55 protein-coding genes (2 of these 55 running past the window's edge) are annotated in these 55,695 nt (G+C 64.5%); 28 read left to right on the top strand and 27 right to left on the bottom strand.

Features of this window, described 5'->3' with window-relative positions; genetic code table 11:
• The 6 genes from BLS61_RS03550 to BLS61_RS03525 form a co-directional block, all read right to left on the bottom strand.
• A protein-coding gene (locus BLS61_RS03550) for an ABC transporter ATP-binding protein (RefSeq protein ID WP_090427415.1) crosses the window boundary here: on the bottom strand, positions 1–537 show its 5' portion. Its footprint begins 456 nt before the window's first position; the window shows 537 of its 993 coding nt (coding positions 1–537); it begins with the start codon at positions 535–537; its stop codon lies beyond the left edge, outside the window.
• Positions 538–639: 102 nt separating this feature from the next.
• Positions 640–1,545: an ABC transporter permease subunit gene (locus tag BLS61_RS03545; RefSeq protein ID WP_090428057.1), complete on the bottom strand. Its 906-nt coding sequence runs from the start codon at positions 1,543–1,545 to the stop codon at positions 640–642.
• Between the two features lie 114 nt (positions 1,546–1,659).
• A complete protein-coding gene (locus BLS61_RS03540) occupies positions 1,660–2,670 on the bottom strand; it encodes an ABC transporter permease subunit (protein WP_090427411.1) in 1,011 nt (336 codons plus the stop codon).
• Positions 2,671–2,869: 199 nt separating this feature from the next.
• Positions 2,870–4,465 carry an ABC transporter substrate-binding protein gene (locus BLS61_RS03535; protein ID WP_090427407.1) on the bottom strand — a complete coding sequence of 532 codons (1,596 nt, stop codon included), beginning with the start codon at positions 4,463–4,465 and terminating at the stop codon, positions 2,870–2,872.
• Between the two features lie 157 nt (positions 4,466–4,622).
• The gene (locus tag BLS61_RS03530) at positions 4,623–6,221 is read right to left on the bottom strand and encodes an ABC transporter substrate-binding protein (RefSeq protein ID WP_090428054.1); all 1,599 of its coding nucleotides are present in this window, start codon (positions 6,219–6,221) and stop codon (positions 4,623–4,625) included.
• A gap of 225 nt (positions 6,222–6,446) precedes the next feature.
• Complete coding sequence (locus BLS61_RS03525; RefSeq protein ID WP_090427404.1) at positions 6,447–7,160, bottom strand: SIMPL domain-containing protein; 714 nt, start codon at positions 7,158–7,160, stop codon at positions 6,447–6,449.
• 188 nt (positions 7,161–7,348) lie between these two features.
• On the opposite strand from BLS61_RS03525, the gene BLS61_RS03520 reads away from it, so the two are divergent.
• The 4 genes from BLS61_RS03520 (at position 7,349) to BLS61_RS03505 (ending at position 11,111) form a co-directional block, all read left to right on the top strand.
• Entirely contained in the window at positions 7,349–8,602 is a 1,254-nt protein-coding gene (locus BLS61_RS03520) for an ATP-binding protein (RefSeq protein WP_090427401.1), read from the top strand.
• A gap of 15 nt (positions 8,603–8,617) precedes the next feature.
• Positions 8,618–9,178: a response regulator transcription factor gene (locus tag BLS61_RS03515; protein ID WP_090427398.1), complete on the top strand. Its 561-nt coding sequence runs from the start codon at positions 8,618–8,620 to the stop codon at positions 9,176–9,178.
• A gap of 425 nt (positions 9,179–9,603) precedes the next feature.
• The gene (locus tag BLS61_RS03510; protein WP_090427395.1) at positions 9,604–10,545 is read left to right on the top strand and encodes an AEC family transporter; all 942 of its coding nucleotides are present in this window, start codon (positions 9,604–9,606) and stop codon (positions 10,543–10,545) included.
• Positions 10,546–10,589: 44 nt separating this feature from the next.
• Positions 10,590–11,111 (top strand): hypothetical protein, encoded by a 522-nt coding sequence (locus BLS61_RS03505; protein WP_090427391.1) that lies wholly within the window; start codon positions 10,590–10,592, stop codon positions 11,109–11,111.
• An 80-nt stretch (positions 11,112–11,191) separates the two neighbouring features.
• On the opposite strand, the gene BLS61_RS03500 is transcribed toward BLS61_RS03505, so the two are convergent.
• The 6 genes from BLS61_RS03500 to gatC all read right to left on the bottom strand — a co-directional run bounded on the left by BLS61_RS03500 (position 11,192) and on the right by gatC (position 16,472).
• A complete protein-coding gene (locus BLS61_RS03500) occupies positions 11,192–11,581 on the bottom strand; it encodes a carboxymuconolactone decarboxylase family protein (protein ID WP_090427388.1) in 390 nt (129 codons plus the stop codon).
• 2 nt (positions 11,582–11,583) lie between these two features.
• Positions 11,584–12,678 carry a calcium/sodium antiporter gene (locus BLS61_RS03495; protein WP_090427385.1) on the bottom strand — a complete coding sequence of 365 codons (1,095 nt, stop codon included), beginning with the start codon at positions 12,676–12,678 and terminating at the stop codon, positions 11,584–11,586.
• A 91-nt stretch (positions 12,679–12,769) separates the two neighbouring features.
• Positions 12,770–13,192 (bottom strand): septal ring lytic transglycosylase RlpA family protein, encoded by a 423-nt coding sequence (locus BLS61_RS03490; RefSeq protein WP_090427382.1) that lies wholly within the window; start codon positions 13,190–13,192, stop codon positions 12,770–12,772.
• A gap of 68 nt (positions 13,193–13,260) precedes the next feature.
• On the bottom strand, positions 13,261–14,706 hold the full coding sequence (gene gatB, locus BLS61_RS03485) for an Asp-tRNA(Asn)/Glu-tRNA(Gln) amidotransferase subunit GatB (RefSeq protein ID WP_090427379.1): 1,446 nt from the start codon (positions 14,704–14,706) through the stop codon (positions 13,261–13,263).
• An 11-nt stretch (positions 14,707–14,717) separates the two neighbouring features.
• Complete coding sequence (gene gatA / locus BLS61_RS03480; protein WP_090427377.1) at positions 14,718–16,169, bottom strand: Asp-tRNA(Asn)/Glu-tRNA(Gln) amidotransferase subunit GatA; 1,452 nt, start codon at positions 16,167–16,169, stop codon at positions 14,718–14,720.
• Positions 16,170–16,184: 15 nt separating this feature from the next.
• Positions 16,185–16,472 carry an Asp-tRNA(Asn)/Glu-tRNA(Gln) amidotransferase subunit GatC gene (gene gatC, locus BLS61_RS03475; protein WP_090427374.1) on the bottom strand — a complete coding sequence of 96 codons (288 nt, stop codon included), beginning with the start codon at positions 16,470–16,472 and terminating at the stop codon, positions 16,185–16,187.
• A 227-nt stretch (positions 16,473–16,699) separates the two neighbouring features.
• On the opposite strand from gatC, the gene mreB reads away from it, so the two are divergent.
• The 8 genes from mreB to tldD all read left to right on the top strand — a co-directional run bounded on the left by mreB (position 16,700) and on the right by tldD (position 27,723).
• Complete coding sequence (mreB, locus tag BLS61_RS03470; RefSeq protein ID WP_013714086.1) at positions 16,700–17,737, top strand: rod shape-determining protein MreB; 1,038 nt, start codon at positions 16,700–16,702, stop codon at positions 17,735–17,737.
• Positions 17,738–17,869: 132 nt separating this feature from the next.
• Positions 17,870–18,844 carry a rod shape-determining protein MreC gene (mreC, locus tag BLS61_RS03465; protein WP_090427372.1) on the top strand — a complete coding sequence of 325 codons (975 nt, stop codon included), beginning with the start codon at positions 17,870–17,872 and terminating at the stop codon, positions 18,842–18,844.
• Positions 18,844–19,332, top strand: a complete 489-nt coding sequence (gene mreD, locus BLS61_RS03460) for a rod shape-determining protein MreD (protein ID WP_090427370.1) — start codon at positions 18,844–18,846, stop codon at positions 19,330–19,332. The genes mreC and mreD overlap by 1 nt, the downstream gene beginning before the upstream one ends.
• Positions 19,333–19,379: 47 nt before the next feature.
• Positions 19,380–20,015, top strand: coding sequence for a Maf family protein (locus tag BLS61_RS03455; protein ID WP_090427368.1), 636 nt, complete (start codon positions 19,380–19,382; stop codon positions 20,013–20,015).
• Positions 20,016–20,083: 68 nt separating this feature from the next.
• Positions 20,084–21,541: a ribonuclease G gene (rng, locus tag BLS61_RS03450; protein WP_090427366.1), complete on the top strand. Its 1,458-nt coding sequence runs from the start codon at positions 20,084–20,086 to the stop codon at positions 21,539–21,541.
• 17 nt (positions 21,542–21,558) lie between these two features.
• Positions 21,559–25,380 (top strand): YhdP family protein, encoded by a 3,822-nt coding sequence (locus tag BLS61_RS03445; RefSeq protein WP_090427364.1) that lies wholly within the window; start codon positions 21,559–21,561, stop codon positions 25,378–25,380.
• Positions 25,381–25,429: 49 nt separating this feature from the next.
• Positions 25,430–26,278 (top strand): carbon-nitrogen hydrolase family protein, encoded by an 849-nt coding sequence (locus BLS61_RS03440; protein WP_090427362.1) that lies wholly within the window; start codon positions 25,430–25,432, stop codon positions 26,276–26,278.
• A gap of 2 nt (positions 26,279–26,280) precedes the next feature.
• Entirely contained in the window at positions 26,281–27,723 is a 1,443-nt protein-coding gene (gene tldD / locus BLS61_RS03435; protein WP_090427360.1) for a metalloprotease TldD, read from the top strand.
• 69 nt (positions 27,724–27,792) lie between these two features.
• Here tldD and yjgA read toward each other — a convergent pair whose 3' ends face one another.
• The gene (gene yjgA, locus BLS61_RS03430) at positions 27,793–28,311 is read right to left on the bottom strand and encodes a ribosome biogenesis factor YjgA (RefSeq protein WP_090427358.1); all 519 of its coding nucleotides are present in this window, start codon (positions 28,309–28,311) and stop codon (positions 27,793–27,795) included.
• Positions 28,312–28,447: 136 nt separating this feature from the next.
• Here yjgA and pmbA point away from each other — a divergent pair, with 136 nt between their 5' ends.
• The gene (gene pmbA, locus BLS61_RS03425) at positions 28,448–29,794 is read left to right on the top strand and encodes a metalloprotease PmbA (protein ID WP_090427356.1); all 1,347 of its coding nucleotides are present in this window, start codon (positions 28,448–28,450) and stop codon (positions 29,792–29,794) included.
• 55 nt (positions 29,795–29,849) lie between these two features.
• Here pmbA and BLS61_RS03420 read toward each other — a convergent pair whose 3' ends face one another.
• From BLS61_RS03420 to BLS61_RS03375, 10 genes are all read right to left on the bottom strand, one after another.
• The gene (locus BLS61_RS03420; protein WP_090427354.1) at positions 29,850–30,122 is read right to left on the bottom strand and encodes an HPr family phosphocarrier protein; all 273 of its coding nucleotides are present in this window, start codon (positions 30,120–30,122) and stop codon (positions 29,850–29,852) included.
• 14 nt (positions 30,123–30,136) lie between these two features.
• A complete protein-coding gene (rapZ, locus tag BLS61_RS03415) occupies positions 30,137–30,994 on the bottom strand; it encodes an RNase adapter RapZ (RefSeq protein ID WP_090427351.1) in 858 nt (285 codons plus the stop codon).
• A gap of 1 nt (position 30,995) precedes the next feature.
• Positions 30,996–31,460 (bottom strand): PTS IIA-like nitrogen regulatory protein PtsN, encoded by a 465-nt coding sequence (gene ptsN / locus BLS61_RS03410; protein ID WP_090427348.1) that lies wholly within the window; start codon positions 31,458–31,460, stop codon positions 30,996–30,998.
• Positions 31,461–31,472: 12 nt separating this feature from the next.
• Complete coding sequence (gene hpf / locus BLS61_RS03405) at positions 31,473–31,781, bottom strand: ribosome hibernation-promoting factor, HPF/YfiA family (RefSeq protein WP_090427345.1); 309 nt, start codon at positions 31,779–31,781, stop codon at positions 31,473–31,475.
• 99 nt (positions 31,782–31,880) lie between these two features.
• Positions 31,881–33,374, bottom strand: a complete 1,494-nt coding sequence (locus BLS61_RS03400) for an RNA polymerase factor sigma-54 (protein WP_090427342.1) — start codon at positions 33,372–33,374, stop codon at positions 31,881–31,883.
• A 135-nt stretch (positions 33,375–33,509) separates the two neighbouring features.
• Complete coding sequence (lptB, locus tag BLS61_RS03395) at positions 33,510–34,235, bottom strand: LPS export ABC transporter ATP-binding protein (RefSeq protein WP_090427339.1); 726 nt, start codon at positions 34,233–34,235, stop codon at positions 33,510–33,512.
• Positions 34,235–34,774, bottom strand: coding sequence for a lipopolysaccharide transport periplasmic protein LptA (gene lptA / locus BLS61_RS03390; RefSeq protein WP_090427336.1), 540 nt, complete (start codon positions 34,772–34,774; stop codon positions 34,235–34,237). Before lptA ends, lptB begins: the two co-directional genes overlap by 1 nt.
• Positions 34,761–35,327, bottom strand: coding sequence for an LPS export ABC transporter periplasmic protein LptC (lptC, locus tag BLS61_RS03385; RefSeq protein WP_090427333.1), 567 nt, complete (start codon positions 35,325–35,327; stop codon positions 34,761–34,763). Before lptC ends, lptA begins: the two co-directional genes overlap by 14 nt.
• Before the next feature lie 8 nt (positions 35,328–35,335).
• Positions 35,336–35,857 carry a KdsC family phosphatase gene (locus BLS61_RS03380; RefSeq protein ID WP_090427329.1) on the bottom strand — a complete coding sequence of 174 codons (522 nt, stop codon included), beginning with the start codon at positions 35,855–35,857 and terminating at the stop codon, positions 35,336–35,338.
• On the bottom strand, positions 35,857–36,831 hold the full coding sequence (locus BLS61_RS03375) for a KpsF/GutQ family sugar-phosphate isomerase (RefSeq protein WP_090427326.1): 975 nt from the start codon (positions 36,829–36,831) through the stop codon (positions 35,857–35,859). The genes BLS61_RS03380 and BLS61_RS03375 overlap by 1 nt, the downstream gene beginning before the upstream one ends.
• Positions 36,832–37,073: 242 nt before the next feature.
• On the opposite strand from BLS61_RS03375, the gene BLS61_RS03370 reads away from it, so the two are divergent.
• The 10 genes from BLS61_RS03370 (at position 37,074) to hisC (ending at position 45,172) form a co-directional block, all read left to right on the top strand.
• Positions 37,074–37,883, top strand: coding sequence for an ATP-binding cassette domain-containing protein (locus tag BLS61_RS03370; RefSeq protein WP_090427323.1), 810 nt, complete (start codon positions 37,074–37,076; stop codon positions 37,881–37,883).
• Positions 37,883–38,680, top strand: coding sequence for a lipid asymmetry maintenance ABC transporter permease subunit MlaE (gene mlaE, locus BLS61_RS03365; RefSeq protein WP_090427320.1), 798 nt, complete (start codon positions 37,883–37,885; stop codon positions 38,678–38,680). The genes BLS61_RS03370 and mlaE overlap by 1 nt, the downstream gene beginning before the upstream one ends.
• On the top strand, positions 38,680–39,150 hold the full coding sequence (mlaD, locus tag BLS61_RS03360) for an outer membrane lipid asymmetry maintenance protein MlaD (RefSeq protein WP_090427318.1): 471 nt from the start codon (positions 38,680–38,682) through the stop codon (positions 39,148–39,150). Before mlaE ends, mlaD begins: the two co-directional genes overlap by 1 nt.
• Before the next feature lie 14 nt (positions 39,151–39,164).
• Entirely contained in the window at positions 39,165–39,797 is a 633-nt protein-coding gene (locus BLS61_RS03355) for an MlaC/ttg2D family ABC transporter substrate-binding protein (protein WP_090427315.1), read from the top strand.
• Complete coding sequence (locus BLS61_RS03350) at positions 39,794–40,102, top strand: STAS domain-containing protein (RefSeq protein WP_090427314.1); 309 nt, start codon at positions 39,794–39,796, stop codon at positions 40,100–40,102. The genes BLS61_RS03355 and BLS61_RS03350 overlap by 4 nt, the downstream gene beginning before the upstream one ends.
• Positions 40,103–40,220: 118 nt before the next feature.
• Complete coding sequence (locus BLS61_RS03345) at positions 40,221–40,460, top strand: BolA family protein (protein WP_003459267.1); 240 nt, start codon at positions 40,221–40,223, stop codon at positions 40,458–40,460.
• Positions 40,461–40,482: 22 nt separating this feature from the next.
• Entirely contained in the window at positions 40,483–41,748 is a 1,266-nt protein-coding gene (murA, locus tag BLS61_RS03340; RefSeq protein WP_090427311.1) for a UDP-N-acetylglucosamine 1-carboxyvinyltransferase, read from the top strand.
• A 176-nt stretch (positions 41,749–41,924) separates the two neighbouring features.
• Complete coding sequence (gene hisG, locus BLS61_RS03335; RefSeq protein WP_090427308.1) at positions 41,925–42,560, top strand: ATP phosphoribosyltransferase; 636 nt, start codon at positions 41,925–41,927, stop codon at positions 42,558–42,560.
• A gap of 123 nt (positions 42,561–42,683) precedes the next feature.
• Positions 42,684–43,991, top strand: a complete 1,308-nt coding sequence (hisD, locus tag BLS61_RS03330; protein WP_090427299.1) for a histidinol dehydrogenase — start codon at positions 42,684–42,686, stop codon at positions 43,989–43,991.
• Positions 43,992–44,119: 128 nt separating this feature from the next.
• The gene (hisC, locus tag BLS61_RS03325) at positions 44,120–45,172 is read left to right on the top strand and encodes a histidinol-phosphate transaminase (RefSeq protein ID WP_090427294.1); all 1,053 of its coding nucleotides are present in this window, start codon (positions 44,120–44,122) and stop codon (positions 45,170–45,172) included.
• Positions 45,173–45,241: 69 nt separating this feature from the next.
• On the opposite strand, the gene BLS61_RS03320 is transcribed toward hisC, so the two are convergent.
• From BLS61_RS03320 to algW, 3 genes are all read right to left on the bottom strand, one after another.
• On the bottom strand, positions 45,242–45,961 hold the full coding sequence (locus tag BLS61_RS03320; RefSeq protein ID WP_090427290.1) for a DUF4198 domain-containing protein: 720 nt from the start codon (positions 45,959–45,961) through the stop codon (positions 45,242–45,244).
• 13 nt (positions 45,962–45,974) lie between these two features.
• Positions 45,975–48,056 (bottom strand): TonB-dependent siderophore receptor, encoded by a 2,082-nt coding sequence (locus BLS61_RS03315; protein WP_090427287.1) that lies wholly within the window; start codon positions 48,054–48,056, stop codon positions 45,975–45,977.
• 86 nt (positions 48,057–48,142) lie between these two features.
• Positions 48,143–49,285 (bottom strand): Do family serine endopeptidase AlgW, encoded by a 1,143-nt coding sequence (algW, locus tag BLS61_RS03310; RefSeq protein ID WP_090427284.1) that lies wholly within the window; start codon positions 49,283–49,285, stop codon positions 48,143–48,145.
• A 110-nt stretch (positions 49,286–49,395) separates the two neighbouring features.
• On the opposite strand from algW, the gene BLS61_RS03305 reads away from it, so the two are divergent.
• The 3 genes from BLS61_RS03305 to cysN all read left to right on the top strand — a co-directional run bounded on the left by BLS61_RS03305 (position 49,396) and on the right by cysN (position 53,112).
• Entirely contained in the window at positions 49,396–50,154 is a 759-nt protein-coding gene (locus BLS61_RS03305) for a Nif3-like dinuclear metal center hexameric protein (RefSeq protein ID WP_090427279.1), read from the top strand.
• Positions 50,155–50,286: 132 nt separating this feature from the next.
• The gene (gene cysD, locus BLS61_RS03300; protein WP_003242927.1) at positions 50,287–51,204 is read left to right on the top strand and encodes a sulfate adenylyltransferase subunit CysD; all 918 of its coding nucleotides are present in this window, start codon (positions 50,287–50,289) and stop codon (positions 51,202–51,204) included.
• A 12-nt stretch (positions 51,205–51,216) separates the two neighbouring features.
• Positions 51,217–53,112 (top strand): sulfate adenylyltransferase subunit CysN, encoded by a 1,896-nt coding sequence (gene cysN / locus BLS61_RS03295; protein WP_090427276.1) that lies wholly within the window; start codon positions 51,217–51,219, stop codon positions 53,110–53,112.
• 325 nt (positions 53,113–53,437) lie between these two features.
• On the opposite strand, the gene BLS61_RS03290 is transcribed toward cysN, so the two are convergent.
• Positions 53,438–53,869, bottom strand: a complete 432-nt coding sequence (locus BLS61_RS03290) for a Z-ring associated ZapG family protein (protein WP_024307001.1) — start codon at positions 53,867–53,869, stop codon at positions 53,438–53,440.
• A 265-nt stretch (positions 53,870–54,134) separates the two neighbouring features.
• On the opposite strand from BLS61_RS03290, the gene BLS61_RS03285 reads away from it, so the two are divergent.
• Complete coding sequence (locus tag BLS61_RS03285) at positions 54,135–54,764, top strand: alpha/beta hydrolase (RefSeq protein WP_090427273.1); 630 nt, start codon at positions 54,135–54,137, stop codon at positions 54,762–54,764.
• A 135-nt stretch (positions 54,765–54,899) separates the two neighbouring features.
• Positions 54,900–55,695, top strand: the 5' portion of a protein-coding gene (locus BLS61_RS03280) for a tryptophan--tRNA ligase (protein WP_090427270.1). The gene runs 551 nt beyond the window's last position; only the first 796 of its 1,347 coding nucleotides appear in the window; its start codon is at positions 54,900–54,902; its stop codon lies beyond the right edge, outside the window.

The following is a 55,695-nucleotide window of genomic DNA, read 5'->3' as shown; positions in this document are numbered from 1 at the left end:
GGGTTCGTCGGCGATCAGCAGCTTGGGTTCGGCAGCGATCGCCATGGCGATCGCCACACGCTGACTCATGCCGCCGGAAAGCTGATGCGGGTAGGCATCGAGCCGGCTCGCGGCGCCGGGAATCTCCACCCGCTCGAGCAGTTCCAGCGCTCGTGCGCGCGCCGCCTTGCCCTTCAGGCCAAGGTGCTGGCGCAGCACTTCCTCGATCTGGAAGCCCACGGTGTAGCTGGGGTTGAGTGCGGTCATCGGGTCCTGGAAGACCATGGCCAGGTCCTTGCCGACGATATGCCGACGCTGGCGGCCCTTAAGGCGCAGCATGTCGGTGCCGTCGAACTGCATGCAGTCGGCCTGGACGATGCCGGGCGCATCGATCAGGCCCATCAGCGCCATCATGGTCACCGACTTGCCGGAGCCGGACTCACCGACGATGGCCAGCACCTCGCCCTTGTCCACGCTGAGGTCGAGGCCGTCGACCACCGGCGTGGCGTCGGCCGCGCCGAAGCGTACCGAGAGGTTGCGGATGTCCAGCAGGCTCATGGTGTGCTCTCCAGTGCGCTGTGGTGTGCACGACAGACCCTGTGGGGCTGTGCAGCAGGGTGCGCCATGCGCACCGGGATCATCTTGTGCATATGGGCCTCCTCAGGCGGCGTTCTTCAATTTCGGATCGAGCGCATCGCGCAAGCCGTCGCCAATCAGGTTGATGGCCAGCACGCTGAGCAGGATGGCCAGACCGGGCAGGGTCACCACCCACCAGGCGCGTTCGATGTAGTCGCGCGCCGAGGCCAGCATGGTGCCCCACTCGGGCGTCGGCGGTTGTACGCCAAGGCCGAGAAAGCCCAGCGCGGCGGCATCGAGAATTGCCGAGGAAAAGCTCAGCGTGGCCTGCACGATCAGCGGCGCCATGCAGTTGGGCAGCACGGTGACGAACATCAGCCGCGGCAGGCCGGCACCGGCCAGTTGCGCGGCGGTGACGTAGTCGCGCCCCAGCTCGCCCATCACGGCGGCGCGGGTCAGGCGTACGTAGGACGGCAGCGAGACGATGGCGATGGCGAAGATGGTGTTGATCAACCCCGGGCCGAGAATGGCGACGATGGCCACCGCCAGCAGCAGCGAGGGCAGCGCCAGCATGATGTCCATCAGGCGCATGATCGACGGGCCGAGCAGGCGCGGGAAGAATCCCGCGGCCAGGCCCAGGAGGATGCCGGGAATCAGTGACAGCAGCACCGAGGCCAGGCCGATCACCAGCGACAGGCGCGCACCGTGGATCAGCCGCGAGAGCAGGTCACGGCCCAGTTCGTCGGTGCCCAGCAGAAAGCGCCATTGGCCGCCGTCCAGCCACACAGGCGGGGTGAGCAGGAAGTCGCGGTACTGTTCGCTGGGATCGTGCGGTGCGACCCAGGGTGCGAACAGGGCGCAGAACACCATCAGCAGCATGAACGCCAGGCCTGCGAGGGCGCCCTTGTTGTGGGCGAAGGCCTGCCAGAATTCCTTCATTGGCGAGGGGTAGAGCAGGCTCTGATCGAGGTTGGTGGAGGTCATGGTCATGAGCATGCCCCCTGGATAGGGTGCGCCGTGCGCACCGATGGTTGGTCGCCGCTATTGGTGCGCACGGCCTGGGCGGCCCCGCGACACCCGACAAGACGATTCATCGCGCTTTCCTTACTTCTGATGGCGAATGCGTGGATTGGCCAGGCCATACAGGACATCCACGGTGAAGTTGACCAGGATCACCAGGCAGGCGATCAGCAGGATGCCGTTCTGCACCACCGGGTAGTCGCGTGCGCCGATGGCTTCGATCAGCCATTTGCCGATGCCGGGCCAGGAGAAGATGGTTTCGGTGAGCACCGCACCGGCCAGCAGGGTGCCGACCTGCAGGCCGAACACGGTCAGCACCGGGATCAGCGCGTTGCGCAGGCCGTGCACGAACACCACCCGCGCCGGCGACAGACCCTTGGCCCGGGCGGTGCGGATGTAGTCCTCGCGCAGCACCTCGAGCATGGCCGAACGGGTCATCCGCGCGATCACCGCCAGCGGGATGGTGCCGAGCACGATGGCCGGCAGGATCAGATGGCGCAGGGCGTCGCCGAAGGCGCCGGGTTCGTCGGCCAGCAGCGTGTCGATGAGCATGAAACCGGTGACGGGCGGGATGTCGTAGAGCAGGTCGATGCGTCCGGAAACCGGCGTCCAGCCCAGCCACACCGAGAAGAACATGATCAGCAGCAGGCCCCACCAGAAGATCGGCATGGAATAGCCGGTCAGGGCGATGCCCATCACCCCGTGATCCAGCGGCGAGCCGCGCTTGAGTGCGGCGACCACCCCGGCGATCAGGCCCAGGGTGCCGGCGAACAGCAAGGCCGCCAGGGCCAGCTCGACGGTGGCGGGAAACAGGGTGAGGAACTCGCTCCACACGCTTTCGCGCGAGCGCAGCGACTCGCCCAGGTTGCCGCTGGCGAGCTGGCCGATGTAGTCGAGGTACTGTTGGTACAGCGGCTTGTTCAGGCCCAGGCGCTCCATGGCCTGGGCGTGCATCTCGGGGTCGACGCGGCGTTCGCCCATCATCACCTCCACCGGATCACCAGGGATCAGGCGGATCAGCGCGAAGGTCAGCAGGGTGACGCCGAAGAAGGTGGGGATCAACAGCCCCAGGCGTCTGGCAATGAATGACAGCATCAGGCGGTTCTACTCCGTGGCTGGAAGCGGGTACCGGACTGCGTGGCCCGGCGTTGTTGTGAGAGTTGCGTAGCCCGGATGCAATCCGGGACAGTCTGGTGGTCGGACACATCCCGTGGGAGGCGCTTTAGCGGCGACAGGCTCGCGGCTAAAGCCCCTCCCACAGCCGCTCCTTCCATAAAAGCCGGGCGGCAAGGGCTCACGGCACTTTCACCCTGGCGAAATTGTTCGAGCCCATGGGGCTGAGCACGAAGCCCTCGACGCCCTTGCGCAGCGCGGCGAACTGCTTGGGATGGGCCAGGGCAACCCACGGCGCCTGCTCGTGAAAGATGGCCAGGGCCTGGCGATACAGCGCGGCGCGTTTTTCCTGCTCGGGTTCGCGGCGGGCCTGGGCGATCAGCCTATCGAAGGCCTTGTCGCACCAGCCCGCCTGGTTCTCGCCGCTCTCGGCCGCAGCGCAGGACAGGTTGGGGGTGAGGAAGTTGTCCGGGTCGCCGTTGTCGCCGGCCCAGCCCATGAACACCAGGTCATGCTCGCCGTTCTTGGCGCGCTTGATCAGCTCGCCCCACTCGAACACGCGGATGTCGCTGCGGATGCCGATGGCGGCGAGATCGGCCTGCAGCATCTGCGCGCCGATGCCGGGGTTGGGGTTGGTCGGCCCGCCGCCGGGGCGGGTCCAGATCGACAGGGAAAAGCCATTGGCGTGGCCGGCCTCGGCGAGCAGCTGGCGGGCGCGTTCGCGATCGTGCGGCCAGTCCTGCAGCGTTTCGTCATGGCCCCAGAGCGTGGCGGGGTAGGGCGCCACGGCCGGCGTGGCGTTGCCCTCGCCAAACTGCGCGTGAATGTAGGCAGCCTTGTCGAACGCCAGGTTGATCGCCTGGCGCACGCGCACGTCATCCAGCGGCCGATGGCGGGTGTTGATGCCGATATAGGCGGTCAGCAGCGAATCCAGCTCCAGCACCTTGAGTTGCGGATCGGCCTTGAGCGCCGGGATGTCCACCGGCCGCGGGTAGAGGGCGATCTGGCAGTCGCCGGCCTTGAGCCGTTGCTGGCGCACGTTGGGTTCGGGGGTGATGGCCAGCACCAGGCGTTCGATGGCCGGTGCGCCGTCCCAGTAGTCCGGGTTGCCGCGAAAGCGCACCTGGGCGTCCTTGGCGTAGCGCTCGAAGACGAAGGGGCCGGTGCCGATGGGGGCGTTGTTCAGCCGTTCGGGCTTGCCGCTGGCGAGCAGATGCTCGGCGTATTCGGCCGAATAGATCGAGGCGAAGCCCATGGCCAGGTTGGCCAGGAAAGGCGCCTCGGGATGCTTCAGGACGAAGCGCACGCGATGCTCGTCGAGCTTTTCGATGCGCTCGATCAGTTGCGCCAGGCCCATGGCCTCGGCATAGGGGAAGCCGCGCAGCGACAGCTTGTGCCAGGGATGCGCCGGGTCGAGCTGGCGCTGGAAGCTCCACAGCACGTCGTCGGCGTTGAATGCGCGGCTTGGCGTGAAATCCTGGTTGGCATGGAATTTCACCCCCTGGCGCAGGGTGAAGGTGTAGCTCAGGCCGTCATTGCTGATTTCCCAGCTTTGCGCCAGCGCCGGGACGATGTCGGTGCTGCCTGGGGCGAAGGCCACCAGGCGTTCGAACAGGGTTTCCGCCGTGGCGTCGGCGGTGGTCGCAGCGGTGTACTGGACGATATCGAAACCTTCCGGGCTGGCTTCGCTGCACACCACCAGATTGGCGGCCTGCGCCTGAGCGGCAAGCAACGCGGCCAGCAGCAGGCCGCCGCGCGGAAAAAGCAGGGCTGACATGGCAACTCCTTGGTGAGGAAGGCGCGTTAATGGGTATCGCAGCGTTGTGCGGGAGCCGTAGGGTACGCCGTGCGCACCAGGTTTCAGATGCTCTGAACGCGGTGCGCACGGCGCACCCTACGATCCCTGACAGCGCCCTAGCGAGCGCCGCGTAGCCTCACTTGCCGATACTTACACCGTAGAAGGAGTTGAGCGCGAACGGGCTGATGCGGAAGTCCTGCACCTCCTTGCGCATCGGCTGGTACACGGTGGAGTGGGCCAGCGGGGTGATCGGCACCTCGCGCTTGAGGATCACCTGGGCCTGCTTGTACAGCTCGGTGCGTTTGTCGACGTCGGTGGTGCGCTTGGCGGCCTTGACCAGCTTGTCGTAGTCCTCGAAGCACCACTTGGAGAAGTTGTTGCCGTCGACCGCGTCGCAGCCATAGAGGGTGCCGAGCCAGTTGTCCGGGTCACCGTTGTCGCCGCTCCAGCCGATCAGCATGGCGTCATGCTCGCCGGCCTTGGCGCGCTTGAGGTATTCGCCCCACTCGTAGCTGACGATGCGCGCCTTGATGCCGATCTTGGCCCAGTCGGCCTGCAGCATCTCGGCGATCTGCTTGGCGTTGGGGTTGTACGGGCGCTGCACCGGCATGGCCCACAGGGTGATTTCGGTGCCTTCCTTGATGCCGGCGGCCTTGAGCAGCTCCTTGGCCTTTTCCGGGTCGAAGGCCGGGTCCTTGATGTCCTCGTTATACGACCACTGGGTCGGCGGCATGCCGTTGACTGCCAGTTGGCCGGCATTCTGGTAAACGGCGTCGAGGATCGCCTGCTTGTTCACCGCCATGTCCAGCGCCTGGCGTACTTCCAGCTTGTCGAACGGCGGGTGGGTGACGTTGTAGGCGATGTAGCCGACGTTGAAGCCGGCCTGCTCGGGCATCTGCAGCTTGGCGTCCTGCTGCAGCGAGGCGATGTCGGCCGGGCGCGGGAACAGGGTGACGTGGCATTCGCCGGCCTTGAGCTTCTGCATGCGCACCGAGGCGTCGGTGTTGATGGCGAAGATCAGGTTGTCGATCTTCACGTCCTCGGGCTTCCAGTAATCCGGGTTGCCCTTGTAGCGAATCACCGCGTCCTTCTGGTAGCGGCTGAACACAAAGGGGCCGGTGCCGACGGGCTTCTGGTTGATGTCGGCGGCCTTGCCGGCCTTGAGCAACTGGTCGGCGTACTCGGCGGACTGGATCGAGGCGAAGCTCATCGCCAGGTTCTGCACGAAGGCGGCGTCCACTTCATTGAGGGTGAAGCGCACGGTCATGTCATCGAGCTTGTCCAGCTTGGCGATGTTGCTGTCCATGCCCATGTCGGTGAAGTAGGGGAACTCGGTGGGGTAAGCCTTGCGGAAGGGATGGTCCTTGTCGAGCATGCGGCCGAAGGTGAACAGCACGTCGTCGGCATTGAATTCGCGGCTGGGCTTGAAGTACTCGGTGGTGTGGAACTTCACCCCGGGGCGCAGCTTGAAGGTGTAGGTCAGGCCGTCGTCGGACACCTCCCAGCTCTCGGCCAGGCCAGGCTCGACCTGGGTGCCGCCGCGCTCGAACTGGGTCAGGCGGTTGAAGACGGTTTCCGCCGCGGCGTCGAAGTCGGTACCGGTGGTGTACAGGCCGGGGTCGAAGCCGGCGGGACTGCCCTCGGAACAGAACACCAGGTTGGCGGCGCTGGCGAGGGGGGCGCTGGCGATAAGCCCAGCGGTAAGCAAAGCCTGGATAATGGCGTTCTTGCGCATCATGACCTCATCGTTGTTGTGGTTGTGATCCCTGAGGAGCCTCTTATGGAGACCACCGCCGAAACTATGCAGGCCCTGTGCCCGAGGCAAGCGCTACGTCACGCGGAAAATGGTTAGCGCTACAGCGTTGTAACTTGCTGTCGCATTTATGAAATTTTGCGGGGAAAAGATGGCGAAACGCCGTTATCTGACGATAACGGCGTTTGCGTTGTTGCGGGGCGTGGTTCAGGGCATCTGCACTTCGATGACGCCATCGGCGCTGACGGTGACCTGGCTGGTGCCGGCTTCGATTTCCGGGGCCGGGGCAGCCTCCATCATCGCCATGCCCTTGGCGGCATAGGCGCGCATCGGCATCGGCGGCTGGAAACCGCCGGTGCTGAGGTTCAGGCTGACCAGTTTGTAGCCCTTGCCGCCGAGTGCTTCGGTGGCCAGCTGGGCGCGCGCCCTGAAGGCCTCGACGGCGTCCTTGAGCATGGCGTCCTCGCGGGTCTTGCGCGTGTCGCTGGCGATGCTGAAGTCCATGCCGCCCATCTTCATCGATTGCAGCAGCTCGCCGGTCAGCGCCGACAGGCGGGCGAAGTCGGCACTTTCCAGGCGCACTTCGGCGCGCTCGCGCCAGGCGGTGATCTTCTGGCCCTTGTCGTCGTACACCGGGTAGCTGTGGCGGCTGCCCAGCTTGACCGATACGCCGCGCACCTGGCGCACCTGCTCCAGCGTCTTGTTCAGCGTGCTGGTGACTTCCGCGGCCAGCTTGGCCGGATCGGCGTGCTGCGCTTCGGTGTAGAGGGTGACGTGCATCAGGTCGTGGGCGACCTCCTGGTTCACCTCGGCGCGCAGGGCGATCTGGTTGTAGCGCGCCTCGTCAGCCAGCAGGACGGTGCTGGCCAGGCTGGCGATGGTCAGGGCGAGGACGGAGGCGATACGGGGCATGTTGCGCATGTGCAGTTCCTTTTTCAGTGGCCTCGATGGCCGTTTCCCGAGGGTAGACGAGCGCGGGTGGGGATTCGGGTTAAAGCGGTGCGAATTTTTTTGGCGCGGGCCCTGGCGTGATTCGTGCGTCCGGTTGCCGCAGCGGCGCAAGGCCGCAGCAGGCTTGGTTATACTCGCCGCCATCAACTGGAGTCGCCATGCTCGAACCCGTGCAGTTACTCTCCGCCAGTCGCCAGAACCTCTGGCGTCTGACCCTTATCCGAATTCTGGTGCTGGCCGCTCAGGCCGGCTCGGTCGGGCTCGCCTACAAGTCGGGGATGATACCGCTGCCCTGGTTGCAGTTGTCGGTCACCCTTGGCGTTTCGCTGCTGTTGTGCCTGGGCACGGCGTTGCGCCTGCGCGGCCCCTGGCCGGTGACCGAGGTCGAGTACGCGGTGCAACTGGGCTTCGATCTGATCATCCACAGCGTGCTGCTGTACTACTCGGGCGGTTCGACCAACCCCTTCGTTTCCTATTATCTGGTGCCGCTGACCATCGCTGCGGCCACGCTGCCCTGGCTGTTCACCATCGTCCTGGCCGGCCTGGCGCTGGCGGGTTATACGCTGCTGCTGGTGTGGACCCACCCGATGGAGCTGCCCGCCGCCCGCGAGAGCCTGCTGGTCTACGGCATGTGGCTGAGCTTTGCCCTGGCGGCGTCCTTGATCACCTTCTTCGTTGCCAAGATGGCCGAGGAGCTGCGCCGTCAGGACGAGCTGCGCGCCGAGCGCCGCGAGGAAAGCCTGCGCGATCAACAGTTGCTGGCCGTGGCCACCCAGGCCGCCGGCGCCGCCCACGAACTGGGCACGCCACTGGGCACCATGAGCGTGCTGCTCAAGGAGCTGCGCCAGGAATATCGCGATACCCCGGCGCTGCAGGACGACCTGGCGCTGCTGCAGGAGCAGGTCAAGCTGTGCAAGTTCACCCTGCAGCAACTGGTGCGCGCCGCCGAGAACGACCGGCGCCAGGCGGTCATCGAGCAGTCCTGCGTGGAGTGGCTGGAAACCACCCTCAACCGCTGGCACCTGATGCGCCCCGAGGCCAGCTATCGTTACCAATGCCTGGGCCGTGGCACGCCGCCGCGCATCATGCCGCCGGCGGATCTGACCCAGGCGCTGCTCAACCTGCTCAACAACGCTGCCGACGCCTGCCCGGACAAGCTGGACATCCGCCTGGACTGGGATCACCAGTGGCTGCGCCTGAGCATCCGTGACCACGGCGCCGGCGTGCCGCTGGCCATCGCCGAACAGCTGGGGCGGCCTTTCTTCACCACCAAGGGCAAGGGCTTCGGCCTTGGCCTCTTCCTCAGCCAGGCCAGCGTGACCCGTGCCGGCGGCACGGTTAAGTTGTATAACCATGAGGAAGGCGGCACCCTCACCGAATTGAAGTTGCCGCGAGCCTACGGCGTGGCCTGACTAGGAAAACCAAGCATGAGCGAAGAATCCCTGTTCGAAGGCGAAGAGCATCCGCACCTGCTGCTGGTGGATGACGACCCCACCTTCACCCGCGTGATGGCACGCGCCATGAGCCGCCGCGGCCTGCGCGTGTCCACCGCCTCCAGCGCCGACGAGGGCCTGGCGCTGGCCAAGGAAGACCTGCCGGACTACGCCGTGGTCGATCTGAAGATGGAAGGCGACTCTGGCCTGGTGCTGCTGCCCAAGCTGCTGGAACTGGACGCCGAGATGCGCGTGGTGATCCTCACCGGCTATTCCAGCATCGCCACCGCAGTGGAGGCGATCAAGCGCGGCGCGGCCAACTACCTGTGCAAGCCGGCCGATGCCGACGACGTGCTCACCGCGCTGCTTTCCGAGCATGCCGACCTCGACAGCCTGGTGCCGGAAAACCCCATGTCGGTGGATCGCCTGCAGTGGGAGCACATCCAGCGCGTGCTGGCCGAACACGAGGGCAACATCTCCGCCACCGCCCGCGCCCTGGGCATGCACCGCCGCACCCTGCAGCGCAAATTGCAGAAACGCCCGGTGCGCCGCTGAGCCTTCGCATACCCAGACCCGCCGCCTACCCCGTGCGGCGATCTTCTTCTACCCGTGGGCTTCAGTGCGTAGGGTGGGCTTCAGCCCACCAGAGGTAGGCTGCAGGATATGCCTGAAGACACCGACGCGGTTCGCGTGGGCTAAAGCCCACCCTACAGGGAGCTTCAGCCCACCATTGCATAGGGTGGGCTTCAGCCCACCAGAGATAGGCCGCAGGATGTGCCTGAACATACCGACGCGGTTCGCGTGGGCTAAAGCCCACCCTACAGGAGCTTCAGCCCACCAGGGAAGGCCACAGAAGGAGTCTGAACTCACCGATGCATTCGCATGGGCTAAAACCAATCCTACAACTGCCCGGTTTTGCCCATAGCCGATAAATGCTTAGCCAGCTAACATAGGTCGTCAGACAACCTGCTGGTGTCGCCATGCTCGCCGTCGCTGCACAAACCCTCGCCATCACCGCGCCCGTGTTCGCCATGCTGTTTCTCGGTGTGGCGCTCAAGCGCCTGCGCTGGATCGATACGCCCTTCATCGATACCGCCTCGAGTCTGGTGTTTCGCGGCACCATGCCGACCCTGCTGTTTCTCGGCGTGGTCAAGGCCGACCTGGACGCGGCCATGCAGCCGCAGCTGCTGACCTACTTCTTTCTCGCCACCACCGCGTCGTTCTTCGTCGCCTGGGCCTGGGCGATCTGGCGCGTGCCGTTCGAAGACCGCGGCATCTACACCCAGGGCGCCTTTCGCGGCAACAACGGCATCGTCGGCCTGGCGCTGGCTACCAGCATGTACGGCGACTACGGCCTGTCGGTGGGCTCGCTGCTCGCGGCGCTGGTGATCCTCTGCTACAACGCGCTCTCGGCGGTCGTGCTGGCCATCTACAGCCCGGGCGCCAAGCCCGGTGCCAGGGCCATCGTGCGCAGCATCGTGAGCAACCCGATGATCATCGGCGTGCTGCTGGCGGTACCGATCGCCTACTGGAAAATCCCGCTGCCGCAGTGGTTTCTCACTTCGGCCGAGTACTTCGCGCAGATGACCCTGCCGCTGGCGCTGATCTGCATCGGCGGCACCCTGAGCCTGGCTTCGCTGCGTCGCAGCAGCGGCACGGCCATTGGCTCGGGCATGATGAAAATGGTCTGGCTGCCGCTGCTCAGCACCTCAGGCGCCTGGCTGCTGGGCTTTCGTGGGGCGGACCTGGCGATCCTGTTTCTCTACTTCGCCAGCCCGACGGCGGCGGCCAGCTTCGTCATGGCCCGCGCGGTGGGCGCCAACCATGAGCTGGCCGCAGCCATCATCGTCATCACCACCCTGGCGGCGGTGGTCACTACCAATATCGGCCTGCTGTTGCTGCAGTGGGGGGGCTGGATATAGCTTTTCGGTACTCGTCTGAACTCGGTTTTTCAAGGAGAAGAAAAATGAGTGATTCCATCCACTGGTTTGTTGTGACCTGCCCCAGTGACGAGCAAGCGCATGTGCTGGGGCGGTCGTTGCTGGACTGGATGATCGAGCGAAAGATCGTCGCGGCGCAGCTTTGTCCACGCAGTGGCCTTTATCTACCAGGGGACGATGCGCAGGGATTCGACCACGGTATCGACTACTGCGGCGTCCAGCTCGTACAGGAGCGTACCGTATTCCATGCCGGTGACTGTGGCCTGGAAGGACTGGCCTGCCCTAGCTGCAGGCAAGTCAGCGCGGCTGATGAAATCGTCTGGGACGAGGCTGTCGATAAATGGTTCGCCGGCCAGGACGATGCGACGCTGAACTGTCCGGTCTGTCTGCAGGCCGGACGCTTGCACGACTGGCAGTTCCTGCCCATGCCCTGGGCCTTCGGCAACCTGGGGGTGGGCTTCTGCAACTGGTGGCCGGATGAGGTGATGATCCAGTCACTACTGGCTGAACTGGGGCCCGATACGCGTCAGGTTCGCCAGCATATGTGAAGTTCTGCGTCAGAGGCCGGGCCAGAAAGTGGGCACAGGATGTGCGTCACTTCCCGCAGCATTCGTACGCAGGCGGCCCGCTAGCTTTGAGATGCGCTGTTCTGATGCTCCTCGATCACTTCCTGCGCCGCGCGAAAGGCATCGATGCTGGCCGGGACGCCGGCATATACGGCGCAATGCAGCAGGGTTTCGCGGATTTCCTCGACGGTGCAGCCGTTGTTCAGCGCGCCGCGCACGTGGCCCTTGAGTTCCTGCGGGCACTTCAGCGCGGTCAGCGCCGCCAGGGTGATCAGGCTGCGCGTCGCCCGCGGCAGGCCGCTGCGCGTCCACACACCGCCCCAGGCATGCTCGTTGACGAAATCCTGCAGCGGCTGGCTGAACTCGGTGGCGTTGCCCAGGGCGCGGTCGACGAACGCGTCGCCCATCACTTCACGGCGCACCTGCAGGCCGCGTTCATGGTTGTCGCTCATGTTCAGATCCCCGCCTTGCGATGGCTGCGCCAGGAACGCACGGTAATGATCACCAGGGTGATGGCGGTGAGCGGCAGCGCGTAGCCGATCATGGCATCACCGAAGCTTTCGGCCTGCGGGCGGCCAGTGCTGAACAACACCAGGTACAGGGTATAGGCCACGTAGTAGGCGAGAAACAGCAGGCCTTCCCAGCGATTGATGCGATAACCGCTGAAGAAGATCGGCAGGCAGGCCACGGCCACGGCGATCATCACCGGGAAGTCGAAGGCCAGGGCATTGGCCGCTACCGGAATGGCGGCAGGCGAAACCAGCGAGGCCAGGCCCAGTACGCACAGCAGGTTGAAGATGTTGCTGCCGACGATATTGCCCACGGCGATGTCGCGCTCGCCCTTGAAGGCAGCGATGATCGAGGTGGCCAGCTCCGGCAGCGAAGTGCCGATGGCGATTACGGTCAAGCCGATCACCAGTTCCGACAGGCCCAGGGCGCGGGCCAGTTGCACGGCACCCTCGACCAGCAGATTGGAGCCGCCGACCAGCAGCGCGAGACCGACGATGACCAGGCCCAGGTTGATCGCCCAGGCGTAGGGCTTGGGTTGTTCGTCGAGGCCGAATTCCTTGGCGAACTCGTCATCGTCGCTCTTGTTTTCCTTGCGTGCGCTGTAGATCAGGAACCCGGTGTAGGCCAGCACGCCGGCGAACAGGAGGGCGCCATCGAGGCGGCTCAGCGCGCCATCCCAGGCAAGGGCATAGACCACCAGGCTGGCGCCGATCATGATCGGCACGTCGAGGCGGATCAGCTGACGCGAGACGATCAGCGGCGCGACCAGGGCGGTCATGCCGAGAATCAGCAATACGTTGGCGATATTGCTGCCGATCACGTTGCCGATGGCCAGGTCGCCACTGCCGTTGAAGGCTGATTGCACGCTGACCGCGGTTTCCGGCGCGCTGGTGCCGAAGGCCACCACGGTCAGGCCGATTACCAGGGGCGGAATGCCGAACTGCGCGGCCAGCTTGGCGGCGCCGCGCACCAGTACTTCGGCACCGGCGACCAGCAGTACCAGGCCGGCGATCAGGTAGACATAGGTCATCAGGGTCATTGCAGGGTAGCTCCGGGAAAAGTGCGGCTAGTGTAGCGATGGCGTTATCCGCCGCTAGATGCGCCAGAAAGATTTTGTTGCCAATTGTTGGTCAGTCCAGCGCCTCGACCCGCACCGGCACCACGCCTGCGCGCAACATGTCCAGGCGCACGGCAGCTGCACGTGAAACGTCGATCACGCGGCCGCGTACGAAAGGCCCACGATCATTGATTCGTACTACGACGCTACGTTCATTGTTCAGGTTGGTCACCCGCACTCGCGTACCGAAGGGCAGGGTACGATGTGCCGCGGTCAGGGCATTCTGATCGAAGCGCTCGCCGCTGGCGGTGCGTTTGCCGTGGTGCGCCTGAGCGTAGTAGGAAGCCTTGCCGGTTTCGCTGCCACCTGCACCGCCGCCGAACGTGGAGCAGCCGCTGAGCAGGGCGAGTGCGCCGAGTAATGCGCAGCTGCGCAGCGCGGATGCAATGCGAGGCAATGAAGGTTCCCGGATCGCATCCGGGCTACGGATCGTCATCTGTTCTTTCTCCATGAAAAAACGCCGGGGAACCCGGCGTTTTTCAGTAGCAAGCGAAACGGCCTGGCTCAGCCTTCGAGCTTCTTCTTCAGCAGTTCGTTCACTTGCCCCGGGTTGGCCTTGCCCTTGGAGGCCTTCATGGCCTGGCCGACGAAGAAGCCGAACATCTTGCCGCGCTTGGCTTCGTCACTGGCGCGGTACTGCTCGACCTGCTCGGCATTGGCGGCCAGCACCTCGTCGAGCATCGCCTCGATGGCGCCGCTGTCGGTGACCTGCTTGAGCCCCTTGCTCTCGATGATCGCATCGGCGCTGCCTTCACCGGCGGCCATGGCCTCGAACACCATCTTGGCGATCTTGCCGCTGATGGTGTTGTCCTTGATGCGCAGGATCATGCCGCCCAGGTGCTCGGCGGAAACCGGCGACTGCTCGATCTCCAGGCCTTCCTTGTTGAGCAGGCTGGACAGCTCGCCCATCACCCAGTTGGCCGCCAGCTTGGCATCGCCGCAGACCTTGGTCACCTCTTCGAAGTATTCGGCCATCTCGCGGCTGGCCGAGAGTACGCTGGCGTCGTAGGTGGACAGGCCGTACTGGCTCTGGAAGCGCTCGCGCTTCTGTGTCGGCAGCTCCGGCAGCTGGCTGCGCACCTCGTCGAGGAAGCTCTGCTCGATCACCACCGGCAGCAGGTCGGGGCAGGGGAAGTAACGGTAGTCGTTGGCTTCTTCCTTGCCGCGCATGGAGCGGGTTTCGTCCTTGTTCGGGTCGTACAGGCGGGTTTCCTGCACCACCTTGCCGCCGTCCTCGATTAGCTCGATCTGGCGCTGGATCTCGTGGTTGATCGCCTTCTCGATAAAGCGGAACGAGTTGACGTTCTTGATCTCGGCGCGGGTGCCGAAGGCTTCCTGGCCTTTCGGGCGCACGGACACGTTGCAGTCGCAGCGCAGCGAGCCTTCGGCCATGTTGCCGTCGCAGATGCCCAGGTAGCGCACCAGGGCGTGGATGGCCTTCACGTAGGCCACGGCTTCCTTGGCCGAACGGATGTCCGGCTCGGAGACGATCTCCAGCAGCGGCGTGCCGGCGCGGTTCAGGTCGATGCCGCTCATGCCGTGGAAGTCTTCGTGCAGGCTCTTGCCGGCATCCTCTTCCAGGTGCGCGCGGGTGATGCCGATGCGCTTGACGGTGCCGTCTTCCAGGGTGATGTCCAGATGGCCCTTGCCGACGATGGGGTGATCCATCTGGCTGGTCTGGTAGCCCTTGGGCAGGTCCGGATAGAAGTAGTTCTTGCGGGCGAAGACGTTCTGCGGCGCGATGTGCGCGTCGATCGCCAGGCCGAATTTCACCGCCATGCGCACCGCCTCGGCGTTGAGCACCGGCAGGGTGCCGGGCATGCCGAGGTCGATCAGGCTGGCCTGGGTGTTGGGCTCGGCGCCGAAGCTGGTGGCGCTGGCCGAGAAGATCTTCGATTGGGTGCTGAGCTGAGCGTGGATCTCGAGCCCGATTACGGTTTCCCATTGCATCTGTCTATTCCTCAGAAACCAGTCGGTGCTTGTTTGTGCCAGTCGCTGACCTGTTGGTACTGGTGCGCGACATTCAGCAGACGACCCTCCTGGAAGTAGTTGCCGAGCAACTGCACGCCCACCGGCAGCCCATCGACGAAGCCGGCCGGCATCGACAGGCCGGGGATGCCGGCCAGGTTGGCGGTGATGGTGTAGATGTCCTCCAGGTAGGCGGACACCGGGTCGCCGCCTTTCTCGCCGATCTTCCAGGCCAGGTTCGGCGTGGTCGGGCCGAGGATCACGTCGACATCGTTGAACGCAGCGACGAAGTCGTTCTTGATCAGTCGGCGGATCTGCTGCGCCTTGATGTAGTAGGCATCGTAGTAGCCGGCCGACAGCGCGTAGGTGCCGACCATGATACGCCGTTTGACTTCCGCGCCGAAGCCTTCGCCGCGCGAACGCTTGTACAGGTCTTCGAGATTGACCGGGTTCTCGCAGCGATAGCCGAAGCGCACGCCATCGAAGCGCGACAGGTTGGAGCTGGCTTCTGCCGGGGCGATCACGTAGTAGGCAGGAATCGCGTGCTGCATGTTCGGCAGGCTGATGTCCTTGACGGTGGCGCCGAGCTTTTTCAGCTCCTCGACCACGGCCATGACTTTCTCGCCGATGCGCGCGTCGAGGCCGGCGCCGAAGTATTCCTTGGGCAGGCCGATGCGCAGGCCGGCCAGCGGCTGGGCCAGCGCCGCCAGGTAATCATCCACCGGCTGATCGACGCTGGTCGAATCCTTGGCATCGAAGCCGGCCATGGCACCGAGCAGCAGGGCGCAGTCCTCTGCGGTGCGGGCCAGCGGGCCGCCCTGGTCGAGGCTGGAGGCGTAGGCGATCATGCCCCAGCGCGAGACGCGGCCGTAGGTGGGCTTGATGCCGGTAAGGTTGGTCAGCGCCGCCGGCTGACGGATCGAACCGCCGGTGTCGGTGCCGGTGGCGGCCGGAATCAGGCGCGCCGCGACTGCAGCAGCGGAACCACCGGAGGAGCCGCCAGGTACGCGGCTGGTGTCCCAGGGGTTCTTGACCGCGCCGTAGTGGCTGGATTCGTTGGCCGAACCCATGGCGAACTCGTCCATGTTCAGTTTGCCGAGAGTCACGGTGCCGGCGGCCTTGAGTTTCTCCACCACGGTGGCGTCATAGGGCGCCTTGAAGCCGGTGAGGATCTTCGAGCCGCAGGAGGTCAGCACGCCGTTGGTGCAGAACAGGTCCTTGTGCGCGATCGGCGCGCCGAGCAGGGCGCCGGTTTCGCCAGCGGCGCGGCGGGCGTCAGCGGCCTTGGCCTGCTCCAGAGCGAGGTCTTCGGTGACGGTGATGAAGCTGTTGAGCTGCGGGTCGAGCTGGTTGATACGCGCCAGCAGGCTACGGCTCAGTTCTTCAGCGGAGAATTGCTTGTCGGCGAGGCCGCGGGCGATCTCGGCCAGGGTCAGTTGATGCATGTCGAGCCCTTTCCTTTATTCGATGACTTTCGGCACGAGGTACAGGCCGCTTTCCACGGCCGGAGCGATGGCCTGGTAGGCGTCGCGCTGGTTGCTCTCGCTGACCACGTCGGCACGCAGGCGCTGGGTCGCTTCCAGCGGGTGGGCCAGGGGTTCGATGCCCTGGGTATCGACGGCCTGCATCTGATCGATCAGGCCGAGGATGTTGTTCAGGGTCTCGGTGGTTTGCGGAATATCGCCGTCATTCAGACCCAGGCGGGCCAGGTGGGCGATTTTTTCCACCTCGGAGCGTTCAAGCGCCATCGGGGGTTCTCCAGTGGAAGTGTGACAGAGAGGGCATGCAGGGAACGGATGTCGCGAGCCGGCGGTCGAAGGCCGCGATGTGCAGCTACAAGGCCCGGAAAAACAGGCAATCTACCATACTGCCGCCTTGCTCAAAATCCCTGCCGTTGTTAGAGTTTGCCGCACTTTTTACCTGCGCGTTTTCCGCGCCTGGCCTTCACCCACGCGTTGCCTAGGGTCCCTTCCTAATGTTCAAGAAACTGCGTGGCATGTTTTCCAGCGATCTGTCGATCGACCTGGGCACTGCCAATACCCTTATTTATGTGCGCGAACGCGGCATCGTCCTGAACGAGCCGTCCGTGGTCGCCATCCGAACCCACGGCAACCAGAAGAGTGTCGTGGCCGTCGGCACCGAGGCCAAGCGCATGCTCGGCCGTACCCCCGGCAACATTTCCGCGATTCGCCCGATGAAGGACGGCGTGATCGCCGACTTCAGCGTCTGCGAAAAGATGCTGCAGTACTTCATCAACAAGGTTCACGAGAACAGCTTCCTGCAGCCGTCGCCGCGCGTGCTGATCTGCGTGCCGTGCAAATCGACCCAGGTCGAGCGCCGCGCCATTCGCGAATCGGCCCTCGGCGCCGGTGCCCGTGAAGTGTTCCTGATCGAAGAGCCGATGGCCGCTGCCATCGGTGCCGGCCTGCCGGTTGAAGAGGCGCGCGGTTCGATGGTCGTCGACATCGGCGGCGGTACCACCGAGATCGCGCTGATTTCCCTGAACGGTGTGGTTTACGCCGAATCCGTCCGCGTCGGCGGCGACCGTTTCGACGAAGCCATCATCACCTACGTGCGCCGCAACTACGGCTCGCTGATCGGTGAAGGCACCGCCGAGCGCATCAAGCAGGAAATCGGCACCGCCTACCCGGGCGGCGAGATCCGCGAAGTCGACGTGCGCGGCCGCAACCTGGCCGAAGGCGTACCGCGCAGCTTCACCCTGAACTCCAACGAAGTGCTCGAAGCGCTGCAGGAATCCCTGGCGACCATCGTCCAGGCGGTCAAGAGCGCTCTGGAGCAATCGCCGCCCGAGCTGGCCTCGGACATCGCCGAGCGCGGCCTGGTGCTGACCGGTGGTGGCGCGTTGCTGCGTGACCTGGACAAGCTGCTCTCCCAGGAAACCGGCCTGCCGGTGATCGTCGCCGAAGACCCGCTGACCTGCGTTGCCCGTGGCGGCGGCAAGGCCCTGGAAATGATGGATCGCCACGCCATGGACCTGCTCTCCACCGAGTAAGGGTTCCGCTAGTGGCTCGCTGTCGTGCCGCCTCCGGGCGGCACGCGCACATTCGAGCATTGCAGTACACTCGGCCCAACCTTCGCCTGACCGGTTTTGCCCTTCGCATGAAATCGCGCGCTTTTCGCCCATGTGGCGCACAAGGAGCAGGTCATTAAGCCGCTCTTCGCCAAAGGTCCCTCGCTGGGCATCCGCCTGCTGGTATTCGCCGTGCTCTCGGCGGTGCTGATGGTGGTCGATGCGCGTTTCGAGGCGCTCAAGCCGCTGCGCAGCCAGATGGGCCTGGTGCTGACACCCTTCTACTGGTTGGCCGACCTGCCGGTACGCGCCTGGGATGGTGCCACCCAGCAGATTTCCTCGCGCAGCGAGCTGATGGCCGAGAACGAGAAGCTCAAGGCCGAGGCCCTGCTGCTGCAGCGCCGTCTGCAGAAGCTGGCCGCGCTCACCGAGCAGAACGTGCGCCTGCGCGAGCTGCTCAACTCGGCCGCACTGGTGGACGAGGAGGTACTGGTCAGCGAGCTGATCGGCGTCGATCCCAACCCCTACACCCACCGCATCCTGATCGACAAGGGCGAGAAGGACGGCGTGTTCCTCGGCCAGCCGGTGCTCGACGCCCGCGGTCTGATGGGCCAGGTGGTGGAGATCATGCCCTACACCTCGCGCGTGCTGCTGCTCACCGACAATACCCACAGCATTCCGGTGCAGGTCAACCGCAACGGCCTGCGCGCCATCGCCGTGGGCACCGGCAACCCCGAGCGCCTGGAGCTGCGCCATGTGGCCGATACCGCCGACATCAAGGAAGGCGATCTGCTGGTCAGCTCCGGCATGGGCCAGCGTTTCCCGGCCGGCTACCCGGTGGCCACGGTCAAGGAAGTGATCCACGACTCCGGTCAGCCCTTCGCCATCGTGCGTGCCGTGCCCACCGCCGCGCTCAATCGCAGCCGCTACCTGCTGCTGGTGTTCTCCGACCGGCGCACCCCCGAGCAGCGTGCCAACGATTCGGCCGAGGCCCAGGAAGCCGCCGATCGCGAAGCCGAACAGGCGCGTGCGCAAGGCGAGCAGGCGCCCGCTCCGGCGCCGGACGCCCCCGCACAGGAGAGCAACTGATGGTTGGCGTACAGCCCCGTAACGGCTGGGTGATCTGGCTCAGCCTGGCGCTCGCCCTGCTGCTCAGCGTTTCGCCGCTGCCCGAGTTCATGCAGATTGGCCGCCCCCTGTGGGCCGCCCTGATTCTCACCTACTGGGTGCTGGCCCTGCCGCATCGCATCGGCCTGACCACCGCCTGGATACTCGGCCTGGCGCAGGACGTGCTGTTCGGCACGCTGCTCGGGCAGAACGCGCTGATCCTGACGCTGATCACCTTTCTGGTGCTGAGCCTGCACCAGCGCCTGCGCATGTTCCCCATGTGGCAGCAGAGCATGGTGCTGATGGTGGTATTCGGCCTCGCCCAGCTGGTGCAGCTGTGGCTCAATGCCCTGACCGGTAGCCGTCCGCCGACCCTGGCCTTCGTCCTGCCGGCGCTGGTCAGCGCCCTGCTGTGGCCCTGGATCTGCGCCATCCTGCGTGGTCTGCACCTGCGCCTCAACGTCAACTGAACGCGGCCTTGCCCGGCTGGCCGCGGTTCGCCAAGGGAGATACCCGCATGGCCGAGCTGTTTCTGGCCTCCGCCTCGCCCCGTCGCCGTGAATTGCTGGCCCAGATCGCTGTGCCCTGCGTCACGCTAATCGCCTCGATAGATGAAAATCCGTTGCCAGACGAGCCGGCGCCGGCCTATGTAGAGCGCCTGGCGCGGGAGAAGGCGCGTGCCGGTCTGCAGGCGCTGGGCGAACGTGCCGATGCCGTGGTGCTGGGCGCCGATACCGCGGTGGTGCTCGATGGGCGCATTCTGGGCAAGCCGGCGGATCTCCATGAGTCGCGTGCCATGCTGCAGGCCCTGTCGGGGCGCAGCCACCAGGTGCTGACTGCCGTTGCCCTGGCCAGTGCCGGGCGCGAGTCGGCGCGCGTGGTCAGCAGCGAGGTGAGCTTTCGCCCGATCAGCGAGGCGGAAATCGAGGCTTACTGGGCCAGTGGCGAGCCATGTGACAAGGCCGGCAGTTATGGTATCCAGGGGCTGGCGGCGGTGTTCGTCAGCCAGTTGCAGGGCAGCTATTCGGCGGTGGTGGGCCTGCCGCTGTGCGAAACTGCCGAGCTGCTGGGCGAATTCGGTATTGCCTGCTGGCAGTTGCCGGCACCAGGACATCTGCTGAAACCAGACGATGGCAACGCCGTTGCTGGATGAGCTGTCCGAAAGCTTGAGTCCGCGGGGCGGCGTTGCGGCCCGGCCGGCATGATCACCAGGATGGATGCATGAGCGAAGAGATTCTGATCAATATCACGCCGATGGAATCGCGCGTGGCGGTGGTGGAGAACGGCGTGCTGCAGGAAGTGCACGTCGAGCGCACGCAGAAGCGCGGCATCGTCGGCAACATCTACAAGGGCAAGGTGGTGCGGGTGCTGCCCGGCATGCAGGCGGCCTTCGTCGATATCGGTCTGGAACGCGCGGCGTTCATCCATGCTTCTGAAATCTCCACCCGTGAAGGGGCGGCGGTCGAATCTATCAGCGCCCTTGTGCACGAAGGCCAGAGCCTGGTGGTGCAGGTCACCAAGGACCCCATCGGCAGCAAGGGCGCGCGCCTGACCACGCAGTTGTCGATCCCCTCGCGTTATCTGGTGTACATGCCACGTACCAGCCACGTCGGCATCTCGCTGAAGATCGAGGACGAAGCCGAGCGCGAGCGGCTCAAGCAGGTGGTCGCCGATTGCGTCGCCGCCGAAGGCATCGAGGAGGCCGGTGGCTTCATCCTGCGCACTGCCGCCGAGGGCGCTGGCGCCGACGAGATCCTCATCGACATCCGCTACCTGCGTCGCCTGTGGGATCAGATCGGCGCGCAGATCCAGAATGCCAAGGCGCCGGTGGTGATCTACGAAGACCTGTCCCTGGCGCTGCGCACCCTGCGCGACCTGGTCAGCCCGCGGACCGAGAAGATTCGCGTGGACTCGCGGGAAACCTTCCAGAAGATCACCCAGTTCGTCGCCGAGCTGATGCCGGAGATCGCCGACCGTCTGGAGCACTATCCGGGCGAACGACCGATCTTCGACCTGTACGGCGTCGAGGACGAAATCCAGCGCGCGCTGGAGCGCAAGGTGCCGCTGAAGTCCGGCGGTTATCTGGTGGTCGATCCCGCCGAGGCGATGAGCACCATCGACGTCAATACCGGCGCTTTCGTCGGCCATCGCACACTGGAAGAAACCATCTTCAAGACCAATCTGGAAGCGGCCACCGCCATTGCCCGCCAGCTGCGCCTGCGCAACCTGGGCGGCATCATCATCATCGACTTCATCGACATGGAAGACGAAGAGCATCAGCGCCAGGTGCTGCGTACCCTGGAGAAGCAGCTCGAGCGTGACCATGCCAAGACCAACATCATCGGCATCACCGAACTCGGCCTGGTGCAGATGACCCGCAAACGCACCCGCGAAAGCCTCGAGCAGATTCTCTGCGAGCCCTGCAGTGCCTGCCAGGGGCGCGGTAAGCTGAAGACGCCGGAAACCATCTGCTACGAAATCTTCCGCGAGATTCTGCGCGAGGCGCGCGCCTACCAGGCGGAAAGCTACCGCGTGCTGGCCAACCAGAAGGTGGTCGATCGCCTGCTCGATGAAGAGTCGGGCAACGTCGCCGATCTGGAAGCCTTTATCGGTCGTACCATCAAGTTCCAGGTGGAAACCATGTATTCCCAGGAACAGTACGATGTGGTGCTGCTCTGAGCTCCGGTGGCGCTGAGATGAGCACCGTGGCGCGCCTGTTTTCGGCACTGCTGCGCTGGGGCCTGGGCCTGTGCGCCGCCGTGCTGGTGCTGGCCGCGCTGTACGTCAGCCTGGGCCGCGAGCTGGTGCCGCTGGTGGCGGAATACCGTGTGGAACTGGAACAGCGCGCTTCCGCGCAGTTGGGCGTGACGGTACGTATCGGCAGCCTCGAAGGTCGTTGGCAGGGTTTTGCCCCGGTGCTGGTGGCGCGTGACCTGTATCTGGGGGGCGAAGATGAGGGCTTGAGCCTGGAAAGCGTACAACTGGTGCCGGACGTCGGTGCCAGTCTGCTGGCGCGCCAGCTGCGCATCGCTCATCTGCAATTCGATGGTCTGCAACTGAACGTGCAGCAGAGCGCCGAAGGCGGCTGGCAGCTGCAAGGGATACCGCGGCGCCAGGGTCCCGAGCTGGATGTCGAACAACTACTGAAACAGCTGCAGGTCGTGCATCGCGTCAGCCTGCTGGACAGCCGTGTGGTGCTGCAGCCGCTGGATCAGGAGCCACTGCTGCTCAGCTACGTCAATCTGAGCCTGCGTTACGGCAGCAACAGCCAGCGCCTCGATGGTCGTCTGCTGCTGCCCGATGGTCAGCCGGTGGCGCTGAGTCTGCGCACGCGCATGCGGCCTGAGCGCTGGCGCGAGACCGAGTCGCAGCTCTACCTGAGCCTGCCGCAGAGCGACTGGGCAGCCTGGCTGCCGCACTCGCTGCTCGGCGACTGGCAGTTGCGGCAGCTGCAGGCCGGAGGCGAGCTCTGGCTGCAGGGCCGTGGCCTGGCCCTGCACAAGGGCGCCTTGCGGCTGCATGCCCCCGAACTGGTGGGCGCTCAGGCCGGGCATGAGACGGTGACACTGAAGGATCTGGCCTTCAATGCCTTCTTCGCCCAGGACGAGCAGGGCATGCGGGCGCAGATCGACTCGCTGGCCCTGACCCATGGCGAGCAGCGCATTGGCGAGCTGCACCTGAACCTGCAGCGCAAGGATGTGGCTGAGGCAGGCGAGCGCTGGGCGCTGACGGCCGATCGTCTCGATCTTGCCGCCTGGGCGCCGCTGGTCCAGGCGCTGGCGCCGATGCCTGAGGCTGCTCGCGAGGCGCTGGTGGCGCTGGCCCCGGTCGGCGCGGTGAACAACCTGCTGCTCGATTACTACCCGCAGCGCGAGGGCGCCGAGCGTCTGCAGTTCGCCGCCAATCTGCAGAAGGTGGGGATTCGGGCCTATCACGGCGCGCCGGCAGCCGAGAATGTCAGCGGCAGCGCGTCGGGTAACCTGTTTCAGGGTGAGCTGCGCCTGAATACCGAGGACTTCGCCCTGCACCTGGATCAGCTGTTTCCCCAGCCCTGGCGCTATCGTCATGCCCAGGCACGGCTGAGCTGGGACTGGAGCGAAAGCGGCCTGACCCTGCGCAGCCCCTACATGCGTCTCGACGGCGAAGAGGGGCAGATCGCCGGCGACATGCTGATCCGCCTGCTGCGCGATCCCGAGGCCGAGGATTACATGGACCTGCGCGTCGGCCTGCACGACGGCGACGCGGCCTACACCGAGAAATACCTGCCAACCCGCTCGCCGGGCATGAGCGCCGAGCTGGGCAAGTGGCTGAAGACGGCGATCCGCGCCGGTCAGGTCGAACAAGGCTACTTCCAGTACCAGGGCTCGCTGAACAAGGGTGCTGCACTGGGTGCACGCAGCCTCAGCCTGTTCTTCAAGGTTCGGGAGGCCGAGCTGGCCTTCCAGCCCGGCTGGCCTTCGCTGCAAGAGGGCGTGGGCGAGGTGCTGATCGAGGACGATGCGGTGCGCGTGCGCCTGCAGAGCGGGCGCCTGCTGGAGAGCCAGGTCAGCGACGTTACGGCCAATATCCCCTTGCTGCACGACGGCAAGCCACCGCGCCTGCAGCTCGATGGCGAGGTGCAGAGCAGCCTGAGCGATGCCATCAAGCTGTTGCAGGAAGCGCCGCTGGGAACCTCGGAAATATTCGCCGGCTGGCAGGGTGAAGGCCCGCTGGCGGGGCGCCTGCAACTGGATATCCCCTTGCAGAAGGGCACCAAGCCTGGCGTGGTGGTGGATTTTGCCACCGAGGGCGCCAGCCTCAAGCTGGCCAGTCCGGCTCTGCAATTGGACAAGGTGAAGGGCGCATTCCGTTTCGACAGCAACGCCGGCCTGAGCGCGCCGGAAGTGCGTGCCGAGGTGTTCGGCCGCCAGGTCAGCGGCCGGATCAGCGCCGAGGGCGCACGCGGACAGGCGCGTACGCTGTTCGACCTGCGCGGCCAGGTACAGGTCGATACCCTCAGTCAGTGGTTGGGTGGGCCGCAGAAGTTACCGGTCAGCGGGCTGCTGCCCTATCGCCTGCGCCTGACCCTCGATGGCGATGACAGCAAGCTGCGCGTCGATTCCAACCTGCGCGGCGTCGCGGTCGATCTACCCGCGCCGTTCGGCAAGCCGGCCGAGCAGGAGCGCGAGGCCAGCTGGCGCATGACCCTGTCCGGGCGCGAGCGGCGTTACTGGGCCGACTATGGCGAGCTGGCCAGTCTGAACCTGGCTGCGCCTGCCGGTGCGCTGGCCGAGGGCCGCGGTGAGCTGGTGGTCGGCGGCGGTGCGGCAGGTTTGCCGCCTGGCCAGGGGCTGCGGGTACGGGGGCGTCTGGACGAGCTGGATGTGGATGCCTGGAAGCAGCTCGGCAGCAACCATCCGGTCCAGGTGGACGCCGACAGCCAGCGTCTGTTCCGCGGCGCGCGCCTGGATATCGGTCGGGTCCGCGGTTTCGGTCAGGAGGTCGAGCAACTGAGCGTCGCCCTGGAGCGTGAGGGCCGCGGCTGGGCCGTGCAGCTCGACAGCGAGCTGGCGGCCGGACGGGTGGTACTGGCCGATGTCGAGGGCGTGCCGATTCGCGTCGACCTGCAGCATGTCAGACTGCCGGCGCCGGACCCCGAGGCCGCGAAGGACAGCGATGCGCCCGATCCCCTGGCCGATTTCGATCCCAGCCAGATTCCGCCGCTGGACATCAGCATCCAGCGTGTGCAGCGCGGCGACAAGGTGCTGGGCGCCTGGTCGCTCAAGGTGCGCCCGCAAGAGCAGGGCGTGCGTTTCGAGGAACTCGATCTCGACCTGCAGGGGCTGAAGATCGATGGCAGCGCCGGCTGGCGAGGTGCCCCGGGCAACACCCGGAGCTGGTACAAGGGGCGTCTGCAGGGCAAGGATCTGAGCGCGGTCCTGAAGGCCTGGGATTTCGCCCCCAGCGTCACCAGCGAGAGCTTCCGTGTCGACGTTGATGGCAACTGGCCCGGTTCGCCGGCCTGGCTTTCGCTCAAGCGCTTCTCGGGCACGCTCGAGCCTTCGCTGCGCAAGGGCCAGTTCGTCGAGGTGCAGGGCTCGGCCCAGGCGCTGCGCGTGTTCGGCCTGCTCAATTTCAACTCCATCGGCCGCCGTCTGCGTCTGGACTTCTCCGACCTGCTGGGCAAGGGGTTGGGCTATGACCGGGTCAAGGGCAACCTGCAGGCCACTGATGGCCTGTTCGTTACCCGCGAACCGATCACCCTGACCGGACCGTCGAGCAACCTGGAGCTCGATGGCAACCTCGACATGAAGAACGAGCAGATCGAGGCCAAGCTGCTGGTGACCTTGCCGGTGACCAACAACCTGCCGCTGGCGGCGCTGATCGTCGGTGCGCCGGCGATCGGTGGTGCCCTGTTCGTGGCGGACAAGCTGCTCGGCGACAAGGTCGCCCGTTTCGCCAGCGTGCAGTACGACGTCAAGGGGCCGCTGCAGGACCCTGAAATCAGTTTCGACAAGCCGTTCGAAAAACCGCAATGACGGCGCGTCTTGGCGTAGGCTGTCATCTCGACGAACCATGAGTGCCGCCATGAATCTCGCTGTCATCCAGATGGTCAGTCAGGACGACGTGCAAACCAACCTGCGCCTGGCGCGCCGCATGCTGGAGCGTGCCGCGCAGGGCGGTGCACGCCTGGCCGTGCTGCCGGAAAACTTCGCCGCCATGGGGCGCCGCGACCTGGCGGCCATCGGCCGCGCCGAGGCCGTGGGCGAAGGGCCCATCCTGCCCTGGTTGAAACGCGCTGCGCGCGACCTCAGTTTATGGATAGTGGCCGGCACCCTGCCGCTGCCGCCGGACGACGATGCCGAGGTCAAGCCGCATGCCTGCTCGCTGCTGATCGACGATCAGGGCGAGCGCGCTGCTCGCTATGACAAGCTGCACCTGTTCGACGTCGACGTGGCCGACAACCGTGGCCGTTACCGCGAGTCCGACGATTTCGTCCATGGCCAGCGTGTGGTGGTGGCCGATACGCCGGTGGGGCGTCTGGGCCTGACGGTGTGCTACGACCTGCGCTTTCCCGAACTGTTCGGTGCGCTGCGTCAAGCCGGCGCCGAGCTGATCAGCGTGCCGGCAGCGTTCACCGCGGTGACCGGTGCGGCGCACTGGCAGGTGCTGACGCGGGCGCGTGCCATCGAAACCCAGTGCTACGTGCTGGCAGCCGGGCAGGGCGGCGAGCACCCCGGGCAGCGCATGACTTTCGGCCATTCGGCCATCATCGACCCCTGGGGCAGCGTGCTGGCCGAGCAGGATCAAGGGGAGGCCGCATTGCTGGCGTCGCGCGATGCCGCCGAGCAGGCGGCCATCCGCCAACGCATGCCGGTGCAGCAGCACCGCCGTTTTATCTTGTCGGACGTGCCGCGTCCGATCGTTGTGGAGTGACCATGAATACGATGTTGCAATCCGTCAGCGAGCATCTGCTTGCCCCCGGCAATCTGACATTCGACAGCCTCGGTGCCGTGCTTGGCCAGGTCGCGGGACCCGGTATCGATGCCGCCGACCTCTATTTCCAGAGCCAGGTGTCGGAAACCTGGGTGCTGGAGGATGGCATCGTCAAGGAGGGCAGTTTCAACCTCGATCAGGGCGTCGGCGTGCGCGCCCAGTCCGGTGAAAAGACCGGCTTCGCCTACAGCAACGCGATCAGCCTCGACGCGCTGACCCAGGCTGCACAGGCGGCGCGTTCCATCTCGCGTGCCGGCCAGCAGGGCCGCGTGCAGGCTTTCGTCAGCCCGCAGGTGACTCAGCTGTATGCCGAAGACAACCCGCTGGACGTGATCAGCCGCGCCGAGAAGGTCGAGCTGCTGCAGCGTATCGACCGCGCCACGCGTGCGCTCGATCCGCGCATCAAGCAGGTCACGGTCAGCCTGGCCGGGGTCTGGGACCGCATCCTGGTCGCCGCCCATGACGGCAGCCTCAGCGCCGATATCCGCCCGCTGGTACGTTTCAACGTCAGCGTCATCGTCGAGCAGAACGGCCGCCGCGAGCGCGGTGGTCATGGTGGCGGCGGACGTACCGACTACCGCTACTTTCTCGATGAGGACCGCGCCATGGGCCACGCCCGCGAGGCGCTGCGCCAGGCACTGGTCAACCTCGAGGCCATCGCCGCGCCTGCCGGCAGCATGCCGGTGGTGATGGGCGCTGGCTGGTCCGGCGTGCTGCTGCACGAGGCGGTCGGTCACGGCCTGGAAGGGGATTTCAACCGCAAGGGCAGCTCGGCCTACAGTGGCAAGGTGGGCGAGAAGGTTGCATCGAGCCTGTGCACCATCGTCGATGACGGCACCCTGGCCGGGCGTCGCGGCTCGCTCAGCGTCGACGACGAAGGCACGCCGACCCAGTGCACCACGCTGATCGAGAACGGCGTGCTCAAGGGCTACATGCAGGACAAGCTCAACGCGCGCCTGATGGGTGTGGCCGCCACCGGCAACGGTCGCCGTGAGTCCTACGCGCACCTGCCGATGCCGCGCATGACCAACACCTATATGCTCGCGGGCGAGAGCGATCCCGAGGAAATCATCCGTTCGGTGAAGAAGGGCATCTACTGCGCCAATCTCGGTGGCGGCCAGGTGGACATCACCAGTGGCAAGTTCGTCTTCTCCACCAGCGAGGCCTACCTGATCGAGGACGGCAGGATCACGGCGCCGGTCAAGGGCGCCACCCTGATCGGTAACGGCCCGGAGGCCATGAGCCGGGTGTCCATGGTCGGCAATGATCTGGCCCTGGACAGCGGCGTCGGCACCTGTGGCAAGGACGGTCAGTCGGTGCCGGTTGGCGTCGGCCAGCCGACGCTGAAGATCGACGCGATCACCGTCGGCGGCACCGGCGCGTGAAGCAGCGGCACGCTGCAAGCGACAAGCCGCTTTTACCGGCGGCCTGTGGCTTGCGGCCTGCAGCCGCCTCTAGCGCAAGCCGCGCTGGATTTCGTCGAGCTCGCGGATGTACTTGAACACCTTGCGCGCGGCGGCCGGCGGCTTGTTGCGCGCGGCTTCGTGCTGGGCATGACGAACCAGCCCGCGCAGATGCTGGACATCGGCATCGGGGTAGAGTTCGACGAAGCTCTCCAGCGCGCTGTCGCCTTCGCCGATCAGGCGGTCGCGCCAGCGCTCCAGAGCATGGAAGCGCTCGTTGTATTCGCGGGTGGAGCTGTCCACCTGATCGAGCATGGCGACGATCGCCTCGACATCCTGTTCACGCATCAGCTTGCCGATGAACTGGATATGGCGTTTGCGCGCGGCGTTGGCGGTATGTTTCGGCGCTTCGGCGAGGGCACGGCGCAAGGCATCGGTCAGCGGCATCTTGGCCAGCAGATCCGCTTTGAGTGAGGTCAGCCGCTCGCCAAGCTCTTGCAGGGCATGCAGTTCGCGTTTGACCTGGGATTTGCTCTTCTCCAGGGAGAAGTCGTCGTAGGAATCAGACATGGGGTGGGTCCAGAGGGAAACGCCAGCATGATAACAGCAGCGGCAGGCTTCAAGCTGCAGGCCGTAAGCCAAGAGCGGCTTCGGCTTTACTTGTAGTTGAGGTTTGTCGCTTGAAGCTGCTTTTTTAGGAGAGGTTATGAGTGACGTAGAACGCATCGGGCCGCAGGCCTTGCCAGAGCTGCAGGAGCAGGTCGAGGCGATCCTCGCCGAGGCCAGGCGCCAGGGCGCCAGTGCCTGCGAGGTGGCCGTGTCGGCCGGCCAGGGGTTGTCCACCACGGTGCGCCAGGGCGAGGTGGAGACGGTCGAGTTCAACCGCGATCAGGGTTTCGGCATCACCTTGTATATGGGCCAGCGCAAGGGCTCTGCCAGCACTTCGGCTACCGGCCTCGGGGCCATTCGCGAGACGGTGGCGGCGGCCCTGGCGATTGCCAAGCACGCATCCGAAGACGCGTGTGCCGGCCTGGCCGATGCGGCGCTGATGGCGCGCGAGCTGCCCGAGCTGGATCTCTATCATCCCTGGGCGATCACGCCGGAGCAGGCAGTCGAGCAGGCGCTGGCCTGCGAGGCGGCAGCATTCGCCGCCGATGCGCGGATCAAGAATGCCGACGGCACCAGTCTCAACACCCATCAGGGTTGCCGCGTTTATGGCAACAGCCATGGTTTCGTGGGTGGTTATGCCAGCACCCGTCACAGCCTGAGCTGCGTGATGATCGCCGAAGGCGAGGGGCAGATGCAGCGCGACTACTGGTATGACGTCAATCGCCAGGGCGAGCTGTTGGCTGATGCCGCGGGTATCGGCCGGCGCGCTGCCGAACGCGCCGTGAGCCGCCTTGGCGCGCGGCCGGTGCCGACCTGCGAGGTGCCGGTGCTGTTCGCCGCCGAGCTCGCCGGCGGGCTGTTCAGCCACCTGCTGGCGGCCATTTCGGGCGGCAATCTGTATCGCCACTCCTCCTTTCTCGAAGGCGCGCTCGGGCAGCGTCTGTTTCCCGAGTGGCTGAGCCTCGACGAGCGTCCGCATCTGCCGCGAGCCTTGGGCAGTGCGGCCTTCGATGGCGATGGCCTGGCCACCTACGCCAAGCCGTTCGTGGAAAAGGGCGAGCTGGTGTCCTATGTGCTCGGCACCTATTCCGGGCGCAAGCTGAGGCTACCGAGTACCGCCAACTCCGGGGGCGTGCACAACCTGTTCGTCACCCATGGCGATGAGGATCAGCAGGCGTTGATCCGTCGCATGGGCCGCGGGCTGCTGGTCACCGAACTGATGGGCCAGGGCCTGAACCTGGTCACCGGCGACTATTCCCGTGGTGCGGCGGGCTTCTGGGTGGAGAACGGCGAGATCCAGTTCCCGGTGCAGGAGGTAACCATCGCCGGCAATCTGCGCGACATGTTCCGTCAGATCGTTGCGGTCGGTCGCGACCTTGAGCGGCGCGGCAATATCTGCACCGGCTCGGTGCTGATCGAGAAAATGACCGTCGCCGGCAGCTGAAGGCAGCAGAAACCACAAGGCCACCCGCGGGCGGCCTTGTGGTTTGTCGAGCGGTTCATTCGCCTTCGTCGAAGTAGTTTTCGATCAGGCCGACCAGCGCGGCCATGGCTTCCTCGTCCTGCTCGCCTTCGGTCAGCAGATGAACGTTGGTGCCCTTGCCGGCGGCCAGCATCATGACCGCCATGATGCTCTTGCCGTCCACCAGGCTTTCGGCGCTGCGGCCGATGCGCACCTGGCAGGGGTAGTTGCTCGCCACACCGACGAACTTCGCCGCGGCGCGGGCATGCAGGCCGAGTTTGTTGATGATGGTGATTTCACGTGCTGGCATCGCGGCATGGCTCCTTAGCTGAGGTCGCGGTGACGCACCTGGACGTTCTTCAGCGAGTCTTTGAGTGCCTGGCTCAGGCGATTGGCCAGATACACCGAGCGGTGGTGACCACCGGTGCAACCGATGGCGATGGTGACGTAGGCACGGTTGCTGGCGGCAAAGCGCGGCAGCCATTTTTCCAGATAGGCGAGGATATCCTGATACATCTCCTCGACTTCCGGTTGCGCCGCCAGGTAGTCGATCACCGGTTGCTCAAGCCCGGAATGGTCGCGCAGTTCAGGCTTCCAGTAGGGGTTGGGCAGGCAGCGCGCATCGAATACCAGATCGGCATCCACCGGCATGCCGCGCTTGAAACCGAAGGATTCGACGAGAAAGGCGGTGCCGGCCTGCGTCTGACCGAGCAGGCGCAGCTTGAGCGTATCGCGCAGCTGGTAGAGGTTCAGGCGGGTGGTGTCGATTCTCAGGTCGGCGCGATCGGTGATCGGTGCCAGCAGCTGGCTTTCGTAGGCAATGGCTTCGGCCAGCGATCGATTTTCGTTGGTCAGCGGATGGCGTCTGCGGGTTTCCGAAAAGCGCTTGAGCAGGGTTTCGTCTTCGGCGTCGAGGTAGAGCACGTCACAGCGGATGTTGCGCTTGCGCACTTCCTCGAGCAGCTCGGGGAAGCGCTTGAGCTGGCTCAGCAGGTTGCGTGCATCGATGGATACGGCCACCTGCGGCAGCAGCATGTCGCTGTGCGGCAGGAAGCGCTCGGCCAGATCCGGCAGCAAGCCGGCCGGCAGGTTGTCGATGCAATAAAAGCCGTTGTCCTCAAGTACATCGAGGGCGGTGCTCTTGCCCGAGCCCGAGCGACCGCTGACGATGATCAGGCGCATGTCATTGACCGTTCTGAATGTCCACCACGACCTGATAGAGATCTTCGCCACTGTTGGCCTGGCGTAGACGTTCACGTACATCCTGGCGGTCGAGCATGCTGGCGATCTGGCGCAGCAGTTCGAGGTGCGCGTCGGTTGCCGCTTCCGGCACCAGCAGAACGAACAGCAGGTCGACCGGCGCACCGTCGATGGCGTCGAAGTCGACCGCGGTGTCCAGGTGCAATACGGCGCTGATTGGTGCACTGCAGCCGGCCAGGCGGCAGTGGGGAATGGCGATGCCGTTGCCGAAGCCGGTGGAACCGAGCTTCTCGCGGGCGATGAGGCTTTCGAAGATATCCTGGGCGTCCAGGTCGGGCAGGTCGCGTGCCACCAGGTTGGCGATCTGTTCGAGCACGCGTTTCTTGCTGCCGCCCGGCACGTTCACCAGGGAACGGCCGGGGGTCAGGATGTTTTCAAGTCGGATCATGGATGGGGAATGTCAGCGGGCCGTGGCGCCTTGCAGGCGCTCGAGCTGCTTTTCCTTGTGCTTGATGAGTTGACGGTCGAGTTTATCGGCCAACAGGTCGATGGCAGCGTACATGTCCTGATGTTCGGCATTGGCGACGACTTCGCCGCCGGCGACATGCAGGGTGGCTTCGATCTTCTGCTTGAGTTTTTCGACCTCCATGATCACCTGAACGTTGGTGATCTTGTCGAAGTGGCGTTCCAGTCGGCCCAGTTTCTCGCCGATATAGTCACGCAGGGCGTCGGTCACATCCAGCTGATGTCCACTGATGTTGACTTGCATACCGCTTTCTCCTTGTTGCCTTGTGTAAGAGACGGGTCTGGTTCGACCCGCCGCCGGAACACGTTGGCCTGAAGACCTGAGGTCTTCAGTCGATCTGGCCTACATCAGTCGCTTGCGCTCACTGGAGGGCGCTATACCGAGGGACTCGCGATACTTGGCGACCGTCCGACGGGCGACTTGGATGCCTTGTGCCTCCAGTAAACCAGCGATCTTGCTGTCACTCAACGGCTTTTTCGCGTTTTCTGCGGCAACCAGTTTCTTGATGATTGCGCGGATCGCGGTGGACGAGCATTCGCCACCCTCGGAGGTGCTGACGTGGCTGGAGAAGAAGTACTTCAGCTCGTAAATGCCGCGTGGCGTGTGCATGAATTTCTGCGTGGTGACCCGCGAAATGGTCGACTCGTGCATGCCTACCGCTTCGGCGATGTCGTGCAACACCAGGGGTTTCATCGCCTCGTCGCCGTAATCGAGGAAGCCGCGCTGGTGCTCGACGATCTGCGTGGCCACCTTCATCAGCGTCTCGTTGCGGCTTTGCAGGCTCTTGATGAACCAGCGTGCCTCCTGCAGCTGGTTGCGCATGAAGGTGTTGTCGGCACTGGAGTCGGCACGTTTGACGAAGCCGGCGTACTGCGGGTTGACCCGCAGGCGCGGCATGGCTTCCTGGTTCAGTTCCACCAGCCAGCGGTCGTTGTGCTTGCGCACGATCACGTCCGGTACCACGTATTCCGGCTCGCTGGATTCGATCTGCGAGCCCGGGCGCGGATTCAGGCGCTGGATCAAGTCGATGACCTGGCGCAGTTCGTCTTCCTTGAGCTTGGTGCGGCGCATCAGCTGGGCGTAGTCGCGGCTGCCGAGCAGCTCCAGGTAGTCGCTGACCACGCGCTGGGTTTCAGCGAGCCAGGGCGTGCTGGCCGGCAACTGGCGCAGTTGCAGCAGCAGGCATTCGCGCAGGTCGCGGGCACCGATTCCGGCTGGTTCGAACTGCTGGATGCGGTGCAGTACCACTTCCACTTCGTCCAGCTCGATGTCCAGTTCGGGATCGAAGGACTCGGTCACTTCCTCGAGGGTTTCCTCGAGGTAGCCGTCGTTGTTGATGCAGTCGATCAGGGTGGCGGCGATCAGCCGGTCCTTGTCCGACATGGGCGCCAGGTTCAGTTGCCAGAGCAGGTGGCTCTGCAGGCTCTCGCCGCTGGAGGTGCGGGTGGTGAAGTCCCACTCGTCGTCATCGTTGCTGGGCAGGCTGCTGGCGCTGGTCTGGTAGATGTCTTCCCAGGCGGTATCGACCGGCAGTTCGTTGGGGATGCGTTCGCCCCATTCACCGTCTTCCAGGTTGTCCACCGTCGGCGTGGTTTCCTGGTAGCTCTCTTCCTTGCTCGGCGCAGGGCTGGCGCTTTCCGCGCCATCGGCCATCGGGTCGCTGTTGTCGAAGTCGTCGCCATCTTCCTGGCGCTCGAGCATGGGGTTGGATTCCAGCGCCTCCTGGATTTCCTGTTGCAGGTCCAGGGTGGAGAGTTGGAGGAGGCGGATAGCCTGTTGCAGCTGCGGGGTCATCGTCAGCTGCTGGCCCATCTTGAGGACTAGCGATGGTTTCATTGCAGACCTTAATTTACTGGCGAGTTACGCCTTCCACATCAGGGCGCCGAAGCGCCGCCAGGAAGCAAATTATATGCCTGAATTTCTCATTCTTGCCTAGGGGTTGCAATATTTCTGTAGCGAAACCGCGGCGACCTACAGGCGGAATTCGTGACCCAGATACACCTCTTTCACCGTCTGGTTGGCGAGGATGGCCTCGGCGTCACCCTCGGCGATCAGCTGGCCATCGTTGACGATGTAGGCGGTCTCGCAGATATCCAGGGTTTCGCGCACGTTGTGATCGGTGATCAGGATGCCGATGCCCTTGGTCTTGAGGTGGTGGATGATCTGCTTGATGTCGCCCACCGAAATCGGGTCGACACCGGCGAAGGGTTCGTCGAGCAGGATGAACTTGGGGTTGGTCGCCAGGGCGCGGGCAATTTCCACGCGGCGGCGTTCGCCGCCGGACAGGCTCATGCCGAGGCTGTCGGCAATGTGGTGGATGTGGAATTCCTGCAGCAGGCTCTCCAGCTCCGCCTGGCGCCCGGCGCGGTCCAGGTCCTTGCGCGTTTCGAGAATGGCCATGATGTTGTCGGCCACCGACAGCTTGCGGAAGATCGAGGCCTCCTGCGGCAGGTAGCCGATACCGGCGCGCGCACGCCCATGCATGGGCTGATGGCTGACGTCGAGGTCGTCGATCAGCACGCGACCCTGATCGGCGCGTACCAGGCCGACGATCATGTAGAAGCAGGTGGTCTTGCCGGCACCGTTGGGGCCGAGCAGGCCGACGATCTGGCCGCTTTCGATGCTCAGGCTGACGTCACGCACGACCTGGCGGCTCTTGTAGCTTTTCGCCAGGTGTTGGGCTTTGAGAATGGCCATTACTGCTGCTGATCCGCGGGTTTGTTCTTCGGTTGGATAACCATGTCGATGCGCGGGCGCGGCGTGCTGACGTTGCCGCCCGTGGCGCGCCCGGCGTTGACGATCTGGCGGCGGGTGTCGTAGACGATCTTCTCGCCTTCGAAGGTATTGCCTTCCTGCACCACCTTGGCCTGGTCGATCAGTACGATGCGCTCGTTGCTGGCGAAGTACTGGATGGTCCTGCCGTAGGCCTTGACCACTTCCTTGTCCACGGCCGGCTTCTGCTCGTAGTAGGCCAGGTTGCCCACCGAGGTGAACACGTCGATGTCGCCGCTGGCGGTCTGCGTGATGGTCACGGTGTCGCCGGTGATCTTCAGGGTGCCCTGGGTGATGATCACGTCGCCACGGTAGACGGCTACGCCTTGCTTGTCATCGAGCTCGGCACTGTCGGCCTGGATACGGATCGGCTGGTCGCGATCCGATGGCAGTGCCCAGGCAGCCGCGCTTCCCAATGCGGCGCCGAGGCTGAGAATCAGGGGGAGGGTATTAACGAACCTCATGCTGGCCTCTTACGTTGGACTGCAGGATCATCCTGCCGTCATTCAAGTACGCTTTCATTCCTTGTGCCGTGGTCACCCCGTTGGCCGCGACGATTCTAACGGCTTGCTCGGTCTGCGCATATTCCTTGTCCGGAATAACGGTCATGCGGCTACTGGTGATGATGGTTGGACGGTTCTTGGCATCGGTGCGGGCGATGCGCACATCGTCGATCAGTTCTACCTCGACGCCGCCAGGGGAGACTTCGGCACGCTGGCTGGTCACTTTCCAAGGCAGTTCGGTGCCGCGGTAGAGGTCCAGCCTGGGCATGTCGATCAGGGTGATATCGGTGCTCTTGACGTGTTCGAGCTTGTCCGCGGTCATGCGGTAATGCAGCTTGCCGTCGTCCTGGTACTGCACGGTGCGCGCGCCGACGACGTAGAAATCGATGACATTGTCGTCGCCGCCCTGCTGGGTTACGCGGACGCTGTCCGGGGCGAGGTTCCAGTAGCCGAGAGCAGCCACCACGACTGCGATCAGACCGAAGATCAGGGTGTTGAGGATTTTACGCGGCATGCTGTTCTCTACAGGTAGGCGGCCTGGGCCGCATCCAGTGTGCCCTGGGCACGCATGATCAGTTCGCAGAATTCCCGCGCCGCGCCGTCACCGCCGCGCGCCTGGGTCACCCCATGGGCGTGCTGGCGCACGAAGCTGTCGGCGCTGGCCACGGCCATGCCCAGTCCGACCCGGCGAATCACCGGAAGGTCCGGCAGGTCGTCGCCCAGATAGGCGACCTGCTCATAGCTTAGGCCGAGTTCGGCGAGCAGACCGTCGAGCACGACCAGCTTGTCCTCGCGGCCCTGGAACAGGTGCTGGATACCGAGGTTGTTTGCGCGGCGCTCCACCACCGGGGTCTTGCGTCCGCTGATGATGGCGGTTTGCACGCCGGAGTTGATCAGCATCTTGATGCCGTGGCCGTCGAGCGTGTTGAAGGTCTTGAACTCGCTGCCGTCTTCGAGGAAGTACAGGCGACCGTCGGTGAGCACGCCGTCGACATCGAAGATCGCCAGTTTCACCGCTCGGGCGCGTCGCAGCAGATCGTTCATCACATCACCCCCGCGCGCAGCAGGTCGTGCATGTTGAGCGCGCCGACCGGCCGGTCCTGCTCGTCCACGACTACCAGGGCGTTGATCTTGTGGTCTTCCATGATCTTCAGGGCTTCGGCGGCGAGCATCTCGGCGCGGGCGGTCTTGCCGTGCGGGGTCATGACTTCGTCGATCGAGGCCTGGCGCACGTCGATGCCCTTGTCCAGGGTGCGGCGCAGATCGCCGTCGGTGAAGATGCCGGCGAGGCGGCCGTCGGCTTCCAGCACCACGGTCATGCCCAGGCCCTTCTGGGTCATTTCCAGCAGCGCATCGCGCAGGCTGGTGCCGCGATTCACCCGCGGCAGGGCGTCGCCGGCGTGCATCACGTTCTCCACCTTGAGCAGCAGGCGGCGGCCGAGGGCGCCACCGGGGTGGGAGAAGGCGAAGTCTTCGGCGGTGAAGCCGCGCGCTTCCAGCAGGGCGATGGCCAGGGCATCGCCCAGCACCAGGCTGGCGGTGGTCGAGGAGGTCGGCGCCAGGTTCAGCGGGCAGGCTTCCTGCGACACGCGCGCATCGAGGTTGACCTCGGCGGCCTTGGCCAGCGGCGAGTCGGGGTTGCCAGTCATGCTGATCAGGCGGATGCCGAGGCGCTTGATCAGCGGCAGCAGGGTGACGATCTCGGCGGTCGAGCCGGAGTTGGACAGGGCCAGGACGATGTCATCCCGGGTGATCATGCCCATGTCGCCATGGCTGGCTTCGGCCGGGTGGACGAAGAACGCCGTGGTGCCGGTACTGGCCAGGGTAGCGGCGATCTTGTTGCCGATATGCCCGGACTTGCCCATGCCGACCACCACCACACGGCCCTTGCAACTCAGGATCAGCTCGCAGGCCTTGATGAAATCGGCGTTGATACGGGGCAGAAGCTCCTGCACCGCTTCAAGTTCTAGGCGGATGGTGCGCTGCGCGGAGTCGATCAGGTCGCGGGTCTGGTTCATTGGCTGAGCTGTCGGGCGAAAAAGACGGGGATTATAACGGGAAAAGCTTTCCGCGCTCACCTTTGCTGCGTGTTGCGCGTTGTCGAAGCTGTCGCAAGTCTGAACGCTGCATGGTGGCGCTATTGGGCGGTATGTTCGGCAAATGCTATAGTTCGCCGCCATTTTGGCCCCCTCTGGCTGGCGCGTGTCCTCGCTCGTGGAGGTGGCGTCTGCCAGGAAGGCCTGATTTTCAAGGAGTTCAGATGAGCGCCGAGCACCAGTACGCGATCGAGTTGCAGGGCGTCAGCTTTCAGCGTGGCGCGCGGTCGATCTTCGACAAGGTCGACATCCGCATTCCGCGCGGCAAGGTCACCGGCATCATGGGGCCTTCCGGCTGTGGCAAGACCACCTTGTTGCGGCTGATCGCCGCCGAACTGCGCCCTTCTGCCGGCGATGTTCGTATCGGCGGGGTCAGCCTGCCGAAGCTGTCGCGTGATGAGCTGTTCGACATGCGCAAGCAGATGGGCGTGCTGTTCCAGAGTGGTGCGCTGTTCACCGACCTCGACGTGTTCGAGAACGTCGCCTTTCCGTTGCGTGTGCACACCAAGCTCCCTGAGGAGATGATCCGCGACATCGTCCTGATGAAGCTGCAGGCCGTTGGCTTGCGCGGGGCCGTGGAGCTGATGCCGGACGAGCTGTCCGGCGGCATGAAGCGCCGTGTGGCGCTGGCGCGGGCGATTGCCCTCGATCCGCAGATTCTGCTGTATGACGAGCCGTTCGTCGGTCAGGACCCCATCGCCATGGGCGTGCTGGTGCGCCTGATTCGCCTGCTCAACGATGCGTTGGGGATCACCAGCGTGGTGGTTTCCCACGATCTGGCGGAAACCGCCAGCATCGCCGATTACATCTACGTGGTCGGTGATGCCCAGGTGCTGGGGCATGGCACGCCGGCCGAGCTGATGGAGTCGGACAATCCGCGTATTCGCCAGTTCATGAAGGGCATTCCGGACGGCCCGGTGCCGTTCCATTTTCCGGCGCCGGACTATCGCGAAGATCTGTTGGGGAGAGGTTGATGCGTAGAATTTCACCGCTCGAACGGCTGCGGCTGTTCGGTCGTGCGGGTATCGATGTGGTGGCGACGCTGGGGCGTTCGGTGCTGTTCCTGGTAGGCGCGCTGTTCGGCCGCAGCCGCGCCGGCAAACCCCTGCAACTGCTGATCAAGCAGTTGTTCGCGGTCGGCGTGATGTCGCTGGCGATCATCGTCGTGTCCGGCATCTTCATCGGCATGGTGCTGGCCCTGCAGGGTTACAACATCCTGGTCAGCTACGGCTCCGAGCAGGCGGTCGGGCAGATGGTCGCGCTGACCCTGCTGCGCGAACTCGGCCCGGTAGTCACCGCGCTGCTGTTCGCCGGTCGCGCCGGTTCGGCGCTGACGGCCGAGATCGGCAACATGAAGTCCACCGAGCAGCTGTCCAGCCTGGAGATGATTGGCGTCGATCCGCTCAAGTACATCATCGCCCCGCGGCTGTGGGCCGGGTTCATCTCCATGCCGCTGCTGGCGATGATCTTCAGCGTTGTCGGCATCTGGGGCGGGGCCATGGTCGCGGTGGACTGGCTGGGCGTCTACGAGGGCTCGTTCTGGTCGAACATGCAGAACAGTGTTTCCTTTTATGACGATGTGCTCAACGGCGTGATCAAGAGCATCGTCTTCGCCTTCGTGGTGACCTGGATCGCCGTGTTCCAGGGCTATGACTGCGAACCCACTTCCGAGGGCATCAGCCGCGCGACCACGCGCACCGTGGTGTATGCCTCGCTGGCCGTACTTGGCCTTGATTTCATTCTGACCGCTTTGATGTTTGGAGACTTCTGATGCAAAACCGCACGCTGGAGATTGGTGTCGGCCTGTTCCTCATGGCCGGTGTGCTGGCCCTGCTGCTGTTGGCCCTGCGCGTCAGCGGCCTGAGCGTCGGCAGTGCCGGCGATACCTACAAGGTCTACGCCTACTTCGACAACATCGCCGGGTTGACCGTACGTGCCAAGGTGACCATGGCCGGCGTGACCATCGGCAAGGTCACCGCCATCGACCTGGATCGCGACAGCTACATGGGCCGGGTGACCCTGGAGCTCGATGGCAACGTCAATAACCTGCCCGAGGATTCCACCGCCTCGATCCTGACCGCGGGTCTGCTCGGCGAGAAATACATCGGCATCAGCGTCGGTGGTGACGAGGAGGTGCTCAAGGACGGCAGCACCATCCACGACACGCAGTCCTCGCTGGTGCTGGAAGACCTGATTGGCAAATTCCTGCTCAATTCGGTCAATAAAGATGAAGCCAATTGATGAGGGCTCCCGAGATGTTCAAGACCGTGCGTAATTCCCTGCTGGCGCTTCTGGCTGCCGTGCCGCTGCTGGCCTTTGCCGCGCCCAGCGCCCATGAGGTGGTGCAGCAGACCACCGATACCCTGCTGGCCGATCTGAAGGCCAACAAGGAGCAATACCGCAGCAATCCCAATGCTTTCTACGACTCGCTCAACGAGATTCTCGGCCCGGTGGTGGATGTCGATGGCATCGCCCGTGGCGTGATGACCGTGCGCTATTCGCGCCAGGCCTCGCCCGAGCAGATGAGCCGTTTCCAGGAGAACTTCAAGCGCAGCCTGATGCAGTTCTATGGCAACGCCCTGCTCGAGTACAACAACCAGGACATCCGCGTACTGCCGGCCAGCGGCCGCGCCGAAGGCGAGCGCACCTCGGTGGGCATGGAGATTCGCGATGGCAAGGGTGCGGTCTATCCGCTGTCCTACACCATGGTGTCGATCGATGGCACCTGGAAGCTGCGCAACGTGGTGATCAACGGCATCAACGTCGGCAAGCTGTTCCGTGACCAGTTCGCCCAGTCGATGCAGAACAATCGCAACGACCTGGACAAGGTCATCGACACCTGGGCTGATACCGTGGCCCGTGCGCGTCAGGCGCGGGGCGAGTCGTGAGTCAGGCCAGCCTTACCGAGCGGAGTGCCGGGCAACTGCATCTGGCTGGCGTGCTGGACTACAGCACCGGCCCGCAGTTGCGCGAGCAGGGCGCGCGCCTGATCGCCGCCAGCAGCGTGGGGCGCCTGTCGCTCGACTGCAGCGCCGTGGAAAAATCCAGCAGCGTCGGTCTGGCGCTGCTGCTGGCGTTCGTTCGCGATGCGCGCAAGGCCGGGCGCGAGCTGTCGATCAGCGCGCTGCCCGCCGACATGCGCGAGATCGCCCAGGTCAGCGGCCTGCTGGAGTTGCTGCCGCTGCAGTCCTGAGGCGCCTCCCGGCGTTCCGTCAGCACCGCTGCTGGCGGGGTTCGCAGGCGGGAGGCTTTTTTGTATGATGGCCGACCCGCGGGCGTAGGTAGCCCGAATGCGTCAGTCGAGGTCGAGCATGCAGGCTGCAGAAGTAAAAAGCCTCCTAGAGGAAAAACTCCCGAACACCCAGGTGGAAGTCGAAGGCGAAGGCTGCAACTTCCAGCTCAACCTGATCAGCGACGAGCTGGCCGCCCTCAGCCCGGTCAAGCGTCAGCAGCAGATCTATGCCCACCTCAATGCCTGGATCGCCGATGGCAGCATCCACGCGGTGACCATGAAATTCTTCAGCCAGGCCGATTGGGCCGCGCGTTCCTGAGCCTGCGGGCGACGAGACTCCTATGGACAAACTGATCATTACCGGCGGCGCTCGCCTCGATGGCGAAATCCGCATTTCCGGTGCGAAGAACTCTGCGCTGCCGATTCTGGCCGCGACCCTGCTGGGCGATGCGCCGGTCACCATCTGCAACCTGCCGCACCTGCACGACATCACCACCATGATCGAGCTGTTCGGTCGCATGGGCATCGAACCGGTGATCGACGAGAAGCTGGCGGTGGAAGTCGACGCCCGCGCGATCAAGACTCTGGTCGCCCCTTACGAGCTGGTGAAGACCATGCGCGCCTCGATCCTGGTGCTCGGCCCGATGGTCGCCCGTTTCGGCGAGGCCGAAGTGGCCCTGCCCGGCGGTTGCGCCATCGGCTCGCGTCCGGTCGACCTGCATATTCGCGGTCTCGAGGCCATGGGCGCGCAGATCGACGTGGAAGGCGGCTACATCAAGGCCAAGGCGCCGGAAGGCGGTCTGCGCGGTGCGCACTTCTTCTTCGACGTGGTCAGCGTGACCGGTACCGAGAACATCATGATGGCCGCGACCCTGGCCAAGGGCCGCAGCGTGCTGGAAAACGCCGCGCGTGAGCCCGAAGTGGTCGACCTGGCCAACTGCCTGATCGCCATGGGCGCGAAGATCCAGGGCGCCGGTACCGACACCATCATCATCGATGGCGTCGAGCGCCTGCACGGCGCGCGTTTCAACGTGATGCCCGACCGTATCGAAACCGGCACCTACCTGGTGGCCGCTGCCGTCACCGGTGGTCGGGTCAAGGTCAAGGATGCCGATCCATCGACCCTGGAGGCCGTACTGGCCAAACTGCAGGAAGCCGGCGCCGAGATCACCACCGGTCCGGACTGGATCGAGCTGGACATGAAGGGCAAGCGTCCGAAGGCCGTCAATCTGCGTACCGCGCCGTACCCGGCATTCCCTACCGACATGCAGGCGCAGTTCATCGCCCTCAATGCCGTGGCCGAAGGCACCGGCACCATCATCGAGACCGTGTTCGAAAACCGTTTCATGCACGTCTACGAGATGCTGCGCATGGGCGCCAACATCCTGGTCGAAGGCAATACGGCGGTGGTCACCGGCGTCGAGAGGCTCAAGGGCGCGCCGGTGATGGCCACCGACCTGCGTGCTTCGGCGAGCCTGGTGCTGGCTGCGCTGGTGGCCGATGGCGATACGCTGATCGACCGCATCTACCACATCGACCGTGGTTACGAGTGCATCGAGGAGAAGCTGCAGCTGCTCGGCGCCAAGATTCGCCGCGTTCCGGGTTGATGGCGATCTGCTGCGCGTCGGTCCTGCTGCGTTAAAAACAGGCTCGGAATGCTCATTTACAACTTGTAAACTCCGCTTCCTCGCCTGTTTTTGCCTTGCATGACTCTAGCTCGCGAGATCGCAGATAGTGTGGCCACCCCTCTCGGGCGGCCGCTTCCGCTCAAGGAAACCGTTCCATGCTGACCATCGCCCTGTCCAAAGGCCGCATTCTCGATGACACCCTGCCGTTGCTGGCGGCTGCGGGCATCGAGCCGACCGATAACCCGGACAAGAGCCGCAAGCTGATCATTCCCACCACTCAGGATGACGTGCGCCTTTTGATCGTGCGTGCCACCGACGTGCCGACCTATGTCGAGCATGGCGCGGCCGACCTCGGCGTGGCCGGCAAGGACGTATTGATGGAATACGGCGGCCAGGGCATCTACGAGCCGCTGGATCTGCAGATCGCCAAGTGCAAGCTGATGACCGCAGGCCGGGTCGGCGCGCCGGAGCCCAAGGGCCGGCTGCGCGTGGCCACCAAGTTCGTCAATGTCGCCAAGCGTTACTACGCCGAGCAGGGCCGTCAGGTCGACATCATCAAGCTCTACGGCTCGATGGAACTGGCGCCGCTGGTGGGCCTGGCCGACAAGATCATCGACGTGGTCGACACCGGCAACACCCTGCGTGCCAACGGCCTGGAGCCGCAGGAACTGATCGCCACCATCAGCTCGCGACTGATCGTCAACAAGGCTTCGATGAAGATGCAGCATGCGCGCATCCAGTCCTTGATCGATACCCTGCGTGGCGCCATCGAAGCACGACACCAAGGCTGACTCCTTTCCGCGACTTCTGGTCGCGGCAGCCTATCCGTGTCATAGCCATTTTTCTTGGGTGCCCGCACGGTGGGCTTGCTACTCTAGCGGCGCCTGAGATTTGCTATTACACGAGGCTTTGCCATGACCGCTCCCATTGCTGTTCGCCGACTCAACGCCGCTGACCAGGACTTCGCCCGACACCTGGATCATCTGCTGAGCTGGGAGAGTGTGTCCGACGATGGCGTCAACCAGCGCGTGCTGGAAATCATCCAGGCCGTGCGTCAGCGTGGCGATGCCGCCCTGGTCGAGTACACCCAGCGCTTCGATGGCCTGGAGGTCGCCAGCATGGCCGACCTGATCCTGCCACGCGAGCGTCTGGAGCTGGCGCTGACCCGCATCAGCGCTGAGCAGCGCCAGGCCCTTGAAGTGGCCGCCGAACGCGTGCGCAGTTACCACGAGAAGCAGAAGCAGGATTCCTGGCGCTACAGCGAGGCCGACGGCACCGTGCTGGGGCAGAAGGTCACGCCGCTGGACCGCGCCGGCCTGTATGTGCCGGGCGGCAAGGCCTCCTATCCGTCCTCGGTGCTGATGAACGCCATCCCGGCCAAGGTCGCCGGCGTGCCCGAGGTGGTCATGGTGGTGCCGACCCCGCGCGGCGAGATCAACGAGATCGTCCTGGCTGCCGCCGCCATCGCCGGCGTCGATCGCGTGTTCACCATCGGTGGCGCGCAGGCCGTGGCGGCGCTGGCCTATGGCACCGAGAGCGTGCCGCCGGTGGACAAGATCGTCGGCCCGGGCAACATCTACGTGGCCACCGCCAAGCGCCACGTGTTTGGCAAGGTCGGTATCGACATGATCGCCGGGCCTTCTGAAATTCTCGTGGTGTGCGACGGCCAGACCGATCCGGACTGGATCGCCATGGACCTGTTCTCCCAGGCCGAGCACGACGAGGATGCCCAGTCGATTCTGGTCAGCCCCGATGCCGCCTTTCTCGACAAGGTTGCCGAAAGCATCGCCAAGCTGCTGCCGACCATGGAGCGGGCCGAGATCATCCGCACCTCGCTGGAAGGCCGTGGCGCTCTGATTCAGGTGGCGGACATGGCCCAGGCCATCGAGGTGGCCAACCGCATCGCGCCGGAGCATCTGGAGCTGTCGGTGGCCGACCCGGAGGCCTGGTTGCCCGAGATTCGTCATGCCGGTGCGATCTTCATGGGCCGTTACACTGCCGAAGCGCTGGGCGATTACGTGGCCGGCCCCAACCACGTGCTGCCCACTTCCGGCACCGCGCGCTTTTCCTCGCCGCTGGGGGTGTACGACTTCCAGAAGCGTTCGTCGATCATCTTCTGCTCGCCGGACGGCGCGTCGGAGCTTGGCAAGAGCGCCTCGGTGCTGGCGCGCGGCGAATCGCTGACCGCGCATGCGCGTAGCGCCGAGTATCGGATCAAGTGAGATAGGGTGCGCTGAGCGCACCTTGTGAAGGTTGTGGTGCGCACGGCGCACCCTACGGATCGAGCTTCGCAGGCTGAGCGAGGCGATACCCATCACCCCACGCAACGCATTCGAGGAGAGAAGGGCAGATGAGCAAATTCTGGAGCCCCTTCGTCAAGGACCTGGTGCCCTATGTGCCAGGCGAGCAGCCCAAGCTGAGCAAGCTGGTCAAGCTCAACACCAACGAGAACCCCTATGGGCCGTCGCCCAAGGCCATCGCCGCCATGCAGGCCGAGGTCAACGACGACCTGCGCCTGTACCCGGACCCCAACGGTGACCGGCTGAAACAGGCGGTGGCCGACTACTACGGCGTGAGCACCGCCCAGGTGTTCGTCGGCAATGGCTCCGACGAGGTGCTGGCGCACGCCTTCCATGGGCTGTTCCAGCACCAGGCACCACTGCTGTTCCCGGATATCAGCTACAGCTTCTATCCGGTGTACTGCGGTCTGTACGGCATCGATTACCAGCAGGTGCCGCTGGACGAGCAGTTCCAGATTCGCGTCGAAGACTATGCCCGCCCCAATGGCGGCATCATCTTCCCCAACCCCAACGCGCCGACCGGCTGCCTGCTGCCGCTCGAGGCCGTCGAGCGTCTTTTGCAGGGCAGCCCGGATTCGGTGGTGCTGGTGGATGAGGCCTATATCGACTTCGGCGGCCAGAGTGCCATCGCCCTGGTCGACAAGTACCCGAATCTGCTGGTCACCCAGACCCTGTCCAAGTCGCGTTCGCTGGCCGGTCTGCGCGTCGGCATCGCGGTCGGTCACCCGGATCTGATCGAAGCGCTGGAGCGGATCAAGAACAGCTTCAACTCCTATCCGCTCGATCGCATGGCCATTGCCGGCGCGGCGGCGGCGTTCGAGGATCGCGAGTATTTCGAGCAGACCTGCCGGCAGGTGATTGCCAGCCGCGAGAGGGTGGTCGCCGGGTTGCAGGGGCTGGGCTTCGAGGTGCTGCCGTCGGCCGCCAATTTCGTCTTCGCCCGTCATCCGAGCAAGGATGCTGCAACGCTGGCAGCCGGCCTGCGCGAGCAGGGCGTGATCGTGCGCCACTTCAAGCAGCCGCGCATCGCCCAGTTCCTGCGTATCACCATCGGTACGCCGGAGCAGAACCAGGCCTTGCTGGACGCTCTGCAAAGTCTTTGATCAGGCGGGCCGAAAAAAGCCGGTGGCGCGTCAGCGTCACCGGCTTTTTCCATGGCACGCGGCGAGGGCTTACTCGTGGTGCGGCTGGCCAAGGAAGGTCAGCGAGGTGAACAGGCCGCGGCTCTCGATATTCGGGTCGTTTTCCACCGGTACGTAGACCGAGGCGCTGATGATGTTCAGCGCCTCGTTGCGCACCGTGACCTGGGCACGGCCCTCGGCATCGGTTACCGCGCTGACCTGGTGCGGCGCGCCGCGATAGTCACCGACCAGTTCGACGCCTGCCATCGGCTTGCCGTCCACCAGCACGCGCACCGGCAGCGGCTTGCCCGGGCCGACCTTGAGCGGGTCGACTTCCGGCACTATGACCATCTTCAACTGATCCAAGGCAGGCAGCTTTGCGCCTTCGGCGTAGATCGCCAGGCTGTACTTGTAGGTGTGCAGCGACTGGGTCGAGTTCGGCACCTGGCTGCGGCCCTGGTTGACCCACTGGCCGTCCGGGGTCTTCGACCAGGCGCCGTTGTCCAGTGCCACGCCGAGTACGGCGGGGTTCTTCAAGGGTTGCAGGCGGGCATGGTCGGCCAGGCGCTCGACGGTCACCGGGATCATCTTGCCGGCGGCGTCATAGGCCCAGGCGCCGCTGATCTTCTCCGGCTTGAAGGCGTCGTCCTCGGCGCCATGGCCGTAGACCACTTCGATGTTGCCGCGACGCTCTTCGGTCCACAGACCGTGGGCGAGGGCGCCGCTGCTGGCGAACAGGCCGGCGAGCAGCAGGCAGGCGGGAATGCGCATGAATATCTCCAATTCACAGGTTGAGGGTCAGGTTGACGCTGAGGTTGCGCGGATCGCCGGGCATTACCCAGACGCTGTTGAACGAGCGCTCGTAGTACTTGCGATCGAACAGGTTGTTGAGGTTCAGGCCCAGGCTCAGGTCCTTGGTGGCCTGCCAGCGGGCCAGCAGATCCACCGTGGTGTAGGCCGGCAGCTCGAAGTTGCTGCCGGTCTGCCCGGAGCGGTCGCCGACATAGTTGACTGCGGCGCCGAATTCCGAGCCCTGCAGCGAGCCGCCCTGGAACTGGTAGACGCCCATCAGGCTGGCGCTGTTGCGGGCGATGCCGAGCAGGTCGCTGCCCTCGGGGATGCTGTTGTCCTTGGTCACCTCTGCGTCGATGTAGGCGTAGGCGCCTATCACCCGTAGGGCATCGGTGAGCTGACCGCTGACCTGCAGGTCCAGACCCTGGCTGCGGGCCTTGCCGGCGGCAATGCTGTCGCCGGGATTGTTCGGGTCAGCGGTCAGCACGTTTTCCTTGTCGATATGGAACAGCGCTACCGTGGCGCCGAGGCGACTATCAAACAGGTCGAGCTTGAGGCCGGTCTCGTAGCCGAGGCCCTTCTCCGGCTTGAACACCTGCCCCTGGGCACCGATGGTGTTGGGCTTGAACGACATCGAGGCGTTGGCGAACACGCCAACTTCCGGCGTCAGCTGGTAGAGCACGCCGGCACGCGGGGTGGCGACCTCCTTGGTCTGCTCGTTGCTGACCCGCGTGCTGCGGTTGCGCGCGGTCTGCTCGAAACGCTCCAGGCGCACGCCGAGCAGGCCGCTCCAGCGCTCGCTGAAGGTGATCTGGTCCTGCAGGTTGAGGGCGTAGCTTTCCGTGTGCTCGTGAAAGTCGTTGGGATTGACGATGGGCGGTTTGGGCTGGCCATAGACGGGGTTGTAGATGTTCTGGCCGTAGCCCAGGCCGGTCACGCTCTGCGGGTACTTCTGGCTGTTGCGGTAGTTCTCGTACTCCAGGCCCAGCAGCGTCTGGTGCTGCCAGCCGGCCAGGTCGAACTGGCCGTGCAGCTCGGCCTGGGTGATGCTGTCGTTCCATTCGAAGCTGCGCTCGCGGTAAAAGCGCGTGACCTGATCGCCGATCAGTCGCGACGGCTCGGAGCTGTTGCCGTCCAGCGTGCCCTGGCTGTAATGGCTGGCCAGGCGCAGTTTCCAGGCTTCGTTCAGGTAGTGTTCGAGACTGACCTGCAGTAGCTGGTTTTCGTTGCGGATCTTGCCGTCGTTGGGTTCGCCGAGGAAGGTCGAGCGCTTGACCGCCCCCATCTTGCCGTCGACGGCGGGAATGCCGCGGTCGAACACCGAATCGGTACGCGAGAACTCGCTGTCGATCATCAGCAGGGTGTCCGGCGACAGCTGCCAGGTCAGGGTCGGGTTGACGATCTGCCGCTGATTGCCGACGTGATCACGGAAGCTGCCGTTGTCCTCCAGCGCCAGGTTGACCCGCGAGAGCAGCGTGCCTTCATCGTTCAGCGGGGTATTGACGTTGAGGCTGCTGCGGTAGCGATCCCAGCGTCCGGCGCTGGCCTTGAACTGGGTGAAGGCCTCCTGCTGCGGGCGCTTGGTGACGATGTTGACCAGCCCGCCCGGATCGCCGCGGCCGTACAGCGCGGCAGCCGGACCCTTGAGCACTTCCAGACGTTCGATGGCCGAGGCGTCAGGCGAGCTGTAGCTGCCGCGGTTGATGGCGAAGCCGTTGCGGTACAGCTCACCGGTGGTGAAGCCGCGCACGCTGTAGTTGAGGAAGGTCAGGCCGCCGAAGTTGTTCTGCCGCGACACGCCGCCGGCGAAGTCCAGGGCGCGGTCGATGCGGCTGCTGCCGAGGTCTTCCAGCACCTGAGCCGGCACCACGCTGATGGCCTGGGGGATCTCGCTGATCGGCGTGTCGGTGCGGGTGGCGCTGGCCGAGCGTTTGGCGCGGTAGCCCTGCACCGGGCCGTCGGCCTGTTCGCCAGGGGCGCTGATGACGCTGTCGGCCAGTTGTGCCGGAGGTTCGGCGGCGAAGATACAGGGGGTTAGCAGGCTGCCGGCAAGCAGGGTGATGGTGGCGCGCAAGGGAAGTCTCCAGAGGCTTGTAATTTATGTAATAACATTACAATAACCTCAGTCGAGAAAAGTTCCCACATGAAAATGCTCTTCGATCAATTACCGTTGACGGGAGGGCGAATGCCGATCTCGGCGGTCAGCTGCAGCGGCTTGCCGTTGCGCATCACCTCGATGCGGATCTTGTCGCCCGGCTTGGTGCGCGCCACCTGATTCATCGAACGGCGGCCGTCGCTGGCCGGTTCGCCATCGATGCTGAGGATCAGATCGCCGGGCTGCAGACCGGCCTTCTGCGCCGGGCCGTCGCGGTACACGCCGGCGACGACGATGCCGGGGCGTCCTTCCAGGCCGAAGGACTCCGCCAGCTCGGGGGTCAGCGGTTGCACCTCGACGCCCAGGTAACCGCGGATTACCTGGCCGTGCTCGATGATCGCGCGCATCACCTCCAGCGCCAGCTTCACCGGAATGGCGAAGCCGATGCCCTGAGAGCCGCCTGATTTGGAGAAGATCGCCGTGTTGATGCCCACCAGATTGCCGTGGGCGTCCACCAGCGCGCCGCCGGAGTTGCCCGGGTTGATGGCCGCGTCGGTCTGAATGAAGTCTTCGTAGGTGTTCAGGCCCAGCTGGTTGCGCCCGGTGGCGCTGATGATGCCCATGGTCACCGTCTGGCCGACGCCGAAGGGGTTGCCGATGGCCAGGGTGACATCGCCGATGCGAATGCTGTCGGAGCGGCCCAGGGTGATCGCCTGCAGATTGGGCAGGTCGATCTTCAATACCGCCAGATCGGTTTCCGGATCGTTGCCGATCACCCGCGCCAGGGTTTCGCGACCATCCTTGAGCGCCACGACGATCTGGTCGGCGCCGCTGACCACATGGTTGTTGGTCAGCAGATAGCCGTCCTTACTCATCAGCACCGCCGAGCCCAGGCTCGACTCCATGCGTTGCTGGCGCGGCAGGTTGTCGCCGAAGAAGCGGCGGAACGTCGGGTCTTCGAACAGCGGGTGCGCCGGTTTGCTCACCAGCTTGGTGGTGTACAGGTTGGCCACTGCCGGCGATGCGGTGTCGACAGCCTCGGCGTAGGACACCGGGCCTTCCTGCAGGCGACTGTAGATGGGCGCCTGCACCAGCTGCACGTCCTGGCTTGGCAGGCCTACCCATTGCGGGTAGCGCTGGATCAGCAGCAGTGCGAGCAACACACCGACCAGCAGGGGCCAACCGAGAAAACGCAGTGCCTGGGGCATCGGGACAATCCTGAGGGTTGCGGGGGCCAAATGTGGCCCTTAAGGTGGCGCATTATAGTGAGGTGCTCGCCAATTAGGCAGCGGCCCGCAAAAGCTTGAGAGGAATCTTCATGGCCATTGCCCTGTCCACGCTAGTGCAAGAAGCTGACGCTTTCCTGACCGCGTCGCGCATCAGCGATTACTGCCCCAATGGCCTGCAGGTCGAAGGCCGCCCGCAGGTCAGTCGCATCGTCAGCGGCGTTACCGCCAGCCAGGCGCTGATCGACGCCGCCATCGAAGCCGAGGCCGATGTGCTGCTGGTGCATCACGGCTATTTCTGGAAAGGCGAGAACCCCTGCGTCACCGGCATGAAGCAGCGTCGTCTGAAGGCGCTGCTGGCCAACGATATCAGCCTGCTGGCCTATCACCTGCCGCTGGACGTGCATCCCGAGGTGGGCAACAACGTGCAGCTGGCGCGTCAGCTCGGCATCGTCGTCGAAGGCCCGCTGGAGCCGGACAACCCGCGCACCGTCGGCCTGGTCGGCTCGCTGGAAGAACCGATGAGCGCCATCGATTTTGCCCGCCATGTGCAGCAGGTGCTGGGGCGCGAGCCGCTGCTGGTGGAGGGCGAGGGCCTGATTCGCCGGGTCGGCTGGTGCACTGGCGGCGGGCAGGGCTATATCGATCAGGCGATTGCCGCCGGGGTCGATCTGTACCTGACCGGCGAAGCCTCGGAGCAGACCTTCCACAGCGCTCGTGAGAATGGCGTGAGCTTCATCGCCGCCGGTCACCATGCCACCGAGCGTTATGGCGTGCAGGCGCTGGGCGATTATCTGGCACGGCGTTTCGCCCTCGAACACCTGTTCATCGACTGCCCGAATCCGGTCTGATTCGGGCTTTCCTGCAGCTATAACGCTAGATCTTTTCGATCTAACCGGTGCCCTGAGTATAAGCAGGTGCTGTGATAGAGTGCGCGCTCGTCCACGGCCCGCCGGCCCCATAACAGCAAACCGTGAGTAGCCATGCTCGACAAATTGACCCATCTGAAGCAGTTGGAGGCGGAAAGCATCCACATCATTCGTGAAGTGGCCGCCGAATTCGACAACCCGGTGATGCTCTATTCCATCGGCAAGGATTCAGCCGTGATGCTGCATCTGGCCCGCAAGGCGTTCTTCCCTGGCAAGCTGCCTTTCCCGGTGCTGCACGTCGACACCCGCTGGAAATTCCAGGAGATGTACCGCTTCCGCGAGAAGATGGTCAGCGAGATGGGCCTGGAGCTGATCACCCACATCAACCCCGATGGTGTGGCGCAGGACATGAACCCCTTCACCTACGGCAGTGCCAAGCACACCGACGTGATGAAGACCGAGGGCCTCAAGCAGGCGCTGGACAAGTACGGCTTCGACGCCGCCTTCGGTGGCGCGCGCCGCGACGAGGAAAAGTCGCGTGCCAAGGAGCGCGTTTACTCCTTCCGCGACAGCAAGCACCGCTGGGACCCGAAGAACCAGCGCCCCGAGCTGTGGAACGTGTACAACGGCAAGGTCAAGAAGGGCGAGTCGATCCGCGTCTTCCCGCTGTCGAACTGGACCGAGCTGGACATCTGGCAATACATCTACCTGGAGCAGATCCCGATCGTGCCGCTGTACTTCGCCGCCGAGCGTGAAGTCGTGGAGCTCAACGGCACGCTGGTGATGATCGATGACGAGCGCATCCTCAACTACCTGACGCCCGAGCAGAAGGCCAGCATCCACAAGAAGATGGTGCGCTTCCGTACCCTGGGCTGTTACCCGCTGACCGGTGCGGTGGAGTCCACCGCGGCGACCCTGCCGGACATCATCCAGGAAATGCTCCTGACCAAGACCAGCGAACGTCAGGGCCGGGTCATCGACCACGACGCCGCCGGTTCGATGGAAGAAAAGAAACGCCAGGGCTACTTCTAAGGATTCCTCATCATGAGTCACCAGTCTGATCTGATCAGCGAGGACATCCTCGCCTACCTGGCCCAGCACGAACGCAAGGAGCTGCTGCGCTTCCTCACCTGCGGCAACGTCGACGACGGCAAGAGCACCCTGATCGGGCGCCTGCTGCACGACTCCAAGATGATCTACGAGGACCATCTGGAGGCCATCAGCCGCGACTCGAAGAAGGTCGGCACCACCGGCGATGACATCGATCTGGCGCTGCTGGTCGACGGTCTGCAGGCCGAGCGCGAGCAGGGCATCACCATCGACGTGGCCTACCGCTATTTCAGCACCGCCAAGCGCAAGTTCATCATCGCCGACACCCCCGGCCATGAGCAGTACACCCGCAATATGGCCACTGGGGCATCTACGTGTGACCTGGCGATCATCCTGATCGACGCCCGTTACGGTGTGCAGACCCAGACCAAGCGCCACAGCTTCATCGCCTCTCTGCTGGGCATCAAGCATATCGTCGTCGCGGTCAACAAGATGGACCTCAAGGACTTCGATCAGGACGTGTTCGAGCAGATCAAGGCCGACTACCTGGCCTTCGCCGACAAGATCGGCCTGAAGCCGACCACCCTGCACTTCGTGCCCATGTCGGCGCTCAAGGGCGACAACGTGGTCAACAAGTCCGAGCGCTCGCCCTGGTACGACGGCCAGTCGCTGATGGAAATTCTCGAAACCGTGGAGGTGGCGGGTGATCGCAACTTCGACGATCTGCGCTTCCCGGTGCAGTACGTCAACCGTCCCAATCTGAACTTCCGCGGCTTCGCCGGCACCCTGGCCAGCGGCATCGTGCGCAAGGGCGACGAAGTGATGGCACTGCCGTCGGGCAAGACCAGCCGGGTCAAGTCCATCGTCACCTTCGAGGGCGAGCTGGAGCACGCCGGTCCGGGCCAGGCCATCACCCTGACCCTGGAAGACGAGATCGACGTGTCGCGCGGCGACATGCTGGTGCATGCCGACAATCGTCCGCAGGTCACCGACAGTTTCGAGGCCATGCTGGTGTGGATGGGCGAAGAGCCGATGCTGCCGGGCAAGAAGTACGACATCAAGCGCGCCACCAGCTATGTGCCGGGCTCGATCCCGAGCATCGTTCATCGCGTCGACGTCAACACCCTGGAGCAGGGCGCGGCCAGCGAGCTGAAGCTCAACGAAATCGGCCGGGTCAAGGTCGCCCTGGACGCGCCGATTGCCCTGGATGGCTACGAGTACAACCGCACCACCGGTGCCTTCATCGTCATCGACCGCCTGACCAATGGCACTGTCGGCGCCGGCATGATCATCGCCGACCCGATCGCCCATGGCGGCGGCCAGCACGGGCGTCTGGCGCATGTATCGACCGAGGAGCGCGCCGCACGCTTCGGCCAGCAGCCGGCCACCGTGCTGTTCAGCGGCCTGTCCGGTGCCGGCAAGAGCACCCTGGCCTATGCCGTGGAACGCAAGCTGTTCGATATGGGCCGTGCGGTATACGTGCTCGACGGGCAGAACCTGCGTCACGACCTGAACAAGGGGCTGCCGCAGGATCGCGCCGGCCGCGCCGAGAACTGGCGCCGCGCCGCCCATGTGGCGCGTCAGTTCAACGAGGCCGGGATGATCGCCCTGGCCGCCTTCGTCGCCCCGGATGCTGAAGGTCGTGAGCAGGCCAAGGCGCTGATCGGCGGTGAACGCCTGGTTACCGTCTACGTGCAGGCCTCGCCGCAGGTCTGCCGTGAACGCGACCCGCAGGGGCTGTATGCCGCCGGTGGCGACAATATTCCGGGCGAGGGCTTCCCCTATGACGTGCCGCTGGATGCCGATCTGGTGATCGACACCCAGACGCAGTCGGTCGAGGAGGGCGTCAAGGCGGTGCTGGACCTGCTGCGCAGCCGCGGCGCGATCTAAGCACATGCATTGCAACGAGCCCCGCCTAGTAGCGGGGCTCGTCGTTTGTGGGGTGTCTTTTGTAGGAGCGAATTCATTCGCGATGTGGGCTTACGATGATCGCGAATGAATTCGCTCCTATCGTCCCGCGTAGCCCGCAACCACGCTCAATCAAAAGCCCCGCAATACGGTAATGCTGGTCACTTAAGGTTGCACACGTTTGGCTCCCCTCTCCTTAACCCTCTCCCCGGAGGGGCGAGGGGACTGATCGAGCTCGGCCGCTCCTACAATTGATACCCAATAAAAAGCCCCGACATGTCGGGGCTCGGTGTTTCTGCCTGATGGGTTACTTCTTCAGCCCGTAGCTCTCGTCCAGCATGCCGGGACCGTCGCTCTTCGGCGCATAGTCCTTGGGCATTTCGTAGTTCTTCGGCGGCGTCAGGCGCTCGCGCTTCTCGCCGGCTTCGGTGCTGTTCAGGGTAGCCAGCAGGCGCTGACGGGTCAGCTCGTCCAGCGCCAGGCGGTTGGCACCGTCGGACAGATGTTCCTGCACATCCTGGTAGCTCTGGGTGAGTTTCTTCACCAGGCTGGCGGTGGTGTTGAAGTGGGTCACCACTTCGTTCTGGTAGGCCTCGAAGCGCGCCTGCATTTCATCCATCTGCCGCTGTGTACGGCCCGGTGCAGCATTGGGGGCCAGGCGGGCGAGCACAAAGCCCACGGCGATGCCGACCACCAGGGTCAGAGCGGGTATCAACCAGGCTGTAACGGTCTGTTCCACGAGTCCTTCCTCTCAAAACGGCTTTGCTTTACGTTAGCGGCTTGAGCCTGTGCTGTATACGACCAGAACCTGCTCAGAGTCTACTGCGCGTCGGCCCTGCTGCATTAAAAACAGGTTCGGAATGCTCATGTACAACAGTACACTCCGCTTCCTCTCCTGTTTTCGCCTTGCATTGCGCGAGCGCTCGAGGCGCTGAACAGGTTCATTTGCCGCACAGGCAGTTTGCTAGACGAGTCGACCCGTTGCGGGGTCACGGAGTTCAGTGTTGCTCAGTCGCGAAACCCCTCTTTTCATTCAAGGCCCGGTGGGCCAACTCGAAGCCCTTCTGCTGGAGGTACCGGACGCCCAGGGTGTGGCGCTGGTCTGTCATCCCAATCCGGTACAGGGCGGCACCATGCTCAACAAGGTGGTGTCCACCCTGCAGCGCAGCGCGCGTGACTGTGGTTATCACACATTGCGTTTCAATTACCGCGGTGTTGGCGCCAGTGCCGGGGCTCACGACATGGGCACGGGCGAGGTGGATGACGCCGAAGCCGTGGCCGCCTGGTTGCAGGACAAGTACCCGCATCTGCCGATTACCCTGCTGGGCTTTTCCTTCGGCGGCTTCGTCGCCGCTGCGCTGGGGGCACGCCTGGAGGCGCGTGGCCAGGTGCCGAGCAAGCTGTTCATGGTGGCGCCGGCAGTGCATCGTCTGACGGCTGAAACACCGTCCGCCAGCCAGTGCCCGATGGTGGTGATCCAGCCCGACAGCGACGAGGTGGTCGAACCGCAGGCGGTCTACGACTGGTCGGCTCACCTCGGACGTGCCCATGAGCTGCTGAAAGTGGCAGAATGCGGCCACTTCTTTCACGGCAAACTGACCGATCTGAAGGACCTCCTTCTGCCGCGTCTGTGAGCCTGGCGCAGGGGCGCCCTGCGTACCCAAATACTGGTGCGCGCGGCGCACCCTACGATCAATCCGGCATTCGAGGCATTGCGCGGCTGTAGCCCGCGTGATCTTCGAGATGGTTCAAGCAAAGCGAATCCGAACATGACCACCCGTATCCTCACTGGCATCACCACCACCGGCACGCCGCACCTGGGCAACTACGCCGGTGCCATTCGACCGGCCATCGCGGCCAGCCGTGACCCGCAGATGGACTCGTTCTATTTCCTTGCCGACTATCATGCGCTGATAAAGTGCGACGACCCGGCGCGCATCCAGCGCTCGCGTCTGGAAATCGCCGCGACCTGGCTGGCCCTGGGCCTGGACACCGACAAGGCGACCTTCTACCGCCAGTCCGACATTCCCGAGATTCCCGAACTGTGCTGGCTGCTGACCTGTGTCGCCGGCAAGGGCCTGCTCAACCGCGCCCACGCCTACAAGGCTTCGGTGGACAAGAACGTCGAAGCCGGTGAAGACCCGGATGCCGGCGTGACCATGGGCCTGTTCAGCTACCCGGTACTGATGGCGGCGGACATCCTGATGTTCAACGCGCAGAAGGTGCCGGTCGGTCGTGATCAGATCCAGCATGTGGAAATGGCCCGCGACATCGGCCAGCGTTTCAACCACCTGTTTGGCAAGGGCAAGGAACTGTTCGTGCTGCCCGAGGTGGTGATCGAGGAGGAGGTGGCGACGCTGCCGGGGCTCGATGGACGCAAGATGAGCAAGAGCTACGACAACACCATCCCGCTGTTCGGCAGCGCCAAGCAGCTCAAGGACGCCGTGGCGCGCATCGTCACCGACTCCAGGCTGCCCGACGAGCCCAAGGACGCCGAGGGCTCTCACCTGTACACCCTGTACCAGGCCTTCGCCAGCCAGTCGCAGCAGGCCGAGTTCCGCGCTG

Origin of the sequence: Ectopseudomonas guguanensis (assembly GCF_900104265.1) — a bacterium.
Classification (GTDB): Bacteria; Pseudomonadota; Gammaproteobacteria; order Pseudomonadales; family Pseudomonadaceae; genus Aquipseudomonas; species Aquipseudomonas guguanensis.
Note: the sequence above shows the minus strand (reverse complement) of the source record. Positions and strands in the feature narration are given on the sequence as shown.

Excerpts from the sequence above, each read along its gene's own strand:
- cysD (WP_003242927.1), top strand. The coding sequence starts at position 50,287 with ATGCTCGACAAATTGACCCATCTGAAGCAGTTGGAGGCGGAAAGCATC.
- BLS61_RS03525 (WP_090427404.1), bottom strand. The coding sequence starts at position 7,160 with ATGCGCAACATGCCCCGTATCGCCTCCGTCCTCGCCCTGACCATCGCC.
- BLS61_RS03500 (WP_090427388.1), bottom strand. The coding sequence starts at position 11,581 with ATGAGCGACAACCATGAACGCGGCCTGCAGGTGCGCCGTGAAGTGATG.
- BLS61_RS03540 (WP_090427411.1), bottom strand. The coding sequence starts at position 2,670 with ATGCTGTCATTCATTGCCAGACGCCTGGGGCTGTTGATCCCCACCTTC.
- BLS61_RS03370 (WP_090427323.1), top strand. The coding sequence starts at position 37,074 with ATGAGCGCCGAGCACCAGTACGCGATCGAGTTGCAGGGCGTCAGCTTT.
- BLS61_RS03345 (WP_003459267.1), top strand. The coding sequence starts at position 40,221 with ATGCAGGCTGCAGAAGTAAAAAGCCTCCTAGAGGAAAAACTCCCGAAC.
- BLS61_RS03520 (WP_090427401.1), top strand. The coding sequence starts at position 7,349 with ATGCTCGAACCCGTGCAGTTACTCTCCGCCAGTCGCCAGAACCTCTGG.
- cysN (WP_090427276.1), top strand. The coding sequence starts at position 51,217 with ATGAGTCACCAGTCTGATCTGATCAGCGAGGACATCCTCGCCTACCTG.
- BLS61_RS03375 (WP_090427326.1), bottom strand. The coding sequence starts at position 36,831 with ATGAACCAGACCCGCGACCTGATCGACTCCGCGCAGCGCACCATCCGC.
- BLS61_RS03495 (WP_090427385.1), bottom strand. The coding sequence starts at position 12,678 with ATGACCCTGATGACCTATGTCTACCTGATCGCCGGCCTGGTACTGCTG.
- tldD (WP_090427360.1), top strand. The coding sequence starts at position 26,281 with ATGAATACGATGTTGCAATCCGTCAGCGAGCATCTGCTTGCCCCCGGC.
- BLS61_RS03535 (WP_090427407.1), bottom strand. The coding sequence starts at position 4,465 with ATGTCAGCCCTGCTTTTTCCGCGCGGCGGCCTGCTGCTGGCCGCGTTG.
- BLS61_RS03510 (WP_090427395.1), top strand. The coding sequence starts at position 9,604 with ATGCTCGCCGTCGCTGCACAAACCCTCGCCATCACCGCGCCCGTGTTC.
- BLS61_RS03530 (WP_090428054.1), bottom strand. The coding sequence starts at position 6,221 with ATGCGCAAGAACGCCATTATCCAGGCTTTGCTTACCGCTGGGCTTATC.
- mlaD (WP_090427318.1), top strand. The coding sequence starts at position 38,680 with ATGCAAAACCGCACGCTGGAGATTGGTGTCGGCCTGTTCCTCATGGCC.
- yjgA (WP_090427358.1), bottom strand. The coding sequence starts at position 28,311 with ATGTCTGATTCCTACGACGACTTCTCCCTGGAGAAGAGCAAATCCCAG.
- mlaE (WP_090427320.1), top strand. The coding sequence starts at position 37,883 with ATGCGTAGAATTTCACCGCTCGAACGGCTGCGGCTGTTCGGTCGTGCG.
- mreB (WP_013714086.1), top strand. The coding sequence starts at position 16,700 with ATGTTCAAGAAACTGCGTGGCATGTTTTCCAGCGATCTGTCGATCGAC.
- BLS61_RS03440 (WP_090427362.1), top strand. The coding sequence starts at position 25,430 with ATGAATCTCGCTGTCATCCAGATGGTCAGTCAGGACGACGTGCAAACC.
- BLS61_RS03445 (WP_090427364.1), top strand. The coding sequence starts at position 21,559 with ATGAGCACCGTGGCGCGCCTGTTTTCGGCACTGCTGCGCTGGGGCCTG.
- hisG (WP_090427308.1), top strand. The coding sequence starts at position 41,925 with ATGCTGACCATCGCCCTGTCCAAAGGCCGCATTCTCGATGACACCCTG.
- hpf (WP_090427345.1), bottom strand. The coding sequence starts at position 31,781 with ATGCAAGTCAACATCAGTGGACATCAGCTGGATGTGACCGACGCCCTG.
- BLS61_RS03505 (WP_090427391.1), top strand. The coding sequence starts at position 10,590 with ATGAGTGATTCCATCCACTGGTTTGTTGTGACCTGCCCCAGTGACGAG.
- lptB (WP_090427339.1), bottom strand. The coding sequence starts at position 34,235 with ATGGCCATTCTCAAAGCCCAACACCTGGCGAAAAGCTACAAGAGCCGC.
- BLS61_RS03515 (WP_090427398.1), top strand. The coding sequence starts at position 8,618 with ATGAGCGAAGAATCCCTGTTCGAAGGCGAAGAGCATCCGCACCTGCTG.
- lptC (WP_090427333.1), bottom strand. The coding sequence starts at position 35,327 with ATGCCGCGTAAAATCCTCAACACCCTGATCTTCGGTCTGATCGCAGTC.
- hisC (WP_090427294.1), top strand. The coding sequence starts at position 44,120 with ATGAGCAAATTCTGGAGCCCCTTCGTCAAGGACCTGGTGCCCTATGTG.
- BLS61_RS03420 (WP_090427354.1), bottom strand. The coding sequence starts at position 30,122 with ATGCCAGCACGTGAAATCACCATCATCAACAAACTCGGCCTGCATGCC.
- murA (WP_090427311.1), top strand. The coding sequence starts at position 40,483 with ATGGACAAACTGATCATTACCGGCGGCGCTCGCCTCGATGGCGAAATC.
- BLS61_RS03380 (WP_090427329.1), bottom strand. The coding sequence starts at position 35,857 with ATGAACGATCTGCTGCGACGCGCCCGAGCGGTGAAACTGGCGATCTTC.
- gatB (WP_090427379.1), bottom strand. The coding sequence starts at position 14,706 with ATGCAATGGGAAACCGTAATCGGGCTCGAGATCCACGCTCAGCTCAGC.
- rapZ (WP_090427351.1), bottom strand. The coding sequence starts at position 30,994 with ATGCGCCTGATCATCGTCAGCGGTCGCTCGGGCTCGGGCAAGAGCACC.
- gatC (WP_090427374.1), bottom strand. The coding sequence starts at position 16,472 with ATGGCGCTTGAACGCTCCGAGGTGGAAAAAATCGCCCACCTGGCCCGC.
- hisD (WP_090427299.1), top strand. The coding sequence starts at position 42,684 with ATGACCGCTCCCATTGCTGTTCGCCGACTCAACGCCGCTGACCAGGAC.
- rng (WP_090427366.1), top strand. The coding sequence starts at position 20,084 with ATGAGCGAAGAGATTCTGATCAATATCACGCCGATGGAATCGCGCGTG.
- BLS61_RS03305 (WP_090427279.1), top strand. The coding sequence starts at position 49,396 with ATGGCCATTGCCCTGTCCACGCTAGTGCAAGAAGCTGACGCTTTCCTG.
- gatA (WP_090427377.1), bottom strand. The coding sequence starts at position 16,169 with ATGCATCAACTGACCCTGGCCGAGATCGCCCGCGGCCTCGCCGACAAG.
- BLS61_RS03320 (WP_090427290.1), bottom strand. The coding sequence starts at position 45,961 with ATGCGCATTCCCGCCTGCCTGCTGCTCGCCGGCCTGTTCGCCAGCAGC.
- BLS61_RS03455 (WP_090427368.1), top strand. The coding sequence starts at position 19,380 with ATGGCCGAGCTGTTTCTGGCCTCCGCCTCGCCCCGTCGCCGTGAATTG.
- BLS61_RS03490 (WP_090427382.1), bottom strand. The coding sequence starts at position 13,192 with ATGACGATCCGTAGCCCGGATGCGATCCGGGAACCTTCATTGCCTCGC.
- BLS61_RS03355 (WP_090427315.1), top strand. The coding sequence starts at position 39,165 with ATGTTCAAGACCGTGCGTAATTCCCTGCTGGCGCTTCTGGCTGCCGTG.
- BLS61_RS03400 (WP_090427342.1), bottom strand. The coding sequence starts at position 33,374 with ATGAAACCATCGCTAGTCCTCAAGATGGGCCAGCAGCTGACGATGACC.
- algW (WP_090427284.1), bottom strand. The coding sequence starts at position 49,285 with ATGCCCCAGGCACTGCGTTTTCTCGGTTGGCCCCTGCTGGTCGGTGTG.
- pmbA (WP_090427356.1), top strand. The coding sequence starts at position 28,448 with ATGAGTGACGTAGAACGCATCGGGCCGCAGGCCTTGCCAGAGCTGCAG.
- BLS61_RS03545 (WP_090428057.1), bottom strand. The coding sequence starts at position 1,545 with ATGACCATGACCTCCACCAACCTCGATCAGAGCCTGCTCTACCCCTCG.
- mreD (WP_090427370.1), top strand. The coding sequence starts at position 18,844 with ATGGTTGGCGTACAGCCCCGTAACGGCTGGGTGATCTGGCTCAGCCTG.
- ptsN (WP_090427348.1), bottom strand. The coding sequence starts at position 31,460 with ATGATCCGACTTGAAAACATCCTGACCCCCGGCCGTTCCCTGGTGAAC.
- lptA (WP_090427336.1), bottom strand. The coding sequence starts at position 34,774 with ATGAGGTTCGTTAATACCCTCCCCCTGATTCTCAGCCTCGGCGCCGCA.